The 55,811-nt window shown below is 62.0% G+C and carries 52 protein-coding genes (1 of these 52 running past the window's edge); 25 read left to right on the top strand and 27 right to left on the bottom strand.

Going from position 1 to position 55,811, the window contains the following annotated elements; genetic code table 11:
• From ppa to MKS85_RS19660, 8 genes are all read right to left on the bottom strand, one after another.
• Positions 1-116, bottom strand: the 5' end (the start) of a protein-coding gene (gene ppa / locus MKS85_RS19695; protein WP_047229468.1) for an inorganic diphosphatase. The gene continues 412 nt to the left of window position 1, outside the view; only the first 116 of its 528 coding nucleotides appear in the window; its start codon is at positions 114-116; its stop codon lies off the left edge, out of view.
• Between the two features lie 111 nt (positions 117-227).
• Complete coding sequence (locus MKS85_RS19690; protein ID WP_188251946.1) at positions 228-1,040, bottom strand: zinc-dependent peptidase; 813 nt, start codon at positions 1,038-1,040, stop codon at positions 228-230.
• 6 nt (positions 1,041-1,046) lie between these two features.
• Positions 1,047-1,703 (bottom strand): DedA family protein, encoded by a 657-nt coding sequence (locus MKS85_RS19685; RefSeq protein ID WP_107321807.1) that lies wholly within the window; start codon positions 1,701-1,703, stop codon positions 1,047-1,049.
• 466 nt (positions 1,704-2,169) lie between these two features.
• A complete protein-coding gene (locus tag MKS85_RS19680; RefSeq protein ID WP_076383489.1) occupies positions 2,170-2,631 on the bottom strand; it encodes an N-acetyltransferase in 462 nt (153 codons plus the stop codon).
• Between the two features lie 106 nt (positions 2,632-2,737).
• On the bottom strand, positions 2,738-3,562 hold the full coding sequence (gene eutC / locus MKS85_RS19675; RefSeq protein ID WP_188251947.1) for an ethanolamine ammonia-lyase subunit EutC: 825 nt from the start codon (positions 3,560-3,562) through the stop codon (positions 2,738-2,740).
• 27 nt (positions 3,563-3,589) lie between these two features.
• A complete protein-coding gene (locus tag MKS85_RS19670) occupies positions 3,590-4,984 on the bottom strand; it encodes an ethanolamine ammonia-lyase subunit EutB (protein WP_188251948.1) in 1,395 nt (464 codons plus the stop codon).
• Between the two features lie 57 nt (positions 4,985-5,041).
• Positions 5,042-6,490 carry an ethanolamine permease gene (eat, locus tag MKS85_RS19665; protein WP_047229474.1) on the bottom strand — a complete coding sequence of 483 codons (1,449 nt, stop codon included), beginning with the start codon at positions 6,488-6,490 and terminating at the stop codon, positions 5,042-5,044.
• Positions 6,491-6,757: 267 nt separating this feature from the next.
• The gene (locus tag MKS85_RS19660; RefSeq protein WP_076383493.1) at positions 6,758-8,278 is read right to left on the bottom strand and encodes an aldehyde dehydrogenase family protein; all 1,521 of its coding nucleotides are present in this window, start codon (positions 8,276-8,278) and stop codon (positions 6,758-6,760) included.
• Between the two features lie 290 nt (positions 8,279-8,568).
• Here MKS85_RS19660 and MKS85_RS19655 point away from each other — a divergent pair, with 290 nt between their 5' ends.
• From MKS85_RS19655 to MKS85_RS19640, 4 genes are all read left to right on the top strand, one after another.
• The gene (locus tag MKS85_RS19655; RefSeq protein ID WP_188251949.1) at positions 8,569-10,473 is read left to right on the top strand and encodes a sigma-54-dependent Fis family transcriptional regulator; all 1,905 of its coding nucleotides are present in this window, start codon (positions 8,569-8,571) and stop codon (positions 10,471-10,473) included.
• A 259-nt stretch (positions 10,474-10,732) separates the two neighbouring features.
• Positions 10,733-12,082, top strand: coding sequence for a UDP-N-acetylmuramate:L-alanyl-gamma-D-glutamyl-meso-diaminopimelate ligase (gene mpl, locus MKS85_RS19650; RefSeq protein ID WP_188251950.1), 1,350 nt, complete (start codon positions 10,733-10,735; stop codon positions 12,080-12,082).
• A complete protein-coding gene (gene ubiX / locus MKS85_RS19645; RefSeq protein WP_139049082.1) occupies positions 12,079-12,726 on the top strand; it encodes a flavin prenyltransferase UbiX in 648 nt (215 codons plus the stop codon). The genes mpl and ubiX overlap by 4 nt, the downstream gene beginning before the upstream one ends.
• On the top strand, positions 12,719-13,003 hold the full coding sequence (locus tag MKS85_RS19640; protein ID WP_047229479.1) for a YceK/YidQ family lipoprotein: 285 nt from the start codon (positions 12,719-12,721) through the stop codon (positions 13,001-13,003). Before ubiX ends, MKS85_RS19640 begins: the two co-directional genes overlap by 8 nt.
• A gap of 146 nt (positions 13,004-13,149) precedes the next feature.
• Here MKS85_RS19640 and MKS85_RS19635 read toward each other — a convergent pair whose 3' ends face one another.
• From MKS85_RS19635 to MKS85_RS19625, 3 genes are all read right to left on the bottom strand, one after another.
• Positions 13,150-13,791, bottom strand: a complete 642-nt coding sequence (locus MKS85_RS19635; protein WP_047229480.1) for an oxidoreductase — start codon at positions 13,789-13,791, stop codon at positions 13,150-13,152.
• Positions 13,792-13,818: 27 nt separating this feature from the next.
• On the bottom strand, positions 13,819-15,537 hold the full coding sequence (locus tag MKS85_RS19630) for a C13 family peptidase (protein ID WP_188251951.1): 1,719 nt from the start codon (positions 15,535-15,537) through the stop codon (positions 13,819-13,821).
• A gap of 97 nt (positions 15,538-15,634) precedes the next feature.
• Positions 15,635-16,090, bottom strand: coding sequence for a MaoC family dehydratase (locus tag MKS85_RS19625; protein WP_188251952.1), 456 nt, complete (start codon positions 16,088-16,090; stop codon positions 15,635-15,637).
• 193 nt (positions 16,091-16,283) lie between these two features.
• Between MKS85_RS19625 and MKS85_RS19620 the strand changes: the two genes are divergently transcribed.
• The 3 genes from MKS85_RS19620 to MKS85_RS19610 are packed head-to-tail and all read left to right on the top strand — an operon-like array spanning position 16,284 to position 17,963.
• Entirely contained in the window at positions 16,284-16,649 is a 366-nt protein-coding gene (locus MKS85_RS19620; protein ID WP_047229483.1) for a CidA/LrgA family protein, read from the top strand.
• The gene (locus tag MKS85_RS19615) at positions 16,646-17,362 is read left to right on the top strand and encodes an LrgB family protein (RefSeq protein ID WP_047229484.1); all 717 of its coding nucleotides are present in this window, start codon (positions 16,646-16,648) and stop codon (positions 17,360-17,362) included. Before MKS85_RS19620 ends, MKS85_RS19615 begins: the two co-directional genes overlap by 4 nt.
• Before the next feature lie 10 nt (positions 17,363-17,372).
• Positions 17,373-17,963, top strand: coding sequence for an LON peptidase substrate-binding domain-containing protein (locus tag MKS85_RS19610; protein ID WP_047229485.1), 591 nt, complete (start codon positions 17,373-17,375; stop codon positions 17,961-17,963).
• Between the two features lie 202 nt (positions 17,964-18,165).
• Here MKS85_RS19610 and MKS85_RS19605 read toward each other — a convergent pair whose 3' ends face one another.
• Positions 18,166-19,482, bottom strand: a complete 1,317-nt coding sequence (locus MKS85_RS19605; protein ID WP_188251953.1) for a bifunctional DedA family/phosphatase PAP2 family protein — start codon at positions 19,480-19,482, stop codon at positions 18,166-18,168.
• 157 nt (positions 19,483-19,639) lie between these two features.
• On the bottom strand, positions 19,640-20,320 hold the full coding sequence (locus MKS85_RS19600) for a DNA-3-methyladenine glycosylase (protein ID WP_047229487.1): 681 nt from the start codon (positions 20,318-20,320) through the stop codon (positions 19,640-19,642).
• Between the two features lie 186 nt (positions 20,321-20,506).
• Between MKS85_RS19600 and MKS85_RS19595 the strand changes: the two genes are divergently transcribed.
• The 13 genes from MKS85_RS19595 (at position 20,507) to MKS85_RS19535 (ending at position 33,802) form a co-directional block, all read left to right on the top strand.
• Positions 20,507-21,778, top strand: a complete 1,272-nt coding sequence (locus MKS85_RS19595) for a glutamate-5-semialdehyde dehydrogenase (protein ID WP_047229488.1) — start codon at positions 20,507-20,509, stop codon at positions 21,776-21,778.
• A gap of 1 nt (position 21,779) precedes the next feature.
• Entirely contained in the window at positions 21,780-22,466 is a 687-nt protein-coding gene (gene nadD / locus MKS85_RS19590; RefSeq protein WP_047229489.1) for a nicotinate-nucleotide adenylyltransferase, read from the top strand.
• Between the two features lie 73 nt (positions 22,467-22,539).
• The gene (rsfS, locus tag MKS85_RS19585) at positions 22,540-23,034 is read left to right on the top strand and encodes a ribosome silencing factor (RefSeq protein ID WP_014340379.1); all 495 of its coding nucleotides are present in this window, start codon (positions 22,540-22,542) and stop codon (positions 23,032-23,034) included.
• A 9-nt stretch (positions 23,035-23,043) separates the two neighbouring features.
• Positions 23,044-23,511 (top strand): 23S rRNA (pseudouridine(1915)-N(3))-methyltransferase RlmH, encoded by a 468-nt coding sequence (gene rlmH / locus MKS85_RS19580; protein ID WP_047229490.1) that lies wholly within the window; start codon positions 23,044-23,046, stop codon positions 23,509-23,511.
• A gap of 10 nt (positions 23,512-23,521) precedes the next feature.
• Positions 23,522-25,417 (top strand): penicillin-binding protein 2, encoded by a 1,896-nt coding sequence (gene mrdA / locus MKS85_RS19575; protein WP_047229491.1) that lies wholly within the window; start codon positions 23,522-23,524, stop codon positions 25,415-25,417.
• 31 nt (positions 25,418-25,448) lie between these two features.
• The gene (rodA, locus tag MKS85_RS19570) at positions 25,449-26,552 is read left to right on the top strand and encodes a rod shape-determining protein RodA (RefSeq protein ID WP_047229517.1); all 1,104 of its coding nucleotides are present in this window, start codon (positions 25,449-25,451) and stop codon (positions 26,550-26,552) included.
• A 17-nt stretch (positions 26,553-26,569) separates the two neighbouring features.
• Positions 26,570-27,580, top strand: coding sequence for a lytic murein transglycosylase B (mltB, locus tag MKS85_RS19565; protein WP_047229492.1), 1,011 nt, complete (start codon positions 26,570-26,572; stop codon positions 27,578-27,580).
• On the top strand, positions 27,580-28,605 hold the full coding sequence (locus MKS85_RS19560; RefSeq protein ID WP_107321816.1) for a septal ring lytic transglycosylase RlpA family protein: 1,026 nt from the start codon (positions 27,580-27,582) through the stop codon (positions 28,603-28,605). The genes mltB and MKS85_RS19560 overlap by 1 nt, the downstream gene beginning before the upstream one ends.
• 171 nt (positions 28,606-28,776) lie before the next feature.
• Complete coding sequence (locus tag MKS85_RS19555; RefSeq protein ID WP_107321817.1) at positions 28,777-29,934, top strand: D-alanyl-D-alanine carboxypeptidase family protein; 1,158 nt, start codon at positions 28,777-28,779, stop codon at positions 29,932-29,934.
• A gap of 81 nt (positions 29,935-30,015) precedes the next feature.
• Positions 30,016-30,291, top strand: a complete 276-nt coding sequence (locus MKS85_RS19550; RefSeq protein ID WP_047229495.1) for a DUF493 domain-containing protein — start codon at positions 30,016-30,018, stop codon at positions 30,289-30,291.
• Positions 30,291-30,938, top strand: coding sequence for a lipoyl(octanoyl) transferase LipB (gene lipB / locus MKS85_RS19545; protein WP_107321818.1), 648 nt, complete (start codon positions 30,291-30,293; stop codon positions 30,936-30,938). The genes MKS85_RS19550 and lipB overlap by 1 nt, the downstream gene beginning before the upstream one ends.
• A gap of 1 nt (position 30,939) precedes the next feature.
• The gene (gene lipA / locus MKS85_RS19540) at positions 30,940-31,962 is read left to right on the top strand and encodes a lipoyl synthase (RefSeq protein WP_047229497.1); all 1,023 of its coding nucleotides are present in this window, start codon (positions 30,940-30,942) and stop codon (positions 31,960-31,962) included.
• Between the two features lie 895 nt (positions 31,963-32,857).
• Entirely contained in the window at positions 32,858-33,802 is a 945-nt protein-coding gene (locus MKS85_RS19535; protein WP_188251955.1) for an LD-carboxypeptidase, read from the top strand.
• A gap of 130 nt (positions 33,803-33,932) precedes the next feature.
• On the opposite strand, the gene MKS85_RS19530 is transcribed toward MKS85_RS19535, so the two are convergent.
• From MKS85_RS19530 to leuS, 5 genes are all read right to left on the bottom strand, one after another.
• Positions 33,933-35,255 carry a lytic murein transglycosylase gene (locus MKS85_RS19530; RefSeq protein WP_160893619.1) on the bottom strand — a complete coding sequence of 441 codons (1,323 nt, stop codon included), beginning with the start codon at positions 35,253-35,255 and terminating at the stop codon, positions 33,933-33,935.
• Positions 35,256-35,328: 73 nt separating this feature from the next.
• Positions 35,329-35,493 carry an alternative ribosome rescue factor ArfA gene (gene arfA / locus MKS85_RS19525; protein ID WP_047229500.1) on the bottom strand — a complete coding sequence of 55 codons (165 nt, stop codon included), beginning with the start codon at positions 35,491-35,493 and terminating at the stop codon, positions 35,329-35,331.
• 280 nt (positions 35,494-35,773) lie between these two features.
• Entirely contained in the window at positions 35,774-36,811 is a 1,038-nt protein-coding gene (gene holA, locus MKS85_RS19520; protein WP_139049085.1) for a DNA polymerase III subunit delta, read from the bottom strand.
• A 39-nt stretch (positions 36,812-36,850) separates the two neighbouring features.
• A complete protein-coding gene (gene lptE / locus MKS85_RS19515) occupies positions 36,851-37,456 on the bottom strand; it encodes an LPS assembly lipoprotein LptE (protein WP_107321820.1) in 606 nt (201 codons plus the stop codon).
• Between the two features lie 88 nt (positions 37,457-37,544).
• On the bottom strand, positions 37,545-40,151 hold the full coding sequence (gene leuS, locus MKS85_RS19510) for a leucine--tRNA ligase (protein WP_047229503.1): 2,607 nt from the start codon (positions 40,149-40,151) through the stop codon (positions 37,545-37,547).
• A 293-nt stretch (positions 40,152-40,444) separates the two neighbouring features.
• Here leuS and MKS85_RS19505 point away from each other — a divergent pair, with 293 nt between their 5' ends.
• The gene (locus MKS85_RS19505; protein WP_047229504.1) at positions 40,445-40,765 is read left to right on the top strand and encodes a hypothetical protein; all 321 of its coding nucleotides are present in this window, start codon (positions 40,445-40,447) and stop codon (positions 40,763-40,765) included.
• Positions 40,766-40,868: 103 nt separating this feature from the next.
• Positions 40,869-41,630, top strand: a complete 762-nt coding sequence (locus tag MKS85_RS19500) for a YdcF family protein (protein ID WP_139049086.1) — start codon at positions 40,869-40,871, stop codon at positions 41,628-41,630.
• 141 nt (positions 41,631-41,771) lie between these two features.
• On the opposite strand, the gene lnt is transcribed toward MKS85_RS19500, so the two are convergent.
• The 5 genes from lnt to miaB all read right to left on the bottom strand — a co-directional run bounded on the left by lnt (position 41,772) and on the right by miaB (position 47,208).
• Positions 41,772-43,295 carry an apolipoprotein N-acyltransferase gene (gene lnt, locus MKS85_RS19495; RefSeq protein ID WP_139049087.1) on the bottom strand — a complete coding sequence of 508 codons (1,524 nt, stop codon included), beginning with the start codon at positions 43,293-43,295 and terminating at the stop codon, positions 41,772-41,774.
• A 27-nt stretch (positions 43,296-43,322) separates the two neighbouring features.
• Complete coding sequence (locus tag MKS85_RS19490; RefSeq protein ID WP_025215634.1) at positions 43,323-44,162, bottom strand: HlyC/CorC family transporter; 840 nt, start codon at positions 44,160-44,162, stop codon at positions 43,323-43,325.
• A 40-nt stretch (positions 44,163-44,202) separates the two neighbouring features.
• Positions 44,203-44,661, bottom strand: coding sequence for an rRNA maturation RNase YbeY (gene ybeY, locus MKS85_RS19485; protein ID WP_047229507.1), 459 nt, complete (start codon positions 44,659-44,661; stop codon positions 44,203-44,205).
• A complete protein-coding gene (locus MKS85_RS19480) occupies positions 44,654-45,664 on the bottom strand; it encodes a PhoH family protein (RefSeq protein ID WP_047229508.1) in 1,011 nt (336 codons plus the stop codon). The genes ybeY and MKS85_RS19480 overlap by 8 nt, the downstream gene beginning before the upstream one ends.
• 215 nt (positions 45,665-45,879) lie before the next feature.
• Positions 45,880-47,208, bottom strand: a complete 1,329-nt coding sequence (gene miaB, locus MKS85_RS19475) for a tRNA (N6-isopentenyl adenosine(37)-C2)-methylthiotransferase MiaB (RefSeq protein ID WP_172833785.1) — start codon at positions 47,206-47,208, stop codon at positions 45,880-45,882.
• A 133-nt stretch (positions 47,209-47,341) separates the two neighbouring features.
• On the opposite strand from miaB, the gene MKS85_RS19470 reads away from it, so the two are divergent.
• Complete coding sequence (locus MKS85_RS19470; RefSeq protein WP_016773045.1) at positions 47,342-47,671, top strand: DUF1820 family protein; 330 nt, start codon at positions 47,342-47,344, stop codon at positions 47,669-47,671.
• A gap of 140 nt (positions 47,672-47,811) precedes the next feature.
• On the opposite strand, the gene MKS85_RS19465 is transcribed toward MKS85_RS19470, so the two are convergent.
• From MKS85_RS19465 to MKS85_RS19450, 4 genes are all read right to left on the bottom strand, one after another.
• Entirely contained in the window at positions 47,812-48,366 is a 555-nt protein-coding gene (locus MKS85_RS19465; RefSeq protein ID WP_047229510.1) for a tetratricopeptide repeat protein, read from the bottom strand.
• A gap of 218 nt (positions 48,367-48,584) precedes the next feature.
• Positions 48,585-49,868 (bottom strand): glutamate-1-semialdehyde 2,1-aminomutase, encoded by a 1,284-nt coding sequence (gene hemL, locus MKS85_RS19460; protein WP_047229511.1) that lies wholly within the window; start codon positions 49,866-49,868, stop codon positions 48,585-48,587.
• A 24-nt stretch (positions 49,869-49,892) separates the two neighbouring features.
• Positions 49,893-50,519: a thiamine phosphate synthase gene (thiE, locus tag MKS85_RS19455; RefSeq protein ID WP_047229512.1), complete on the bottom strand. Its 627-nt coding sequence runs from the start codon at positions 50,517-50,519 to the stop codon at positions 49,893-49,895.
• 16 nt (positions 50,520-50,535) lie between these two features.
• Positions 50,536-51,333: a hydroxymethylpyrimidine/phosphomethylpyrimidine kinase gene (locus tag MKS85_RS19450; protein WP_076383510.1), complete on the bottom strand. Its 798-nt coding sequence runs from the start codon at positions 51,331-51,333 to the stop codon at positions 50,536-50,538.
• 313 nt (positions 51,334-51,646) lie between these two features.
• Here MKS85_RS19450 and MKS85_RS19445 point away from each other — a divergent pair, with 313 nt between their 5' ends.
• Both MKS85_RS19445 and MKS85_RS19440 read left to right on the top strand, forming a co-directional pair.
• A complete protein-coding gene (locus tag MKS85_RS19445) occupies positions 51,647-54,031 on the top strand; it encodes a hybrid sensor histidine kinase/response regulator (RefSeq protein WP_188251958.1) in 2,385 nt (794 codons plus the stop codon).
• Between the two features lie 74 nt (positions 54,032-54,105).
• Complete coding sequence (locus MKS85_RS19440) at positions 54,106-55,755, top strand: acyl-CoA dehydrogenase family protein (RefSeq protein WP_188251959.1); 1,650 nt, start codon at positions 54,106-54,108, stop codon at positions 55,753-55,755.
• Positions 55,756-55,811: the final 56 nt, after the last annotated feature.

The following is a 55,811-nucleotide window of genomic DNA, read 5'->3' as shown; positions in this document are numbered from 1 at the left end:
CAATCGCTGTCTTTGTCGATTTCGTATTTGATCGGGGCGTGGTTGGCCGGGATTTCGATCGCGACGTAGATGTCGTTCGGCAGGTCTTTGCCAGCCGGAATCTTGCTGTAGCTCATTGGGCGGTGCCCCCGTTAATTGACCAAATGACTGGTCGGATTGACCAAAAAGTGGCGGCGATTATAGGCATATTCGGCCGTCGATGCCACGTTACAAGGGTCTTAGAGACCTTAGTATGACGCCTGATAGACCGGATCTTCGGCTTGAAGTTGCCGCAGCCGGGCCAGCGGGTCCTGGCGGTAGAACGCCTTGAGCTGCTCATAGACCCGCGGGTACGCCTGGTGCAGCAGGTCTGGGGCGCTGAAGAAGTATTCGCTGGTGACGGCGAAGAACTCCGCCGGATTCTCCGCAGCGTAGGGATCGATGACGGTTTCTGCGTCCGGATCCTGGTCCAGTTGGCGGTTGAGGTCGTCGAAAGCCTGTTGCATGGCGTCGGCCCAGTCTTTGACCCGCATGTCGGCATGCAGCGGTGGCAGGCCGTTGGCGTCGCCGTTGAGCATGTCGAGTTTGTGCGCCAGCTCGTGGATCACCAGGTTGTAGCCGTCCCAGCCGCCGCTGGCGAGCACGCCGTCCCAGGCCAGGATGATCGGGCCCTGGGGCCAGGCTTCGCCGCTGTGTTCGCCGTCCCATTCGTGCTCGATGCCGCTGGCGTCGCGGTAGCGTTGGGGGCTGAGGAAGTCGTCGGGGTAGAGCACGATTTCGTGGAAGCCCTGGTACCAGTTCAAGTCGCCGAGGTGCATCAGCGGCAATTGGGCCTGAGCGGCGAGCAGCAGGTGTTGTTCCTGGTGCAGTTCGACGCCGGGCAGGGCGCTCAGGTGTTTGTCATGCAGGAACAGCACGCAGGCTTCGCGCAGCCATTGGTCCTCGGCGGCGCTGATGCCGTCGAGAAAGCTCAACTGGTGACGCACCCGCTGCCAGGTTTCCTCGCTGACGGGATGTTTGGCGAGGGTGCGTTGCCGGCGCCAGCCGCTCAGGGACCACATGGGCGATCAGCGCGGATGGGCTTTCGAGGCGCTGGCGGCGAGGCGGCTGCGGATCACGCCGATGATCATCGGTACCAGCGACAGCAGGATGATGCCCAGCACCAGCAGGGACAGGTTCTGCTTGATGAATGGCACGTTGCCGAAGAAGAACCCGAGGGTGACCAGGCCGCCGACCCACAGGATGGTGCCCAGGACGCTGAAGGCGAAGAAGCGCGGGTAGGGCATTTTTGCAACGCCGGCGACGAAGGGGGCGAAGGTGCGGATGATCGGCAGGAAGCGCGCCAGGGTCACGGTTTTGCCGCCGTGCTTGTCGTAGAAGTCGTGGGTTTGTTGCAGGTAGTCGCGGCGGAAGATTTTCGAGTTCGGGTTGCTGAACAGCCGTTCGCCTGCGGTGCGGCCAATGATGTAGTTGGTGCTGTCGCCGAGGATCGCCGCCAGCATCAGCAGGCCACCGAGTAGCACCGGGTCCATGCCGCCACCGGCGGCTACCGCGCCGGCGATGAACAGCAGGGAATCGCCCGGCAGGAAGGGCATCACCACCAGGCCGGTTTCGCAGAAGATCACCAGGAACAGGATGGCGTAGATCCACGGCCCGTAGTTGGTCACCAGCAGGTCGAGGTACACATCGAGATGCAGAATGAGGTCGAGGGGGTTGAAATCCATGCAAAGCACCTGTGGTCGCGGCCTGACTGGGTGGGGCCTGTGGGTCGGGCTTCGAGTAAGGCTACAGCGCGTGTAGCTTTTTCTTACAAGCCGGGAAGAGCGGCATTATACGAGGTCGAGGGTGGTGTGCGTGGTGAGTTTGTAGCGGGGGATGTCGGGAGGCTTCTGGCTGGGTGAAGAACTCTGTGGCGAGGGAGCTTGCTCCCGCTGGAGCGCGAAGCGGTCCCAAATGCAGCCAACCCGGTCTGCCTGATGCACCGCGTGCTCAGGTTCTGGGGCTGCTGCGCAGCCCAGCGGGGATAAATCCCCTCGCCACAACATTTCACCCAACCACAGGGGTTATCGATCGTTCCTACGCTCCGCGTGGGAATGCATCCCGTGACGCTCTGCGTCAAGCGGAACGCGGAGCGTCCCTGGCGGCATTCCCACGCGGGAGCGTGGGAACGATCAGTCCGCGGTAATCGGGTCAGAGCTCTTCGCTGATCGGCAACACGTAGTTCTTGAACTCGGTGTCTTCCTTGAAGCCGATGGACTCGTAGGTTTTCTGCGCCACCTCGTTGTTACTGCTGGTGGAGACGCGCATGCGTACGGCGTTGGTTTCCTTGGCCATTTTTTTCGCGGTGCGGATCAGGTTGTCGGCTACCAGTTGGCGGCGGGCGTCTTCGGCGACGTAGATGTCGTTGAGGATCCACACGCGCTTGAGCGACAGTGACGAGAAGCTTGGATAGAGCTGGCAGAAGCCCAGCAACCGGTTGTCATCGTCATCAGGCAACGCCAGGTAGATCACCGATTCCTTGCGGCGCAGGCGTTTTTCGAGGAAGGCTCGGGACGAATCCGGGTAGGGCAGCGAGCCATAGAATTCCCGGTATTTGACGAACAATGGGGTCAGCAGGTCCAGGTGTTCCAGGGTCGCTTGGATAATCCGCATAGTAGGTCTCGTCTGCAAAGGTCGACAGATACTCGGACAACAACGGCGTTCTGCCGTGCTTCGATGCTGCCTGAAAGCGGATCAAAAACGCAAACTTGTAAACGGATCAGCTTCGGGGCGGCATCAGTAGGAAGTTACCTTTCATATCGGCGGTGTTTTCCGAGTCTAGAGTTTGGACCTGGGCTTCGTCCTTCAGGTTGACCCCCGAGAGCTGTCTGCGGCAGGCCTCGCGCATCAGGTAGATCAGGCGATGGGCGGCCATGCCGTAGCTCAAACCTTCGAGCCGGACGTTGGAGATGCAGTTGCGATACGCATCGGTCAGGCCGACCTTAGGGTTGTAGGTGAAATACAAACCCAGGCTGTCGGGGGAACTGAGGCCGGGGCGTTCGCCGATCAGGATCACCGACATTTTTGCGCCGAGCCGCTGCGCCACCTCATCGGCCACCGCGACGCGGCCCTGTTCCACCAGAATCACTGGCGAGGTTGACCAACCATCAGCGGCGGTCTGTTCTTCCAGCCGCGCCAGGAACGGCAAGGTATGCCGATGCACCGCCAGCGCCGACAGGCCGTCGGCCACCACGATGGCCAGGTCTACGCCGCCGGGATTGGCCGCGACGTGCTCCTGCAGGATCTGGACGGAGGCTTCATCGAGCCGTCGGCCCAGGTCCGGGCGCTGCAGGTAGCTGTTGCGGTCGCTGGCGGCGCTGTGCAGCAGCAGGCTTTCGCGGCCGCGTTCAGTCAGTTGCGCGCGAATGCCTTCATGATCGAAGGCCAGGTGCACGGCGTCCCGAGCCTGGGCATGGGCGTACTGGAAATCCAGTTGCGCCGAGGTCGGCAGGCTGGTGCCGGTGCGGCCCAGGGCGATGCGCGCCGGGGTGAGGTTGCGCAGATTCAGCCAAGGGTTTTGTGGATCTACAGGTTTTTTATCCATGGGCAGTTCTCTCATCCCAAATGCGGCTTATCCCAAATGAGCTAATGCGTGACGAAACGCCGGTGGCAGGTTGTCGCCGAACCGCACCCGGCCATCGGCCTGGGTGAAAATGCCCATGTTCGCCAGCCACGTTTCGAATTCCGGCGCCGGCTTCAGGCCCAGGGTCTGGCGGGCGTAGAGGGCGTCGTGGAACGAAGTGGTCTGGTAGTTGAGCATGATGTCGTCGGAGCCGGGGATGCCCATGATGAAGTTGATCCCGGCCACGCCCAGCAGGGTCAGCAGAGTGTCCATGTCGTCCTGGTCGGCTTCGGCGTGGTTGGTGTAGCAAATGTCGCAACCCATCGGCACGCCCAAAAGCTTGCCGCAGAAGTGATCTTCCAGGCCGGCGCGGATGATCTGTTTGCCGTTGTACAGGTATTCCGGGCCGATAAATCCTACAACCGTGTTCACCAAAAACGGCTTGAAATGCCGTGCGACGGCGTAGGCCCGGGTTTCGCAGGTCTGTTGATCGACACCGTGGTGGGCGTTGGCTGACAGGGCACTGCCCTGGCCGGTTTCGAAATACATCAGGTTGTTGCCCAAGGTGCCGCGATTCAGGCTCAGCCCGGCATCGTAGCCTTCCTGCAAGACGGTCAGGTTGATGCCGAAACTGGCGTTGGCCGCTTCGGTGCCGGCGATGGACTGGAACACCAGGTCCAGGGGCACGCCACGGTTCGCCGCTTCAATGGAAGTGGTGACGTGGGTCAGCACGCAGCCTTGGGTCGGGATGTCGTAGCGCTGGATGATGGCGTCGAGCATTTCCAGCATGGCGCAGATCGACGCTGTGCTGTCGGTGGCCGGGTTGATGCCGATCATGGCGTCGCCATTGCCGAAGAGCAGGCCGTCGAGGATGCTCGCGGCGATCCCGGCGGGTTCGTCGGTGGGGTGGTTGGGTTGCAGGCGGGTCGACAGTCGCCCGCGCAGGCCGAGGGTGCCGCGAAATTTCGTCACCACGCGGATTTTCTGCGCCACCAGCACCAGGTCCTGCACGCGCATGATCTTCGACACGGCGGCGACCATTTCCGGGGTCAGGCCCGGGGCCAGCGCCCGTAGGCTGTGTTCGTCGGCCACATCGCTGAGCAGCCAGTCGCGAAAACCGCCGACGGTGAGGTGGCTGACGGCGGCGAAGGCCTGTTTATCGTGGGTGTCGACGATCAGTCGGGTGACTTCGTCGTCCTCGTAAGGAATCAGCATTTCTTGCAGGAAATGGCTGAGGGGCAGGTCGGCCAAGGCCATTTGCGCTGCTACGCGTTCGCCATCGTTGAGCGCCGCGACCTCGGCCAGGAAATCCCCGGAACGCGCCGGGCTGGCCTTCGCCATCAGGTCTTTGAGGCTGTCGAAGCGGTAGGTCTGGGCGCCGACCGTGTGTGCAAAACTGGCCATACAGGTTCTCCGTGACGGCGCCGCTGGGCGGCGCCGTGGTTTTCGGCGTTTTACAACTTAGTGCAAGGCTTCTTCAGCTTTCTGAATGGCCGCGAATTCTTCTTCGGGCGTGCCTGCTACCAAGTGATGCCGACTGTAGAACGCGAAGTAAGCAATTAACACTCCATAGATGATCGCCGCGCCGATGACCACCCGCGGATCCACCAGAAAGCCCGCTACTACGGCGATGCACGCCAGCACCAGGGCCACGCCCGAGGTGAAGATGCCTCCCGGTGTGCGGTATGGCCGGTCCATTTTGGGGCGGCGGATGCGCAGGGTGATGTGCGCGGCCATCATCAGCACGTAGGAGATGGTGGCGCCGAACACCGCCACCAGAATCAGCAGATCGCCCTGGCCGGTCAGGGACAGACCGAAACCGATAATGCCGGGGATGACCAGCGCCAATACTGGTGCTTTGCTTTTATTGGTTTCGGAGAGCTTGCGTGGCAGGTAACCGGCGCGAGACAACGCGAAGATCTGCCGCGAGTAGGCGTAGATGATCGAGAAGAAGCTGGCGATCAGGCCCGCCAGGCCCACCAGGTTGACGAAGTTGCCCATCCAGGTCGAGCCGCCGTAGGCCTTGGCCAGGGCTTCCACCAGCGGGTTGCCCGAAGCCATCAGCGCATTGGAACCCGCACCGCCTGGGCCGATCACCAGAATCAGCAGGGCAAACGCCACCAGCACCAGCATGGCGCCGATCAGGCCGCGCGGCAGGTCGCGCTTGGGGTTCTTGGTTTCTTCAGCCGCCAGCGGTACGCCTTCCACGGCCAGGAAAAACCAGATGGCATACGGAATGGCTGCCCACACGCCGACGTAGCCGAACGGCAGGAATGGGCTGGCGCCCGTGGCTGCGGTGACCGGGATGTCCAGCAGGTTGGCGACGTCGAAGTGCGGCACCATCGCCACCAGAAACACCCCCAATGCCAGGGCGGCGACGGCAGTGATGATGAACATCAGCTTGAGCGCTTCACCCACGCCGAATATGTGGATGGCGATGAAGATGATGTAGAACGCCAGATAGATCATCCAGCCGCCAATGCCGAATAGCGATTGGCAATACGCGCCGATGAACACGGCAATCGCCGCGGGGGCGATGGCGTACTCGATGAGGATCGCCGTGCCCGTGAGAAACCCGCCCCAGGGCCCGAATGCGCTACGGGCAAAGCCATAGCCGCCGCCAGCGGTAGGAATCATCGAGGACAGCTCGGCCAGGGAAAAGCACATGCACAGGTACATCGCGGCCATCAGCAGCGTGGCAAGAAACATCCCGCCCCAACCGCCCTGGGCCAGGCCGAAGTTCCAGCCGGCGTAGTCCCCGGAAATGACATACGCCACCCCCAGGCCCACCAGCAGGACCCAGCCCGCCGCGCCTTTTTTCAGTTCACGTTGTTGGAAGTATTCGGAGCCGACTTTTTCAAAGTCGACCGAGGACGTTGCCGGTTGCGGGTTTGCTTGATCGCTTGGCATAAGGGTTTACCTGTTTTTATTGTTTTTTTGTCTAGCCTGATCGCCGGATTAGCGCAGTACCCCTGTGGGAGCGGGCTTGCTCGCGAAGGCGGCGGCACCTTGAGCAACTATGTGACTGACACACCGCTTTCGCGAGCAGACTCGCTCCCACAGGGGAGTTGGGCCAGCCGAAACTGGAGCGCCATCCACAAATCCTGTGTGGGAGCGAGCCTGCTCGCGATAGCAATCTCAAGGGCGAAGCAGAACCACCTGCCTCGCCCCAATGCCTTAGAAGAACCCCAACGGATTGATGTCATAGCTCACCAGCAGGTTCTTGGTCTGCTGGTAATGATCGAGCATCATCTTGTGGGTTTCACGACCCACGCCGGACTTCTTGTAGCCACCAAACGCCGCATGGGCCGGGTAGAGGTGGTAGCAGTTGGTCCAGACGCGACCGGCCTTGATCGCCCGGCCCATGCGGTAGGCGCGGTTGATGTCGCGGGTCCAGAGACCGGCGCCGAGGCCGAACTCGGTGTCGTTGGCGATGGCCAGGGCTTCGGCTTCATCCTTGAAGGTGGTGATGCTCACCACTGGGCCGAAGATTTCTTCCTGGAACACGCGCATCTTGTTGGTGCCCTTGAGCAGGGTGGGCTGGATGTAATAACCCGTGGCCAGGTTGCCCTCGAGTTTTTCCACCCGGCCGCCGGTCAGCAGTTCGGCGCCTTCGCCCTTGGCGATTTCCAGGTACGAAAGAATCTTGTCGAATTGCTGCTCGGACGCCTGGGCGCCGACCATGGTGTCGGTGTCCAGCGGGTCGCCGCGCTTGATCTGCAGGACTTTGTTCATCACAACTTTCATGAACTCGTCGTAGATCGACTCCTGCACCAGGGCGCGGGAAGGGCAAGTGCAGACTTCACCCTGGTTGAAGAACGCCAGCACCAGGCCTTCGGCCGCTTTCTCAATGAAGCTCGGCTCGGCCTGCATGATGTCTTCGAAGAAGATGTTCGGCGACTTGCCGCCCAATTCCACGGTAGACGGGATGATGTTCTCGGCCGCGCATTTCATGATGTGCGAGCCGACCGGGGTCGAGCCGGTGAAGGCGATCTTGGCGATGCGCTTGCTGGTGGCCAGGGCTTCACCGGCTTCCTTGCCGAAGCCTTGCACCACGTTCAGTACGCCAGGTGGCAGCAGATCGCCGATCAGCTCCATCAGCACGCAAATGCCCAATGGGGTTTGCTCGGCGGGCTTGAGCACCACGCAGTTACCGGCGGCCAGGGCCGGGGCGAGTTTCCAGGCGGCCATCAGCAGCGGGAAGTTCCACGGGATGATCTGCCCGACCACGCCCAGCGGTTCATGGATGTGATAGGCCACGGTGTTGCCGTCGATCTCGGCGGCGCTGCCTTCCTGGGCGCGCAGGCAACCGGCGAAGTAGCGGAAATGGTCGGCGGCCAGGGGGATGTCGGCGTTGAGGGTTTCGCGCACGGCCTTGCCGTTGTCCCAGGACTCGGTGATCGCCAGAACCTCAAGGTTTGCTTCGATGCGGTCGGCGATTTTCAGCAGGACCAGCGAACGGGCCTGGGCGGACGTGGCGCCCCAGGCATCGGCAGCGGCGTGGGCGGCGTCCAGGGCTTTTTCGATGTCTTCGGCGGTGGAACGCGGGAATTCGGCAATGGGCTGGCCATTGACCGGGGAAGTATTGGTGAAGTACTGACCTTTGACAGGCGCGACGAACTCGCCGCCGATGTAGTTACCGTATTTGCTCTTGAACGAAACGATAGCGCCTTCAGTACCGGGGTGAGCGTAACGCATGATGAGTTCTCCTTGGCTTTTGTGCTTATACGGGAGGCCGCGCAAAATTGAGCGCTGGTAATTAAGCCTAGAGCAAAGGTCGGGCCACTGCCTTGCAAGGCCCGTAAATCAAGACTTTAGGAGCAGTTCGTCGGACAAACGGATGCCCTGCGTGACGATAGCGATACAGCGGGTGTGACAGTTTGTGCCAGATGCGAGACAGTCTGTGACTGACAGGTCGCGCCAGCATTGCAAAGCGCCAGTGGCTGGAGGATGCTGAGGGCCGCTACCCTCGGGGAGAACAATAAGAAATGCACAGCAACCACTTGAGTCGCCATGCCCAACAAGTCCTGACGGTCACCCAGGGCAAGGCCCATTTGCAGGGCCCTGGCAGCGATCCGTCGATTGCCCGTTCCTGGCTGCGCTGCCTTGAGGACTATCACCTCGACCCGGCGCAGAACCTGGCGCCGACGGTGCTTGAGCATGGCCGGGTGCTGGAAAGCCGCGAGCGCCTGCAACAGGTGTTGCACATCGCCGGCACGGAAATGACCAGCCTGCATCAACAACTCTCCGGCGCCGGCCACGCGGTGCTGCTGACCGACGCGCGCGGCGTGATCCTCAACTGTGTCACCGCCCCCAGTGAGCGCAAGATTTTCGAACGGGCCGGCCTCTGGCTCGGCGCCGACTGGAGCGAAGCCTGCGAAGGCACCAACGGCATCGGCACCTGCCTGGTGGAGCGCCAGGCCCTGACCATTCACCAGGAAGAACACTTTCGCGGCCGCCACACCGGCCTGACCTGCTCGGCCAGCCCGGTTTTTGATCCCCATGGCGAACTGCTTGCGGTGCTGGATGTGTCATCGGCCCGGCCGGACGTGTCGCGCCAGAGCCAGTTCCACACCATGGCCCTGGTCAACCTCTCGGCGAAGATGATCGAGAGCTGCTATTTCCTGCGCTGCTTCGACAATCAATGGCTGCTGCGTTTTCACTTGCAGGCCGAGTCTGTGGGGTTGTTCAGCGAGGGGCTGCTGGCGTTCGACGGCGAAGGGCGGATCAGCGCGGTCAACCAGAGCGCGCTGAACCTGTTGGGGCATATTCGCGGTGGCTTGCTGGGTCAGCGGGTGGAAGACTTTTTCGATTGTTCACTGGATGAGCTGCTCGGACGGGCCAGCACCCAGGCCAGCGCCAGTTGGCCGTTGCGCACCCGTGACGGGCGGCATTTGTTTGCCGTGCTGCGGGGGCAGCCGCGCAGTGTGCCGGTCCCGGTCGTCCCTGCGTTTAAAGCCATCGAGCCCGCCCGGTTACCGGGCATCTGCCTGGGAGATGCGGTGTTGCAAGAGCATTTTCGCAAGGCGCTGCGGGTGTTTGAGCGCGATGTGCCGCTGCTGATCCATGGCGAAACCGGCTCTGGTAAAGAAGCCTTCGCCAAAGCCGTGCATCACGCCAGCCAGCGTGCCGGGAAAAACTTCGTGGCGCTTAACTGCGCAGCCATCCCGGAAAGCCTGATCGAGAGTGAGCTGTTCGGTTATCGCGGCGGCAGCTTCACCGGTGCGCGCAAGGAAGGCATGCGCGGCAAGCTGCAACAGGCCGACGGGGGCACGCTGTTTCTGGATGAGATCGGTGACATGCCCCTGGCCTTGCAGACCCGTTTGCTGCGGGTGCTGGAAGATCGCCAGGTGGTGCCCATCGGTGGCGAACCCGAAGCGGTGAACGTGCGCATCATCAGCGCCACCCACCGTCAGTTGCTTGATCGGGTGCGCGACGGCAGTTTTCGCGAGGACTTGTACTATCGCCTCAACGGCCTGGAGATCCCTTTGCCGGCGTTGCGCGAGCGCAGCGACAAGTCCCAGTTGCTGGATTTTCTGTTGGCCGAAGAAGCGGGCGCCGAAGCGGTGGCGATCGACGAACCGGCGCGCCAGGCATTGCTGAGTTTTGATTGGCCGGGCAACGTGCGGCAACTGCGCAATGTGCTGCGCACCCTTGCTGCGTTGTGCGACGGCGGGCGGATCGGGCTGGAGGATCTGCCGGCGATGATTCGCCAGTGTCCGGTGGCGTCGGTTGAAACCGTGGCGGAACGCCCGCTGGAAGATGCCGAGCGGTTGGCGCTGCTCGATGCACTGGAGCGCCAGCGCTGGCACATGACCCACACCGCCGAGCAACTGGGCATCAGCCGCAATACGCTTTATCGGAAACTGCGCAAACACGCCATCGCCCGCTGAGCCGCGTCGTGGCCATTCGCGAGCAAGCCCGCTCCCACAGTTGACCGAGTTCTTGCAGAAGGAATGCGGTTGAATGTGGGAGCGAGCTTGCTCGCGATGGCGGCGGCACATCCAACATCGCCGCAAACTGACCCACCGCTATCGCGAGCAAGCTCGCTCCCACAGAGGATTTGCGGTGTTCTGATGGTTGCAGTTCGAAACACAAGGTGCGATTTCCCCCTCCCTACGCTAACCTGCGGCCATGTTTACGAGGTCGACTATGCACATCCATATTCTCGGTATTTGCGGCACTTTCATGGGCTCGATGGCGGTATTGGCCAAGGAGCTGGGCCATCACGTGACCGGTTCCGACGCGAACGTCTACCCGCCGATGAGCACGCAGCTGGAGGCCCAGGGCATTGAGCTGACCCAAGGCTACGACCCAGCGCAACTGGACCCCGCGCCGGACCTGGTGGTCATCGGCAACGCCATGTCCCGTGGCAATCCGGCGGTTGAATACGTGCTCAACAAAGGCCTGCCTTACGTGTCCGGCCCGCAATGGCTGGCCGACCATGTGTTGCAGGGCCGTTGGGTCCTGGCCGTGGCCGGCACCCATGGCAAGACCACCACCAGCAGCATGCTCGCCTGGGTGCTGGAGCACGCGGGCATGAGCCCGGGCTTCCTGATCGGCGGCGTGCCGCAGAATTTCTCGGTGTCGGCGCGCCTGGGTGGTACGCCGTTCTTCGTGATCGAGGCCGATGAATACGACAGCGCGTTCTTCGACAAACGCTCGAAATTTGTCCACTACCGTCCGCGCACCGCGATCCTCAACAACCTTGAGTTCGATCACGCCGACATCTTCCCCGATCTGTCGGCCATCGAGCGGCAGTTCCACCATTTGGTGCGCACCATTCCAAGTGAAGGCCTGGTCATCCATCCGACCACCGAGCCCGCGTTGCAGCGGGTGATCGAAATGGGTTGCTGGACCCCGGTGCAAACCACCGGTGCCGGCGGGCAGTGGCAAGTGAAGTTGCTCAAGGACGACGGTTCGCAGTTCGAAGTCATGTTCGAAGGCGTGGCCCAAGGTGTGGTCGATTGGGACATGACCGGCCAGCACAACGTCGCCAACGCCCTGGCGACCCTGGCTGCGGCTCGTCATGTCGGCGTGGTGCCGTCCATGGGCATCGCCGCGCTGAGTGCGTTCAAAAGCGTGAAGCGGCGGATGGAAAAGGTCGCTGAAGTGCGCGGCATCACCATCTATGACGACTTCGCCCACCACCCGACGGCCATCGCCACCACCCTTGACGGTTTGCGCAAGCGCATCGGCGATGCACCGCTGATTGCCATCATCGAGCCGCGTTCCAACTCCATGAAACTCGGCGCCCACCGCGACGGCCTGCCGGAAAGCGTGGTGGATGCCGACCAGGTGATCTGGTACGCGCCGGCCAACCTGGGTTGGGACCTCGGCGCCACCGCCGCGTTGTGTACGGTGCCGTCGATTGTCAGCGACTCCCTGGAAGGCATCATCGAGCGCGTGAAGAGCCAGGCCCAGCCCGGTACTCACGTGGTGATCATGAGCAACGGCGGTTTCGGCGGCCTGCACGGCAAATTGGCCGAGGCACTGAAATGAACACGCGCCCGGAGAGCAATGGCCCCGACCGCATCACCCTGGCCATGACCGGTGCTTCCGGCGCCCAGTACGGCTTGCGCCTGCTCGATTGCCTGGTGCGGGAAGACCGCGAGGTGCATTTCCTCATCTCCAAGGCGGCGCAATTGGTGATGGCCACCGAGACCGACGTCACCCTGCCAGCCAAGACCCAAATGATGCAGGCCTTCCTCACTGAATACACCGGTGCGGCGGCGGGGCAGATTCGTGTGTATGGCAAGGAAGACTGGATGTCGCCGGTGGCTTCGGGCTCCGGGGCGCCGGCGGCGATGGTGGTGGTGCCGTGTTCCACCGGTACGCTCTCGGCGATTGCCACCGGTGCCTGCAACAACCTGATCGAGCGCGCCGCCGACGTGACGCTCAAGGAGCGTCGCCAGTTGATCCTGGTGCCACGTGAGGCGCCGTATTCGAGTATTCATCTGGAGCACATGCTCAAGCTGTCGAACATGGGCGTGACGATTCTGCCGGCCTCTCCGGGTTTTTATCACCAGCCACAGACTATCGATGACCTGATCGATTTTGTGGTCGCGCGGATTCTCAATCTGCTGAACATCCCCCAGGACATGCTGCCGCGCTGGGGCGAGTACCATTTGAGCAGTGATGAATAAGCTGCTGGTGGTGCTGCTGGCGCTGCAACTGACCGGCTGCGCCACCGCCCGTACCCTGGACGCCGCCAAACCCGGCGCGCCGGTGGTGTATGCGGGCACGCGCCTGGACTTGTATGCGCTTAACGGTGGCTGTTGCGCCAAGGACCGCTTTGGCGCCGAAGCGCCGCGTTACCCAGGCGTGGATCTGCCGGCCAGTGCGTTGCTCGATACCTTGTTATTGCCGTTGTCGTTGCTGACGGTGATTGGCGTGGGGTTTCAGGCTACGGGTGGGTTGTAACCAGCGCTACAATCCAACATGGATGTAAGCTGGGCCACCGCTATCGCGAGCAGGCTCGCTCCCACATTGGTACGCATTCCTTCTGAAGAACTCGGTCAACTGTGGGAGCGAGCCTGCTCGCGATGGCGTCCGCCCAGGCGCCGCAATTATTTGCCCAACTTACGCAACTCATCCGACTCCACCACCCGCACCCCTTCCTGTTCTTCCAGGGCCAGGCGCCACATGGCGCGGGCCAGTTGGCAGGCTTCGATGCCGTGGTACTTGCCGGGAATCAGCCTCGACAAGGGGCCGGCCAATTGTTCGGCCAACCGCGGTTCGGTGCGTTCGCCCAGTAGCAGGGAAGGGCGGCAGAGGGTCAGTTGTGGCCAGTCCTGGGCCTTGAGGGCGGCTTCCATTTCGCCTTTGACACGGTTGTAGAAAATCGAAGAGCTAGGGTCTGCCCCCAGCGCGCTGATCACGATCAGGTGCCTTGCGCCCAGCTCCCGGGCACGCTTGGCGAAGGCCACCACCAGGTCCAGGTCCACCGCGCGAAACGCCTGTTCTGAGCCGGCCTTCTTGATGGTCGTGCCAAGGCAGCAAAATGCGATGTCCACCTGGCCACTGAGGCGGGGTAGCAGTTCGGCTGTTTCACCGACCGGGTTTTCCAAGTGTGGATGCTCGGCCAGCGGCCGGCGTGAAGGCGCCAATACACGTGTGATGGTCGGCTCGTTGAGCAGCCGGTCCAGTAGATGTTCCCCGGTCAACCCGGAAGCTCCGGCAAGCAAAACATGCTGAGGCGTCAAGTACATAGTGTTTCCCCCTTGATACGATTCAGCTTAGTTGCTCTTTTGGGCCTCGTCGTTCAATGCCGTACTTTGTAATGCTTTTCGCGCCTGTTGCTTGCGCAATAGCTGCCAATGGGAAAGGACGGTCCTGGGCGCCCAGATCTGCGGCTCGGAAGCTTCGAAATTATCCGCCTGTTCCCGCTCGGCCACGGTGGCCTTGGCACGCTTGAAGGCTTGCTCAAGATCGTCGGTCTGGTTCAGTGCCTGGGCGAACAGCGCGTCGCCGAAGTAGGTGAAGTTGGCCTCCTCGGAGCAGCCGAACGACACCCGATCGGCGCGGGAAGCGGTCATGATCAAGGTGCGTTCATCCTTGAGCGCCGGGATGAAGCCGCCGGAATAACAGGCTGAAATCACCACGATCTTGTCGCGATCCTTCAGCGGCGCCAGCACCACGGCCAGTTCATCGGCGGGCAGGTCGGCCAGTTCCATGCGCGGCTGGTCGAGCACCAGTTCGTGTTCGCTGGTGCCGTGGCTGGTCAGGTAGATGAAGATCAGGTCTTCCGGGCCGCTGCGTTCGGCCAGGGCGCTGGCGGCGCGGCGCAGGCTTTCGCGAGTGGCCATGGGCCGGTCACCGAGGTGATCGCGGTGGTTGACCAGGCGGATCTGGCCGAACGCGCCAAAACGGCTGGTGAGCATATTGGCGACGTAGTCGGACTCGCGCAGGAACACACTCTGTTTGCCGTCGCCGCCCACCGTCAGGCTGTACAGCTCCACCGCGGGCGTCGAGGCCGGGATATTGGCCAGGGCATTTTCCAACAGGCGACCCTGGGCCAAAAGGCCGAGCTCGAGCACATCCGGCAGTAGCCGCCCGCCAGCGTCGCGTACTCGCAGGCCGTTGGCCCAGGTGCCGCTTTGCACGGTGCCATCGGTCAGCGCCAGGGTGCCGCGCCCGTGGTAGGTGTCGTTCTCGAACTGGCCGATATAAAAGCTGCCGTCGGGCAGGTTCAGCCGGCCCTCGCCGCTAAAGCGCCAGTCATTGAATTGACCGAGGTAGTGGCTGCCGTCGGCACCGATCAGTTGGCCCTTGCCGGTGAGCGCGCCTTCCTTGAACTGGCCGATCCAGACATCGCCGTCGGCATTTTCATAACGACCGCGACCGCTGAGCTGGTTGTTCTTGAACCCGCCGATGTAGACATCGCCCTCGGCGCTGTTGAAGGTGCCTTTGCCCTGGAGCTGGCCGTCGACGAAATTGCCGGTGAACTGGTTGCCACTGGCATCGAAGCGCTGGCCTTCACCGTTGGGTTTGCCGTTGACGAACGGCCCCTGGTATTGGCTGCCGTCCTCAAGCTCCAGGCGCCCGAAACCGGAATAGCGGTCGGCCTTGAATTCGCCGCGGTAGATCATGCCGTGTTCTTTGAGCGTGCCTTCACCGTCGCGCCGGCCTTGCTTGAAGCCGCCGGTGTAGCTGCTGGTGGGCGTGCTCAGGCTACCCTGGCCGTTGAACAGGCCTTGCTGGAACTGGCCGCGATAGACCTCGCCATTGCTGCCGTGCCATTCCCCGGTGCCGTGCCACTGGCCTTTGTCGAACTGCCCGGCGTACCAACTGCCGTTGGGGTAGTCGACACGCCCCTGGCCTTGCAGCAATCCGTCCACCAGGTCGCCGCGATAGCGTCCGCCGTCGGGCAGGCGCGCGTCGGGGGGCAACAGCGATTCGCCGTCGCCGCAAGCGGTGAGCAGCAGGGTCAGGGCCAAAGGGAGAAATGAGCGCATAACGGGATCCAGATAATCAGGTCACGAGTATGCCGTAGCAATGCGCGTCAGGAGAAGCGATGCGAAACTGCCGCAGCGGCTTCGCATCCGCGAGGGGCTACACGAAGCAGAGCGACAGCGGCTCAGCGATGTAGGCCGGTTTGTCCGAACCTTCGATTTCCAGGGTAGCGGTGGCCTTGAGCAGCCATTGGCCGGGTTTCTTCTCGGTCACGTCCACCAGGTCGACCTTGAGGCGGACCTTGGAGTCGACTTTCACGGGCTGAATGAAGCGCACGCTGTCCAACCCGTAGTTGACGACCATCTTCACGCCTTCGGGCAGGATCAGGATGTCTTCCATGAGCTTGGGCATCAGCGACAGCGATAGGAAGCCGTGGGCGATGGTGCTGCCGAACGGTGTCTGCGCGGCCTTGGCCGGATCGACGTGGATGAACTGAAAGTCGCCAGTGGCTTCGGCGAACAGGTTAATGCGATCCTGATCGATGGTAAGCCATTCGGAACGTCCAAGTTCCTTGCCGACATAATCTTTGAGCGCTGCAACGGGAACGTAGGGCATTGAGACTCTCCTTGGGTTCATCGGTTTTGTCTTTTTTGGAACGGGGATCGGCGTCCCCGGAGAACCACTGTAGATCAACATGACGGGCAGGGCAGGTCATCGACCATGCTTTTTACGAATGCCGACCCATAGCGCGGGCGTGCTTATAATGCGCGCGCATTGTTTGCGTACGTGTTGCTGGGGAGGATGAAGGATGTTGCTACGGGGCCTGACCTGGCTGGTGCTGTTCCAATTGCTGGGCACCGCCATCAATCATTTGTTCCTGCCGGTGCTGCCGGGGCCGATCATTGGCCTGCTGTTGCTGCTGGGCTATCTGGTCATCCGTGGTGAAGTCGGCGAGCCATTGAACCTGGCGGCCGGCAGCCTGTTGCGCTACTTGCCGTTGCTGCTGGTGCCGCCGGCGGTGGGGGTGATGGTGTACGCCCGGGCCATCGCTGCCGATTTCTGGGCCATTGTCGGTGCGTTGGTGCTGTCGTTGATCCTGTCCATGGCGTTTACCGGTGTGCTGATGCAACGCCTGGCCCGGCGTCACGCCCCCGAGTCGGAGGATGGGCAATGATGCTTGATTGGCAGGGCGCCTGGAGTTCGGTGATCCATCATCCGCTGTTTGGTATCGGCATCACCCTGGGCGCCTATCAACTGGTGCTGGCGGCGTTCGAAAAGACCCGTTGGGTGTTCCTGCAGCCGGTGCTGATGTCGATGTTGCTGCTGATCGGTGTGCTGGTCGGCTGCGGCATCAGCTACGCCGAGTACCGTGAGAGCACGGAAATTCTCAGCATTCTGCTGGGGCCGGCCACCGTCGCGCTGGCGGTGCCCTTGTACCTGAACCTGCGACGGATCCGGCAATTGTTCTGGCCGATTTTTACTACGCTGGTGATAGGCGGGGTGTTCGCCACGGGCTCTGCGGTGGTGTTGGGCTGGGCTTTTGGCGCCGAACACATGATCCTGATGACCATGGCTCCCAAGTCGGTGACTTCACCGATCGCCATGCTGGTGGCCGAGCAGATCGGCGGTGTAGCGGCCATGGCGGCGGTGTTTGTGTTGATCACCGGGGTGCTCGGGGCGATTCTGGGCCCGAGCATTCTGACCAGGCTTGGGGTCCATAGCCCTGAAGCCCGTGGCATGGCCCTGGGCCTGACGGCACACGCGGTCGGCACGTCCGTGGCGTTGCAGGAAAGCGAAGAGTCCGGCGCCTTTGCGGCGCTGGCGATGAGTCTGATGGGCGTGGCCACGGCGGTGTTGCTGCCGTTGGTGGTGTCGATGACGGTTTAAGGAACTGCTTATGAGCTTGCCGCTTTTCCCGTTGAACACGGTACTGTTCCCCGGTTGCATCCTCGATTTGCAGATTTTCGAGGCGCGTTACCTCGATATGATCGGTCGCTGCATGAAAATGGGCGAGGGGTTCGGGGTGGTGTGCATCCTCGATGGCGAGGAAGTCGGTATCGCCCCCGACGGCTTTGCGCGGGTGGGCTGTGAAGCGCGAATCACCGATTTCTCCCAGCAAGACAACGGGCTGCTGGGCATTCGCGTGCAGGGTGGACGACGTTTTATCGTGCACAGCAGCAGTGTCCAGGCCGATCAACTGACCGTCGCTGAAGTCGAGTGGCTGGAGGATGAGCCGGAGCAGCCGCTGCAGGATGAGGATGCCGATCTGGTGGCGCTGCTCAAGGCCCTGGCCGAACACCCGATGGTCGAGGCCCTGAACATGGGCACCGAAGCCACCGGCCAGCAGTCGCTCGCCAATCAACTGGCCTACCTGCTGCCCTTCAATGAACTGGACAAGCTCGACCTGCTGCAACTCGATGATCCTCAGCAGCGGCTGGATGCAATCCAGGCGTTGCTTGATGAGTTGCAGGGCGAACTGTTCGCCTGAGGCGCTCATCACTGACCAGGCTGATCTCTTGTGGGAGCGAGCTTGCTCGCGATAACGGTGGCTCAGTTTGCATCAATGCTGAATGTACCGACGTCATCGCGAGCAGGCTCGCTCCCACAGTTGATCTCAGTGACCACAAGGGGGCGTTTCACGGCCGATTCCCTGTGGGAGCGAGCCTGCTCGCGATAGCTGGCTGCCGGCCTCAATAGGCATACCGCAGCATCCCATTGGGCAGGTGGCGCAGTGCGAAGAAGCTGAATGCCGCCACCATCGCCGGCAGAATCAACCACCAGATTTTCGGCGGCATGGCCGGCAGCGGGGTCTGGCGCTGGCTCAGCCAGAGCATCGCTGCGCAGACACAGGCAGCGAGCATGGCGCCGGCGACGATGTCGCTCGGCCAATGGGCGCCCAGGTACACCCGCGACAGGGCAATGGCCAACGCCGGCAAACAGCCCAGCAACAGCCAGGTCAGGCGCAGGCGTGGCGGTTGTCCGCGACCGGCCAGGATGGCCAGCGCCAGGAACAGGGCAAAGGCGCCGGAGGCATGACCGCTGGGCATGCTGTAGCTGGTCAGCGGCTCGCTCAGGACTTCCGGGCGTACACGGGCGAAAAAGTGCTTGGTGCCGGTATTGGCCAATGCGGTGAACAGCATCGTGGCCCCGGCAAAGATTGCCTGGCGCCATTGGCGCGCCAGCAATAGCAACCCGGTCAGCAGGGCGCTGAAAATCAGCATGTAGTGGAATTCGCCGATCAGCGTGAAGGTCACGGCGATTTCGTCCATTGTCGGGCTGCGATGTTCCTGGACCAGAGCCACCAGCCCCTGATCGAAAGCTGTGAGGTAGCGAAAGCCGATGAACAGCCCGATCAGGATCACCAGGCCCAGACCTGCGATCAGCGCTGAGGCATGTCGATGGCGCCGCAGGCTGCTGTTGACGCTCAATGCGATCATCGCCGCGATGCTGCCAATCACGACACCGGCCTGTGGCCAGAAACCCTCGGGCAACGGCAGGCGGATCGCTGCGCCAGTGGCCCAGCCGGGCAGCAGGTACGCCACGCTCCAGCCGGCGGCGGCCAGCAGACTGACGGCGGCGAAGCGTGGGAAGGGCATGTCGAACATCCCGGCCACCATCGGCAACATGGGTCGCAGCGGGCCAATGAAGCGTCCCACCAGCAGGCTGGCGATGCCGTAGCGCTGGAAATAGCTTTCCGCCGCGCTCATCCATTCGGGGTGATGCCGCAGCCCCGGCAGGCGCCGGATGTTCTGGTGAAAATGCCTGCCCAGGAAATACGACACCAAGTCCCCCAGCAAACCGCCCAGCAGGCCCAGCAGCAAAGTCTCGCCCAGGGACAACGCGCCGCTGCCGGCCAGGACCGCGACCGCAAACAACAGCACCGTACCCGGCACGAGCAACCCAGCGATGGCCAGGCACTCTACACAGGCAACGATAAACACCGCCGCCGCCAGCCATTGCGGGTTGGCGGTCAGCCAGCCAGTGATGCTATCGAGCCATGGGCCCATAAAAACAACTCCATTTCCATTGAGCATTAAGCGGCATGCATTTTTTACTGTGGGAGCGAGCCTGCTCGCGATAGCGGTGTATCAGCCAACCTCTGATTCGACTGACCTGGCGCCATCGCGAGCAGGCTCGCTCCCACAGGGTTGGGCAGTGTGGCGTTCAGGAAAGCAAAAAATAATCCCGCCCTTCGACCTGTCCGCGACGCAGCGGGTTCCGCGTGCACCAGGGTGCGTAGGCCGCGTCGACGAAGCGGTAGAGCAGGTGTTCATCCCGTCCCAGTGGGATGCCCAGGCGGGTAGTCTGGATCACGTTGACTGTCGGCACGCCCACGTCTTCCACCAGCAAGCGTTCCGGGTCGAAGCGTTTGGCATCCCACTGCGGCACTTTCAGCCCCAGGGCCTTGCACAACAACGTCTGGCCGGCGCAAAGCTTTTGCGAGGGGCGCGGGCGGCCTTGGGCGTCGGGGTTGTTGAGCAGCATCTGCGCCAGGCTCGCCGGGCCGGAAACAGTATCGACCCACGGGTATGCCGATTTGATCAGCACCGCATTGCCGGGGCCATGGGCGCTGAAATTCAGCGAATCGCCACCCCGGGCGTAATACATATAGATGTGGCCGCCATCCAGAAACAAAGCCTTACGTTTTTCCGTGTAGCCCAGCGAAGCGTGGCTGCCCTTTTCAGCGAAGTAATAGGCTTCGGTTTCGATGATCCGCGCGCTGAGCCACAGGTCACCGACCTTGTGGCGAATGACTTTGCCCAGCAGGTCCCGGGCGAGCACCTGGGCATCGCGATCAAAAAAACCGTCGGGCAGGGCGTTTGGCAGTGGGGGTGAATCGGTCATGGCGTGAGACGAAGTGAGGCCAAAGGAAGCGCGATGATAGCAATGGAAAGCTTAATCGGCGCTGAACAGCGACTATTTGCGCAGGTTTTGCTCTTCCGCCGGTCACCACTGTGAGTCCACGCTGTTAGTCGAGGGTTACGACAGCTATAATCTGCCGCTTTCCCCTTTGCCAAGACCACACAGACCATGACTGAGTCCGTTCTTGACTACATGACCCGCCTGGGTCGCGCCGCTCGCCAGGCGTCGCGCATCATCGGCCGTGCCAGCACCGCGCAGAAAAACCGCGCCCTGCTGGCCGCCGCCAATGCGCTGGACGCCGCTCGCGCCGAGTTGTCCGCCGCCAATGAGCTGGACCTGGCCGCCGGCCGGGCCAACGGCCTCGAGCCGGCCATGCTCGAACGCCTGGCGCTGACCCCGGCACGCATCGACGGCATGATCGTCGGTCTGCGCCAGGTCGCGGCGCTGCCGGACCCGGTCGGGGCCATCCGGGACATGAGCTATCGGCCGTCGGGTATCCAGGTCGGCAAGATGCGCGTGCCCCTGGGCGTGGTCGGCATCATCTACGAGTCGCGGCCGAACGTGACCATCGATGCTGCGAGCCTGTGCCTGAAGTCGGGTAACGCGACCATCCTGCGCGGTGGTTCCGAGGCCATTCATTCCAACCGCGCGATTGCCGCCTGCATCCAGCGCGGTCTGGCCGAAGCCGATCTGCCGGCGGCCGTGGTGCAAGTGGTGGAAACCACCGACCGCGCCGCGGTCGGCGCACTGATCACCATGCCCGAGTTCGTCGACGTCATCGTGCCCCGTGGCGGCAAGGGCCTGATCGAACGGGTCAGCCGCGACGCCCGCGTGCCGGTGATCAAGCACCTGGACGGCATCTGCCACGTTTACGTCAGTGCCCACGCCGAGTTGCCCAAAGCCCAGCGCATTGCCTTCAACGCCAAGACTTACCGCTATGGTATCTGCGGCGCGATGGAAACCCTGCTGGTGGACCAGGCCGTTGCCCAGGACTTCCTGCCGGCGATGGCCGCCCAGTTCCGCGAAAAAGGCGTCGAGCTGCGCGGTTGCCAACGCACCCGGGCAATCATTGAGGCGGCCGAGGCCACCGAAGAAGACTGGAACACCGAGTACCTGGCGCCGATCCTGTCGATCCGCGTGGTCGACGGGCTGGACCAGGCCATCGAGCACATCAATCGCCATGGTTCCCACCACACCGACTCCATCGTCAGCGAACACCAGGGTGAAACCCGGCGTTTCGTGGCCGAAGTGGACTCGGCGTCGGTGATGATCAACACCCCGACCTGTTTCGCCGACGGCTTCGAATACGGATTGGGTGCCGAGATCGGCATTTCTACTGATAAGCTGCACGCCCGTGGCCCGGTGGGCCTCGAAGGCTTGACCTGCGAGAAGTACATCGTGGTCGGTGACGGCCAGTTGCGCGGACAGGAGCCGGTCTGACTTGGGCGACCTTGACCCGTCAGCCGCAGTGACGACGACAACTGCGCCCCAGCGCATCGGTATCCTGGGCGGCACGTTCGACCCAGTGCACATCGGCCATTTGCGCGGTGCGCTGGAAGTCGCCGATGCCCTGGCCCTCGATGAGCTACGCCTGACGCCCAGCGCCAGGCCGCCTCACCGGGATACGCCGCAGGTATCGGCCCAGGACCGTCTGGCGATGGTCGAGTGCGCGGTGGCCGGTGTGGCGCCGTTGGTGGTGGACGCCCGCGAATTGCTGCGGGACAAACCGTCCTACACCATTGATACCCTGGAGCTGATGCGCGCCGAACTGGCCGCCGATGCCCAGGTTTTTCTGCTTTTGGGCTGGGACGCATTTTGCGGCCTGCCCACTTGGCATCGCTGGGAAGAGTTGCTCCAGCATTGCCACATCCTGGTGTTGCAACGCCCGGATGCCGACAGCGAGCCGCCGGATGCCTTGCGCAACCTGCTGGCGGCACGTTCGGTGAGCGACCCGCTGGCCCTGAAAGGGCCGAGCGGACAGATTGCATTCGTCTGGCAGACGCCGCTCGCGGTATCCGCCACCCAGATCCGTCAACTGCTGGCCAGCGGTAAGTCGGTACGTTTCCTGGTGCCCGACGCGGTCCTGGCCTACATCGATGCGCACGGGCTGTACCGTGCGTCGAACTGAAAAAAGGGCGCGCTTCAAGGCACGTGAATGCGTGTAGCGAAGCGCCCGAACATACGAGCAAAACGAGTTTTATATGACTGACAAAGACGTAAACAAAGTAAAGCGCAAGGGCACATTCAAGAGCGCCCCGCTTCCCGTAGAAGCTCATACTGGCGTGGTACTGGCCGGCGAAGAGCTGGTCAAGGTTGCCGTGGCGGCCCTGGAAGATGTCAAGGCCCAGGACATCCAGGTGATCGACGTTCGCGAGAAGCAGAGCATCACGGACTACATGATCATCGCCACCGGTACCTCCAACCGCCAGATCGGCGCGATGCTGGATAAGGTTCGCGAAGCGGTCAAGGCCCAGGGCGTCAAGCCACTGGGTGAAGAAGGCAAGGGCGACAGCGACTGGGTGTTGCTGGATATGGACGACGTCATCGTGCACATGATGACCGCCTCGGCGCGCCAGTTCTATGACCTGGAGCGCCTGTGGGCCGGTGCCGAGCAAAGCCGTTCGGCCAGCGCCGCGCACCACAGCCCGGAAAATACCCATGAGCATTTCACCAAGCTCAACAAAGACCAGCAATAAGGGATCGCTGTGCGACTGCGCCTGATCGCCGTCGGTTCCCGCATGCCCAAGTGGGTGGAAGAAGGCTGGCATGAATATGCCAAGCGTCTTCCTTCCGAGCTGGCCCTGGAACTGGTGGAAATTCCGCTCAACACCCGCGGCAAGAACGCCGATGTGGCGCGCTTTATCCGTCAGGAAGGCGAAGCCATGTTGGCCAAGGTCGGGCCGAACGAGCGGATCGTCACGCTCGAAGTGCACGGCAAGCCCTGGAGCACCGAGCAACTGGCGGTCGAGCTCGATCGCTGGCGGCTGGACGCGCGCACGGTCAACTTCATGGTGGGTGGCCCGGAAGGGTTGGCACCGGAAGTCTGTGCCCGGGCCGATCAACGCTGGTCGTTGTCGCCTTTGACGTTGCCGCACCCGCTGGTGCGGATTCTGATCGGCGAACAGTTGTATCGTGCCTGGACAGTCCTGTCCGGGCACCCTTACCACAAGTAATCCTGCCCTCATGCCTCAGCCGATCCGCATCAAGGACCACGAAAAAGACGCCCGCCTGGTGCGTGGTCGCGTCGTGTTCGGTGCAATTGCGGTCGTGGCGCTGATTGGTGTGCTGATCGCGCGCCTGTATTTCCTCCAGGTGATTCAGTACGAGTACCACTCGACCCTGTCGGAAAACAATCGCGTGCATGTGCAGCCGATTCCGCCGACTCGCGGGTTGATTTTCGACCGCAACGGCGTGGTGGTGGCCGATAACCGGCCCAGCTTCAGCCTGAGCATGACCCGTGAGCGTTCCGGGGATTGGCAGAAGGTGCTCGACGTGATCGTCGAAGTGCTGCAGCTGACCCCCGAGGATCGGGCGATTTTCGAGAAGCGCATGCGCCAGGGCCGGCGCCCGTTCGAGCCGGTGCCGATCCTGTTCGAGCTGACCGAAGAGCAGATCGCCCTGATCGCTGTGAACCAGTTCCGCCTGCCGGGCGTTGAAGTGGTGGCGCAGTTGGTGCGTCACTACCCCCAAGGCGCGCACTTCGCCCATTCGGTGGGTTACATGGGGCGGATCAACGAAAAAGAGCTCAAGAACCTCGACCCGGTCAATTACAGCGGTACCCACCACATCGGCAAGACCGGCATCGAGCGCTTCTACGAGGCCGAACTGCACGGCCAGGTAGGCTACGAGGAAGTCGAGACCAATGCCCGTGGCCGCGTGTTGCGGGTGCTCAAGCGCACCGACCCGATCCCCGGCAAGGACATCGTCCTGAGCCTGGACATCAAATTGCAGGAAGCCGCCGAAGCGGCGTTGGGCGGCCGGCGCGGCGCTGTCGTGGCGCTGGACCCGAACACCGGCGAGGTCCTGGCGATGGTCAGCCAGCCGAGTTTCGACCCGAACCTGTTCGTCACTGGCATCAGTTTCAAGGCCTATGCCGAGTTGCGCGATTCCATCGATCGGCCACTGTTCAATCGCGTGCTGCGCGGCCTCTATCCGCCGGGTTCGACCATCAAGCCGGCGGTGGCCATTGCCGGGCTGGACGCGGGTGTGATCACCGCTTCCAGCCGGGTCTACGACCCCGGTTATTACCAACTGCCGAACTACGACCACAAGTACCGCAACTGGAATCGCTCCGGCGACGGGTACGTGGATCTGGAAACGGCGATCATGCGGTCCAACGACACCTACTTCTATGACCTGGCCCACAAGCTGGGGATCGACCGGCTGGCGTCCTACATGGGCAAGTTCGGTCTCGGTCAGAAAGTGTCCCTGGACATGTTCGAAGAGTCGCCGGGCCTGATGCCATCCCGCGAGTGGAAGCGGGCGACCCGCCGCCAGCCGTGGTTCCCGGGTGAGACGTTGATCCTGGGGATCGGCCAGGGCTACATGCAGGCGACGCCGCTGCAACTGGCCCAGGCCACAGCCCTGGTGGCGAGCAAAGGCAAGTGGTATCGCCCGCATCTGGCCAAGACCATCGAAGGCCAGAAGCCCGTGGACCCCAACCCGGTGCCGGACATCATCCTGCGTAATCCGTCGGACTGGCAGAAGGTCAATATCGGCATGCAGCAGGTGATGCACGGCGCCCGGGGCACCGCGCGCAAGGCTGCCATCGGCGCGCAATACCGGATTGCCGGCAAGAGTGGTACGGCCCAGGTGGTCGCGATCAAGCAGGGCGAAAAGTACGACCGTTCCAAGGTTCAGGAGCGCCACCGCGACCACGCCTTGTTCGTTGGTTTCGCACCGGCCGAAAACCCGAAGATCGTCGTGTCGGTCATGGTCGAGAACGGCGAGTCCGGCTCCGGCGTTGCCGCGCCGGTGGTGCGCCAGATCATGGACGCCTGGCTGCTGGATGAACACGGCCAGCTCAAGCCCGAATACGCAAGCCCCATCACTGCGGAGGCTACGGCCCGTGAAGAATAATTTCGACCGGATCCTCTCCAGCGAAGATGTGATGCGTCGTCGCGCCACTCTGTTGCAGCGCATGCACATCGACGGTCCGTTGTTGATCCTGTTGCTGACACTGGCCGCCGGCAGCCTGTTCGTGCTGTATTCGGCCAGCGGCAAGAATTGGGACCTGCTGGCCAAGCAGGCCACTTCATTCGGCATCGGCCTGGTATCGATGATCTTTATCGCCCAACTGGAGCCTCGGTTCATGGCGCGCTGGGTGCCACTGGCCTATGTGGGCGGCGTGGTCTTGTTGGTGATCGTGGACATCATGGGCCACAACGCCATGGGGGCGACACGCTGGATCAACATCCCCGGGGTGATCCGCTTCCAGCCTTCCGAGTTCCTGAAAATCATCATGCCGGCGACCATCGCCTGGTATCTGTCCAAGCGCACCTTGCCGCCACAGCTCAAGCATGTGGGCATCAGCCTGCTGCTGATTGGGGTCCCGTTTATCCTGATCGTGCGCCAGCCCGATCTCGGCACCTCGTTGCTGATCCTGGCCGGCGGCGCCTTCGTGCTGTTCATGGGCGGGTTGCGCTGGCGCTGGATCCTCAGCGTGATCGCTGCCGCCGTGCCGGTGTCCGTGGCCATGTGGTACTTCGTGATGCACGACTACCAGAAGCAGCGGGTCCTGACGTTCCTCGACCCGGAGAGCGATCCGCTGGGCACCGGCTGGAACATCATCCAGTCCAAGGCCGCCATCGGCTCCGGCGGTGTGTTCGGCAAAGGGTGGTTGCTGGGTACCCAGTCGCACCTGGACTTTCTGCCGGAAAGCCACACCGACTTCATCATCGCCGTGTTGGGCGAAGAGTTCGGTCTGGTGGGTATTTGCGTGCTGCTGCTGATCTACCTGTTGTTGATCGGCCGTGGCCTGGTGATTACCGCCCAGGCCCAGACATTGTTCGGCAAATTGCTCGCGGGCAGTCTGACCATGACGTTTTTTGTTTATGTTTTCGTCAATATCGGTATGGTCAGTGGCCTGTTGCCGGTCGTGGGGGTGCCGTTGCCATTCATTAGCTACGGAGGAACTTCGCTGGTGACGCTACTGTCAGCGTTTGGGGTTTTGATGTCGATCCATACCCATCGCAAGTGGATCGCGCAGGTTTGAATAAGGTGAAGAGTTCAATGCAAGCAATGCGTGGCTGGTCGACGCGATTTGCGCCGTGGGTCGGCCTGTTCGGCCTCCTGGGCGGTGCGTCGCACGCCCTGGCCGGCGAATATGAAGGCTCGCCGCAAGTGGCCGAATTCGTCGGTGAAATGACCCGCGACTACGGTTTTGCCGGTGAACAGCTGATGGGGGTGTTCCGCGAGGCCCAGCGCAAGCAGTCGATTCTTGACGCGATCTCCCGGCCCGCCGAGCGGGTCAAGCAGTGGAGCGAGTATCGGCCGATGTTCATCTCCGAGGCGCGCATCGCCCGGGGCGTGGACTTCTGGCGCCAGCACGAGGCCGTGCTGGCTCGCGCCGAGCAGGAGTATGGCGTGCCGGCTCAGGTCATCGTGTCTATTATTGGTGTCGAGACGTTTTTTGGTCGTAATACCGGGAATTTCCGGGTGGTCGATGCGCTGTCGACCCTGGGCTTCGATTATCCGCCGCGCGCCGAGTTCTTCCGCAAGGAGCTGCGCGAGTTCCTGCTGCTGGCTCGTGAGGAACAGGTCGATCCGTTGACCCTCAAGGGCTCCTATGCCGGAGCCATGGGCTTGCCGCAGTTCATGCCCAGCAGTTTCCGCGCCTATGCGGTGGACTTCGACGGCGATGGCCACATCAATATCTGGACCAACCCGACCGATGCTATCGGCAGTGTTGCCAGCTACTTCAAGCGCCACGGCTGGGAGCCTGGCGAGCCGGTGGTCAGCCGTGCAGACGTGCGTGGCGACCAGGTAGACGAAGGCCTGACCACAGGCATCGAGCCGACGAAGACCGTCGGGGAGTTGCGGGCGCTGGGGTGGTCGAGTCATGATGCGCTGCGTGACGACATGCCAGTCACCGCGATTCGCCTGGAAGGCGAACAAGGCCCTGAGTACTGGATGGGCCTGAAGAATTTCTACGCGATTACGCGTTATAACCGCAGTGTGATGTACGCCATGGCCGTGCATCAGCTGTCTGAAGAGCTGGTCAAAGCACGGGGCGTCAAATAATGCAGGCATTGCCTACCTATCAACCCCTGAAAGCCGGACCCCTGAAGCTGGTAGCGCTGGCTGCACTGTCGTTGCTGGTCGTCAGTTGCTCCACCAGTCGCCCGCCGGCCCAGAAAACCTCTACTGCTGTGCGCGCTACGCCAGGCCTGGACATCAACCGGGCCCACAAGGACGGCGCGCCGTGGTGGGACGTGGATGTTTCGCGCATTCCCGACGCCACGCCAACCCTGCACACCGGCCCGTACAAGGCCAATCCGTACACGGTGCTGGGCAAGACGTATTTCCCGATGGCCGAATCCAAGCGTTACGTCGCTTCGGGCACGGCGTCCTGGTATGGCACCAAGTTCCACGGCCAGAACACCGCCAATGGCGAGGTTTATGACCTGTATGGCATGAGCGCGGCCCACAAGACCTTGCCGCTGCCCAGTTATGTGCGGGTGACCAACCTGGACAACAACAAGGCCGTGATCCTGCGGGTCAATGACCGCGGGCCGTTCTATTCCGACCGCATCATCGACCTGTCGTATGCGGCGGCGAAAAAACTCGGTTACGCTGAAACCGGCACCGCGCGGGTCAAGGTCGAAGGCATCGATCCGCAGGAATGGTGGGCCCAACGAGGCCGTCCGGCGCCTTTGATGCTCAACGAGCCAAAAGTGGCGCAAAATGCCGCGCCGACCGTGACGGCTTCCACCGGTACGGTCGAGCAATGGTCCCCGCCGCCGCAGCAACATGCCGCCGCCGTGGTGCCCGTGCCGCTCGACGCAAAAAAAAACGCTTCTGCAACAGCGTCTGGCCAGTATCTGCAAGTCGGCGCGTTCGCCAACCCGGACGCTGCCGAACTGTTGAGATCCAAGCTCAGCTCGATGGTCAGCGCGCCGGTGTTCATCAGCTCCATCGTGCGCAACCAGCAGACGCTGCATCGGGTGCGCCTGGGGCCGATCGGTTCTCCGGATGAAGTCCAGCAGGTGCAGAACAGTGTACGCCTGGCCAATCTCGGTTCGCCGAGCGTGGTCAGCGCGGAATGATTTGATTGAAGGTCCGCTAGCGGTTGGAGCGGGCCAGGTTGTTGGCTCTACGAATAACAAAAGCCCGGCAAGGGATGTGAGTGAGCAACTTAAATACGCGGCGACCCGTTAGAAGGTGGCCTGTTTAGTATTGCCCTTCGGGCAGTTTCCATTAGCGATTTCGAGAGACGGATGAACATCACCACCTTTGCCAAACGCCTTTGCCTGCTAGTCCCGCTGCTGCTCTCACCTGCCGCGTTCGCGGTCGAGATGATGCCTGCGCCCCCTCAACTGGCCGCCAAATCCTTTGTGCTCATGGATGCCAGCAGCGGCGAGGTGCTGGTGGAGAACAATGGTGACCAGCGCCTGCCACCGGCCAGCCTGACCAAACTGATGACCGCCTACATCGCCACCTTGGAAATCCGTCGTGGCCAGATCGGTGAAAACGATCCGGTGACCGTCAGCGAAAATGCCTGGCGCACCGGCGGTTCGCGGATGTTCATCAAGGTCGGTTCGCAAGTGACCGTCAGCGACCTGCTGCACGGCATCATCATCCAGTCCGGCAACGACGCCAGCGTCGCCCTGGCCGAGCACATCGCCGGCAGCGAAGATGCGTTCGCCGACATGATGAACAAGACTGCCAGCGACCTGGGTCTGACCAACAGCCACTTCATGAACCCGACCGGCTTGCCGAACCCGGAGCACTACTCTTCGGCTCACGACATGGCGATTCTGGCGCGAGCGATCATTCACGAAGACCCGGCGCACTACGCCATCTACTCCCAGAAGGAATTCTTCTGGAACAACATCAAGCAGCCTAACCGCAACCTGCTGTTGTGGCGCGACAAGACCGTCGATGGCCTGAAGACCGGCCACACCGAAGAAGCCGGCTATTGCATGGTGTCTTCGGCCGTTCGTGACGGCATGCGCCTGATCGCCGTCGTTTTCGGCACCAACAGCGAAGTGTCCCGTGCCGCTGAAACCCAGAAGCTTCTGACCTACGGTTTCCGCTTCTTCGAAACCCAGACCTTCTACCAGAAGGGCACTGAACTGGCCCAGGCCCAGGTGTGGAAAGGCACCACCAATCAGGTGAAGGCCGGCCTGGCCCAGGACCTGACCATGACCCTGCCAAAAGGCCAGCTCAAAAAGCTGGTCGCGACCATGACCATGAATCCGCAAATGATCGCGCCAATCGCCAAGGGCGACGTGATCGGCAAGGTGGAAGTCAAGCTGGACGACAAAGTGGTGCACAGCGCTGACCTGATCGCTCTGGACGCGGTCGAGGAAGGTGGTATCTTCCGCCGCATCTGGGATAGCATCCGTCTATTCTTCTACGGCTTGTTCAACTGATTGAAGTGTTGACCTGCATGGCCCCGTTCCTTTCCGGTGCGGGGCCATGTGCGTTACCACGGCTTACGAGGCCGTTACGCCATGACAGACTCAGAAGTAAAGGCGCCAAAGATCGAGTTCCCTTGCGAGGATTATCCGATCAAGGTAATTGGCGACACCGGTGTGGGATTCAAGGACAAGATCATCGCGATTCTTGAAAAGCACGCCACCGTTGATCACAAGACCCTGGCCGAACGCCAGAGTACCAACGGCAAGTACACGACGATTCAGTTGCACATCATTGCCACCGGTCAGGAACAGCTGTACGACATCAACAGCGAGTTGCGAGCGACCGGGTTCGTGCACATGGTGTTGTGATGCCGGGCACGCTGGGCTTTCGCGAGCTGGGCCAGATGGCTTACGAGCCGGTCTGGCATGCCATGCAACGCTTCACCAACGACCGCGGCACCACCGCCGGTGACGAAGTCTGGCTGGTGCAACACCCGCCGGTGTTCACCCAGGGCCAGGCCGGCAAAGCCGAACACCTGTTGCTGCCGGGGAATATCCCGGTGGTGAAGACCGACCGCGGTGGCCAGGTGACCTACCATGGCCCCGGTCAATTGGTGGCCTATCTGTTGCTGGACGTACGCAAGCTGGGGTTCGGCGTACGCGAGCTGGTCACCCGCATGGAGACCTGCCTGATCGAACTGCTGGCCAGCTACGGCGTGACAGCAGCGGCCAAGCCGGATGCTCCGGGTGTCTACGTCGACGGGGCGAAAATTGCCTCTCTGGGTTTGCGCATCCGCCACGGTTGTTCGTTTCATGGCCTGGCGTTGAACGTGGACATGGACATGGAGCCGTTTCGACGGATTAATCCCTGTGGCTATGCGGGGCTGGCGATGACCCAGCTGTGCGATCACACAGGATCGATTGAATTTGCCGAGGTAAGTGCCCGGCTGCGCGCGCAGCTCGTCAAACACCTCGACTACGCTGAGCAGACGACCCTCACGGGCGGAATCGACTGATATGACTACTGATGCTGTGCAAACCATGATCCCGACGCTGGATGTTACCGAGCGTCCGGCCCCGCGTGCCAAGGTCGAGGCCGGCGTAAAGCTGCGCGGCGCCGAGAAAGTTGCACGCATCCCGGTCAAGATCATCCCAACCACCGAACTGCCGAAGAAACCCGACTGGATCCGCGTGCGCATCCCGGTTTCGCCGGAAGTCGACCGCATCAAGGCGCTGCTGCGCAAACACAAACTGCACAGCGTCTGTGAAGAAGCGTCCTGCCCGAACCTGGGGGAATGCTTCTCCGGCGGCACCGCTACGTTCATGATCATGGGCGACATCTGCACCCGTCGCTGCCCGTTCTGTGACGTCGGCCATGGTCGGCCGAAGCCATTGGACGTGAACGAACCCGAAAGCCTGGCCATCGCCATTGCCGACCTCAAACTCAAGTACGTGGTCATCACCTCGGTGGACCGCGACGATCTGCGTGACGGCGGTGCCCAGCACTTTGCCGATTGCATCCGCGAAATCCGCAAGCTGTCACCGAACGTGCAGCTTGAGACGTTGGTGCCGGACTATCGCGGTCGCATGGACATCGCACTGCAAATCACCGCCGCCGAGCCGCCGGATGTCTTCAACCACAACCTGGAAACCGTACCGCGCCTGTACAAGGCAGCGCGTCCGGGTTCGGACTACCAGTGGTCGCTGACCTTGCTGCAACGCTTCAAGCAGATGATGCCGCACATTCCGACCAAATCCGGCTTGATGCTGGGTCTGGGGGAAACTGACGAAGAAGTCATCGAGGTCATGAAGCGCATGCGTGAGCATGACATCGACATGCTGACCCTGGGTCAGTATCTGCAGCCTTCGCGTAGTCACCTGCCGGTGCAGCGTTTTGTGCACCCGGATACCTTTGCCTGGTTTGCTGAGGAAGGGTACAAGATGGGCTTCAAGAACGTTGCTTCCGGGCCGTTGGTGCGGTCTTCGTATCATGCGGATGAGCAGGCGAAGTTGGTTAAGGCTGAGTTGCTCGGGTCTTGATTTTCTAGGGTTGTTTTTTGGGGCGGTGTGTATATCCGTTGCTGCGGTAACGGCTACTTATGGTTCCGCCCTTACGGCGGGTCACTTTTGAAAATCCGGAAGCCGGCCCAGGCAAAAGTAACCAAAACGCTCTTGCCCCACCACTCGGTGCCTCGCCTAGGCTCGGCATGCCTTCACTCCGGCATTGGTTCGTGGGCCCGCCGCGAAGGGCCATCCATGGCCCAGCGCGGGTAACCCGGCATCCATGCCGGGTTACCCACGAACCAATGCCTGCGTTCAGCCAGCGTGGTTAACGGGGCGCCCCAGATCAACGTCCACCGCGAGGCGGCCTGACAGCCGGCCTGGTTTGGGGGTATCGCGTTTCCCCTGTGGGAGCGGGTTTGCTCGCGAAAGCGGTGGTTCAGATACATGGATGCTGGCTTTGCTGGCCTCATCGCGAGCAGGCTCGCTCCCACAGGGGGGCTGGGGGTTATATGAGCGTTGTGGCTGCTGAAGATCAAGTGTGGGAGCGAGCTTGCTCGCGATAGCGGTGGCTCAGCCACATAGATGCTGGACATGCCCAGCTCTTGCTTTGCTTTGCTTTGGATCTTGATCTTGATCTGGACGCCCCGTTAAACCACGCTGGCCGAACGCAGGTATTGCGCAGTGGGCATCCCGGCATGGATGCCGGGATAGCCGCGCTGGGCCATGGATGGCCCTTCGCGGCGGGCCCACGGAGCAATGCCTTCGTTCGGGCACACCGAGCCTAAGCGAGGTGCCGAGTGGTGGGGCAAAGCGTTTTTGGTTACTTTTGGCGCTCTTCCAAAAGTGACCCGCTGTAAGAGCGGAACCGCCAGCCGCCGTTACGCAAAAAACGGATATACACCCATAAGCATGCCTAAAAACCGGGAGACTCATGGAACCCACTCACACCCTAAATCCACATCACCCCGTCCCAGCACTCCCGACCGAAGGCCTGATCGCCGTGATCGCCCCCGCCGGTCCAGCAAACCTGGAAACGGACAAAGCCATCCAATGGATGCGCGCCCGGGGCCATGAGCTGCGTATATTCCCAGGTGTGTACGAAAAGGACGGCTACCTGGCCGGCAGCGACGAAGTACGCCTCAACGACCTGCATGCCGCCTTCGCCGACCCAGAAGTAAAAGCGATCATTTGCCTGCGCGGCGGCTACGGCACCCCGCGTTTGCTGGATCGCATCGATTTCGACCTGTTGCGGCGCAACGCCAAGCCCTTCGTCGGCTACAGCGACATCACCGCCTTGCACCTGGCCATCAGCCGCTATGCAGGGTTTGTCACCTTTCATGGCCCGTTGCTAAACGCCGATCTTCTCGGCGACAAGGAACCCTCCACCGTCACTTCTTTTTTCAGCCTGTTGCGTGGGCAGTTGAAGGCCGGCAGTGTGCTGAGCCATCCCGCAGCTTATCCATTGACTACCGTCGCACCCGGCATCGCCTGCGGGCGTTTGCTGGGGGGCAATCTGTCGATGATTGCCGCGACCATGGGCACGCCCTACGAAATCGACGCCGAAGGCGTGATCCTGTTGGTGGAAGACATCAACGAGCCGCTTTACCGCATCGACCGTCTGCTGACCCAGTTACGACTGGCTGGCACGCTGGCAAAGCTGCGGGGTGTGTTGCTGGGGGATGTCGCCGGGGTGGACCTTGAGGCGTTGAACAAGCTGTTCCAGCAGACCTTCGAGCCGTTTGGCATCCCGGTGTTGTCCGGTTGGCGCAGTGGGCATTGCGATCCGAACCTGACGTTGCCCATGGGCGCGTTGGTGACGCTGGATGCGGGGGAGAAGAGGTTGGTGCTGGAGCAGGATGTGGTGGTCAGGGGTTAGATTTTTGTTGCCTGATGGTCAGTCATCGCGAGCAAGCTCGCTCCCACATTGGCCCCGCGTTTCTCTGAAAGAACGCGGTCAACTGTGGGAGCGAGCTTGCTCGCGATGGCGGTAGCCGCCATAAGGCAAATCAGCGGTTACGCAACCCTTCCAGCAGCTTGTGCGTCGGATACCCATCCGCGGGCCAGCCGAACGACTGCTGGGCGCTGCGTATGGCCTTGCGGGTGTTGGCGCCGATGATGCCGTCGGGCGTGCCTGCGTCGAAGTTGTGTTTGCCCAGCAAGGTTTGCAGTTCAAAGCGTTCGCTACGGCTCAAGGGCAGATCGTCCTTGGGCCATTGCCCGCTGATCAGCCCCGCGCCGGCGAAGCGTTCTGACAGCAAACTCACCGCCAGGGCGTACGACGAGGAATTGTTGTACTTGAGGATGGCGCGGAAGTTATCGAGCACCAGGAAGGCCGGCCCGCGATAGCCGGCCGGCAGCAGCAGGGCTGCCGACAAGTGTTCGGCGCCGGCTGGGACCTGGCTGCCGTTGGGCAGGCTGACGCCCAGTTGCAGCCATTCGGAGACGGGTTTGCGGATCGCGCCATCGGCCAGCGGGTAGTCGAACCCTTCTCTGAGTCGTACCTCGAAGCCCCACGGCTGTCCGCGCTGCCAGCCAGAGCTTTGCAGGTAGTGTGCGGTCGAGGCCAGGGCGTCGGTGGCGCTGCCCCAGATATCGCGGCGGCCGTCACCATCGAAATCCACCGCGTGGGTGTTGTACGTGGTGGGAATGAACTGGGTCTGGCCCATGGCTCCGGCCCAGGAGCCGAGCATTTTTTCCGGAGCGATGTCGCCGTCTTGCAGGATCTGCAGTGCGGCGATCAGCTGCGCATGGGCAAACCCCGGGCGCCGCCCTTCATAGGCCAGGGTCGCCAGGGAGTTGATCACCGACTTGGTGCCCTGGAACTGACCGAAGTTGCTTTCCATGCCCCACACCGCAACCAAGGCCTGGCGGTCGACGCCATAGCGCTGCTCGATGCTTTGCAGGATGTCGGCATGCTGTTGGACCAGTGTCTGGCCCCGGCGTACTCGCAGCGGCGACAGCGCTCCATCGAGGTATTCCCACACCGGACGGCTGAATTCCGGCTGGCTGCGGTCGGCTTTGATGACGCTCATGTCCGGGCTGACGCCGATAAAGGCGCGATCAAACAGGTCGGCACGGATTCCCGCGGCCAGGGCTTGCTTGCGAAAACCGGCTTGCCATTCGGCGAAAGTTTGCGTGGGGGCGATGACCAGGTTGTCACCGGTCGGGACCACGGGCGGCACGATGGCTGGAGCAGGCACGGCAGGGACGGTCTTGAGCGGTTGGGCGTCGGCGGCGGTAGGTTTTTCTGCGCAGGCGACAAGCAGAACGACGCTTGTGGCTGCAATCAATTGGCGCAGGGGCCAACGACGGGAAAGACAAAAGGGCATGCACGGGTCCAGATAAACAAATCAGATGCTGACCTTATCATGCGCAAAGGAGAATAGGGCTGGTCCGGGTGTTTCAAGCCGCCACAAAGCAAGAAGCCTCCCAGTTGTCAGACTGGAAGGCTTCGCGGCGGTAGCTGCCTTTGCCCTTGGCGGGTCGTTCCTGGCGGCTGCGGAACAGGGGCTGGGCGATGATGGATTTGGCCTTGTTGGGGCCATGCTTGGATGGCTTTTTGCTCATGAGGGGGTCTCTCGTGGGGTGGTTTTGTGGAGCAAATCATGCGGCAGAGTTGGGGGGCTGTCCAGTCCCTGCTTTGCGTAGGAAATTTCAAGGATGGCGAGGGGAATTGTGGCTGGAGAGCTTTTGTGGCGAGGGAGCTTGCTCCCGCTGGGCTGCGCAGCAGCCCCAAAAAACAGGGCCGCTACGCGCCCCAGCGGGAGCAAGCTCCCTCGCCACAAAAGCATCTTTGCCACAGAAAACATCCTCCCCACAAAAAGCTCTGTGGGTCGGGAGAAATGGCTTACTCGGCAGGTAAGGCCAACCGCTGCCCAGCCATCAAAAGCGACAAGCGGCTCAGGCTCATCCATGGCGACCCCGCCGCCTGACCTTTGATCTGCGCATCGATGCGCTGGGCTTCGAGCAGCAGTTGTGCCCAGCGCGGTGCCGAGTAGCGTTGCAGGGCCTTGCTCATCAGCGGCTTGCGTTTGTCCCACACCGGTGGCCTGGCTTGGCTGAAGGCCTTGTCCAGTGGTACGCCCTGGCTGTATTGCAGCGACAGGTTGGCCAGCAGGCGCAGCTCCCGGGCAAGGGCCCAGAGGATCACCGGAGGCTCGACGCCTTCGCCCCGCAAGCCCTCGAGCATGCGCAGGGCGTGGGCGGCTTCACCGTTGAGGATCGCATCGGTCAGCCCGAACACATCGAAACGCGCACTGTCGGCCACGGCGGCCTGTACCGTTTCCACGGTGATCTGCCCGCCCTCGGCCATCAGCTTGAGCTTTTCGATTTCCTGAGCGGCGGCCAGCAGGTTGCCTTCGACCCGGGCGGCGATCAGTTCCACCGCATCCTGGCTGGCCGACAGGCCGGCCTGGGACAGGCGCTGGCGGATCCAGCTGGGCAACTGGCTGACGTCCACCGGCCAGATCTGTACGAACTGGGTCTGCTGACCTTCAACCAGGGCCTTGCCCCATTTGGTTTTTTGCGCGCTGCCGTCGAGTTTTGGCAGGCTGATGAGCAACACCGTGTCTTCAGCCGGCCGTGAGCAATATTCGATCAGCGCAGCGGCGCCCTTGTCACCGGGTTTGCCGGATGGCAAGCGCAGCTCCAGCAGGCGTTTTTCCGCGAACAGCGACATGCTCGCCCCAGCCTGCAACAGCGTGCCCCAGTCGAAACTGGCGTCGGCGGCGAACACCTGGCGTTCGTCGAAGCCTTGCTGACGGGCGGCAGAGCGAATGGCGTCGGCGGCTTCCTGGCACAGCAGCGGATCATCGCCACTGATGATGTAGACCGGCGCGAGGGCGCCTTGCAGGTGTTTGCCGAGTTGGGCGGGAGCGAGCTTCATAAGAGAAGGCGAGCGGGGCGCCGGAGCGCCCCGCAAGGCTTATTCAGACGGGATTTGCATCGGCGACTGTTGCGGGGTTTCCGCTTCAGCCTTGCGTGCCGCTTCCAGTGCGTCGGCTTCTGCCTTGGCGCGGGCGTCGGCGGTCTGCTGCAACTGGTCCAGTTGGGCTGGGCTCAGTTGTTGCAGGCGCAGCATCATGCGTTGCACGAGGTCACGACGCATTTCGACACGCACTTCGCTCGACTCCTGGTCGGAACCGGTGATGTTGTTGCCATCGTGCAGGTAGACCTTCTGCACTTGCAGTTTGTCGTCCAGCAGCACCAGGTTGTTCTGGCCGCGGATCTCATAGCTCAGGACGTTGTTGAGTTCGTACTCGGCCGAGCGACCGGCACCGGCGTAACTCAGGCTGCGCTGGCTTTGCTGTTCACTGGTCAGCACCAGTTTGTACGGCGCGCCGTTGTAGACCTTCACGCCGCTGTTTTCCAGTGAGTCGCGCAGCATCTTCACGGTCTCGCCATAAGCGTCCCGGGCGCTGAGGTCCAGCTCCGTGATAGCCAGCTCGGTGGTGCCGGTGCCGCGCAGCTGGAAGCCGCAGGCGCTCAACAGGACCGCCAGGCCCATTACCAGCAGATTACGTTTGATCATCTTGTTGCTCCCCTTGAAACCCTATGGCTCGACAGTGCGGCCCCGCAGGTTATATTCGGCGCCCGGCCCAAGCCGGCGCCCGATCCAATTAGCTTGCGACGATGTTGACCAGTTTGCCGGGCACGACGATCACTTTGCGGATCGTCAGGCCATCGACGAAGCGCAACACGTTTTCATTGGCCCGTGCGGCGGCTTCGATTTCTTCGCGAGTGGCGGCGGCTGGCATTTCGATCTGGCCGCGCAGCTTGCCGTTGACCTGGATGACCAGGGTCAGGCTGTCCTGCACCAGCGCGGTTTCGTCCACCACCGGCCAGCTGGCGTCAATCACCGGGTCAGCGTGGCCCAGGCGGTTCCACAGCTCGTGGCTGATGTGCGGCGTGATCGGAGCCAGCAGCAGCGTCACGGCTTCCAGACCTTCGTGAACCAGTGCGCGATCCTGTTCGGTGCCTTGCGCGGCTTTTTCCAGGACATTCATCAGCGTCATCACCTGGGCGATGGCGGTGTTGAATTTGTGGTTCTGGCCGACGTCATGGCTGGCCTGCTTGATGGCCAGGTGGATCGAACGGCGAACGGCTTTCTGCTCGTCGTTCAGGCCGGCGACGTCCAGTTTGCCCGGCAGGCCCTGAGTGACGTGGGCTTGAGCCAGACGCCAGACGCGCTTGAGGAAGCGGTGCGAACCTTCGACGCCGGAGTCGGACCATTCCGCGCTCATGTCGGGTGGCGAGGCGAACATCATGAACAGGCGGCAGGTGTCGGCGCCGAACTGGTCGATCATCGACTGCGGGTCGACGCCGTTGTTCTTCGACTTGGCCATCTTCTCGGTGCCGCCGATTTCCACCGGCAGGCCGTCGGCGATCAGTTTGGCGCTGATGACCTTGGCTTTGCTGTCGCGTTCGAGTTCGACGTCGGCCGGGTTGTACCAGGTGTAGGCACCGTTGGCTTCGCGACGATAGTAAGTCTCGGCGATCACCATGCCTTGGGTCAGCAGGTTCTTGAACGGCTCGTTGGAGCTCACCAGGCCTTCGTCACGCATCAGCTTGTGGAAGAAGCGCGCGTAGAGCAGGTGGAGAATGGCGTGTTCGATGCCGCCGATGTACTGATCCACCGGCAACCAGTGGTCAGCCGCGGATTTTTCCACCAGGCCGCCTTCATAGTGCGGCGAGGCGTAGCGGGCGTAGTACCACGAGGACTCGACGAACGTGTCCATGGTGTCGGTTTCACGCCGGGCCGGCGCGCCGCATTTCGGGCAACTGCATTCGTAGAACTCGGGCATGCGCGCCAGGGGCGAGCCGGCGCCGTCGGGTACCACGTCTTCGGGCAGGACCACGGGCAGTTGATCTTCCGGTACCGGTACGTCACCGCAAGTATCGCAGTGCACGATCGGAATCGGGCAGCCCCAGTAGCGCTGGCGGCTGATGCCCCAGTCCCGCAGGCGGAACTGGGTGCGGGAGGCACCGAGGTTTTTCTTGATCAGGGCCACTTCGATGGCGTCGAACGCGCCGGGGAAGTCCAGGCCGTCGAACTCGCCGGAGTTGATCAGTTCGCCGTGTTCGCCATAAGCGTCCTGCCATGGCGCCGGGGTCTGGTCACCGGCGCTGGTACGCACCACGGCCTTGATCGGCAGGTTGTACTTGTGGGCGAATTCGAAATCGCGCTCGTCGTGGGCCGGAACAGCCATGACGGCGCCGTCGCCGTAGTGCATCAGCACATAGTTGGCGACCCATACCGGGAGTTTTTCGCCGGTGAGCGGATGCTCGACGAACAGCGAGGTCGGCAGGCCTTTCTTCTCTTGAGTGGCGACATCGGCTTCCGCGACGCTGCCACCTTTGCATTCGGCAATGAACGCCTGCAGCTCGGGGTTGTTGCGGGCGGCCAGGGTCGCCAGCGGATGCTCGGCGGCCACGGCGACATAGGTGGCGCCCATCAGGGTATCCGGACGGGTGGTGAAGACTTTCAGATTGCCCGCTTCGCCAATGGAGGCGACGTCGTAGGGGAACTGCACTTCCATGCCCCGGGACTTGCCGATCCAGTTGCGCTGCATGGTCTTGACCTGTTCAGGCCAGCCGGTCAGCTCGTCGAGACTCTCCAGCAGTTCATCCGCGTAGGCGGTGATCTTGAAGTAGTACATCGGGATTTCGCGCTTTTCGATCAGCGCGCCGGAGCGCCAGCCGCGACCGTCGATCACCTGCTCGTTGGCCAGTACGGTCTGGTCCACCGGGTCCCAGTTCACGGTGCCGTTCTTGCGGTAGATCACACCTTTTTCGAACAGGCGGGTGAACAGCCATTGTTCCCAGCGGTAGTAATCAGGCTTGCAGGTGGTGACCTCGCGGGACCAGTCCACCGCCAGGCCCAGGCTGCGCAGCTGGGTCTTCATGTAGGCGATGTTTTCGTAGGTCCACTTGGCGGGGGCCACGTTGTTCTTCATCGCGGCGTTTTCCGCCGGCATGCCGAAAGCGTCCCAACCCATGGGTTGCAGGACATTCTTGCCTTGCATGCGCTGGTAGCGGGAGATCACATCGCCGATGGTGTAGTTGCGCACATGCCCCATGTGTAGCTTGCCGCTGGGGTAAGGGAACATCGACAGGCAGTAGTAAGTCTCCTTGCCTGGCTGTTCACTGACTTCAAAGGACTTTTGCTCGTCCCAGAACGACTGGGCGGCGGCTTCGATTTCACGGGGCTGATAGTGTTCGTGCATGGCTACTTTTGTACTGAATGGGGTGGCCCAATCCTCTTCGTTGCCATGCTGGACGCAGACGACGCCTGATGCGGCGTTTTCGATGCCCAGCCGAGCTGGAAGTGGAGTTACAGGAAGCGCCGTAGCATACATGACCGTGCTCTGCCGAGGGAAACCCTGATTGCGTGCCGGGGCATTGTCGATACCCGGTGACGGCCGCTGTTCAGGGCCGTTGGTCGCGGCGCCCTGCCGGTTTGCCCAGCGAAGCTAAGCTTCTCAATGGGGAGTGAGTCTTATCTTCAATGAGGTGAGGGATGGTTGAATCACAACGTAAAGTAACTACACCTGAGTTGTACGAAAAACTGATCGATCGTCTCGGGGTGGCCCTGGACGCTGCAAGAACCGCCGGTCGCTTGCGCGATGAACGCCCGGCAGAGCTGGAACTGCGTGGCTTGACCCCCGCAGAGTTCGAGCTGGTCAAGGCTTACCTTGAGCAGGTCGGGCATCAAGCCCCCACAAGTGGGGCTCAGCTACTCAAGCGCCTCGATACGCCCCGTTCGGCCAAGGTTGTATGGCTCAAGGATCGGACGCCCACCAGGGATGCTGTAAAAGTCCGGTCACTGCAGTTCAAGTAAAGCCGGATTCACGCTTGTCGCTTTTTTTGGTTCAAGGTTATTTCGAATCTGTTGTCGCTTTGCGTCAACCCACCTAGGCTTCGGGCATCTATGGAGATGCCCGATGCCGTTTCGCTATTTCATCAAACAACTTTTATTGCCGCCCGGCATTCTTTTGCTGTTGTTGGTGCTTGCCTGGTGGTGGCGCAACTCCCGGCCGCGCCTGGCTCGCCTGTGTTTCATTGCAGGGGTGGGCGGTTTCTGGCTGATGAGTTTGCCTGTGGTGGTGCAATGGAGCGCCAAGGCGCTGGAGCGCGAGCCACCGCTGCCTCGCAGCGAATGGGTGACGCTGGCGCAACGTGCCGATGCCATCGTGGTGCTTGGTTCGGGCCGCGATCGCGGTGACCTGGCCTGGGGTACCGACCAGCCCACCGGCATCGGTCTGGAGCGCCAGCGGTATGCGGCGCGACTGGCCAAGGCATCGGGATTGCCGGTGCTGACCAGCGGCGGCTTGCACTATGGCTCCCCGCCGAGTGAAGCGAAATTGATGGCCGATTCGATGCTCGATGATTTTGGTGTCACCGTGCGCTGGCAGGAAGGGCGCAGTCGCACGACCTGGGAAAACGCCCAGATGAGCGCCGAGATGTTGCTGCCGCAGGGCATCAGACGAGTCGTGGTGGTGACCCATGCGTCGCACATGCCACGGGCAGTCTGGAGTTTCGAGCGCTCGGGGTTTGAAGTGGTTCCTGCACCGGTGGGCTTTCTGGGGCAGGACAATGCCCGCCCGCTGGGCGGCTGGATGCCGGAGTTCAAGTCGATCTGGCAATCGGGGCAGTTGATGAACGAGGCGGTGGGGCAGGTGGGGTATAGGTTGTTTTATCGTTGAAGTGTTCCCGGATCGTTCCCACGCTCCTGCGTGGGCACGCCTCAAGGGACGCTCTGCGTTCCAAGGCGGGCTGGCGTCGGCCACCAATGACGCGGAGCGTCACGGGCTGCATTCCCACGCGGAGCGTGGGAACGAGCAACCTTAAACCGTCTTGGCCATCCGTCCCGCCATCAACGCCCAGCCCAGCAGCAACACGCACACGATGATCAGCGGCCACGAGCGCCATTGCAGGTAGGGCGTCAGCCCGTGCATCGGCACCACTTCGCCGTACAGCACGCCACGCTCGAATTGCGGGATCTGTACGGTGATCTGGCCGAAGGGGTTGATCAGGCCGGTGACGCCGTTGTTGGTGGAGCGGATCATCCAGCGACCGGCTTCCAGGGCGCGCATCTGCGCCATTTGCAGGTGTTGCAGCGGGCCGATCGAGGTGCCGAACCAGGTGTCGTTGCTGATGGTCAGCAGCAGGTCGCTGCGCGCCGAGAGGCCAGCGGCGAACTCCGGGTAGACCACTTCATAGCAGATGAACGGCGCGATCTGGTAACCCTTGGCTTGCAGCAAAGACTGGTCGGCCGGGCCCCGGGCAAAGTCCGACATGGGGAGATCGAAGAACGCGATCAACCCCCGCAGAATGTCCTGCAACGGCACATATTCGCCAAATGGCACCAGTTTTTGCTTCAGATAAGTGCCGTCACCTTCACCGGTCACGGTGATGCCGTTGAAGTAACGCTTCTGCTGGTGCACCAGTTGGCGAATCGGAACGCCGGTAATCAGCGCTGAATTTCGCTCGGCGGCGAAGGTGCCCATCATGTCCAGATAGCCCTGGGCAGATTCCTTGAGCACCGGCACAGCTGTTTCCGGCCAGATCAGCAGGTCGACCCGTTTGGAGGCAAAACTCATGTCGCGGTACAACGCCAGTTGCGCGTTGAGTTGCTCGGGGTCCCACTTCATGCTTTGTTCGATGTTGCCCTGGATCGCCGCGACGCTCAGCGGATCACCCGAAGGGCTGGTCCAGGCATGGTCTTTGAGCGCCATGCCGGCGACCCACGGGCCGATCAGCAGGACCACGCCTGCTGCGATAAAGCCTTTGCGCCCGGCGCGGATCAACCGTGGCGCGTTGTACAGCAGCGCGGCGGTGAGGGCCAGGGTGAAGGAAATCAGCCACATCCCGCCCAGCGGCGCGAGGCCGGCCAAGGGGCCGTCAAGTTGGCTGTAACCGGAATACAGCCACGGAAACCCGGTGAGGAACCAGCCGCGAAAGGCTTCCTGGCCCAGCCACAGGGCGGCGAAGGCCAAGGCGTCGGCCAGCGGGGCTTCGTTACGCCGCAACCACCGGGCCCAGAGCCAGGCGGGCAGGGCGAAAAACCAGGCAATGGCGGCGATGAACAGCAGCATCAAGAAACCGGCGAGCAGCACCGAGGCGCCGCCGAAGTTGTGAATGCTGACATAGATCCAGCTGGTGCCGGCGCCAAACAGGCCGAAACCGAAGCACCAGCCACGGCCGAGGGCCTGGCGCGGTGAAAGCTCGCGCAGACCGGCATAGAACAGCCCGACCGCCAGCAGTGCCAGCGGCCAGATGTCGAACGGCGCCAGGGCCAGGGTGGTGATCGCGCCAGCCGCCATGGCCAGCAGGTTACCGGGCCAGCCGGGGCGGGTTGTCCAGCGCATGTGTGTCCTTAGCGGGTCTCGCAGGGTTTATCGGGCAATGGGTGACAGGCGCAGCAAGTGAATCCGACGGCTGTCGGCGTTCAGGATGCGAAAGCGCCAGGAGCCGATTTCCGTGGTTTCATTGCGCTTGGGCAGGTGCCCGAAAGCACTCATCACCAGGCCGCCGACGGTGTCGAACTCATCGTCGGAGAATTGACTGTCGAAAAACTCGTTGAAGTTCTCGATCGGCGTCAGGGCCTTGATCAGGAAGTCGCCGCTGGGCAGCGGCTTGATGTAGCTGTCTTCCTCGACGTCGTGCTCGTCTTCGATGTCGCCGACGATCTGCTCGAGCACGTCTTCGATGGTGACCAGTCCGGCCACGCCGCCGTATTCGTCGATGACGATGGCCATGTGGTTGTGATTGGCGCGGAATTCACGCAGCAGCACGTTCAAGCGCTTGGACTCGGGCACGAAGGTGGCCGGGCGCAGCAAGTCCTTGATGTTGAAACTGTCGCCGTTCTCCTGAAGGATCAGCGGCAGCAGATCCTTGGCCAGCAGCACGCCCATGACGTCGTCATGGCTCTCGCCGACTACCGGGTAGCGCGAGTGAGCGGAATCGACCACGGCGGGCAGGAATTCGCGAGGTGTCTGGGTCGCCTTGATGCTGACCATCTGCGAACGGGGGACCATGATGTCCCGCACTTGCAGGTCAGCGACCTGGATGGCGCCTTCGACGATGGCCAGCGCTTCGCTGTCCAGCAGTTTGTTCTGGTGTGCATCGCGCAGCAGCTCCAGCAGCTCCTGGCGGTTTTTCGGCTCATGGGCAAAAGCCTGGGTGAGCTTGCCCAGCCATGACTTCTGCCCGTTGCTCGATCGATCTTCGCTCATAGCGATTACTCTGAATCCTTTGTCGTTACAGGTTGATGTATCAGTGTTCGTCGCCGGCGTAGGGGTCGGGGTGACCCAGCTCTGCAAGCAACGTTCGTTCCAGCGATTCCATTTCCTCGGCTTCGTCATCTTCTATATGGTCGTAACCCAATAGATGCAAGCAGCCGTGAATCACCAGATGGGCCCAGTGGGCCTCAGCGGTCTTGCCTTGTTCGGCCGCTTCGCGCTCCACCACCGGGATGCAGATCACCAGATCGCCCAGCAGCGGAATGTCGAGCAGTTCGTCGGGCACGTCGGCGGGGAACGACAACACATTGGTGGCGTAGTCTTTCTGCCGCCAGGTGTGGTTCAGCTCGCGGCCTTCGGGCTCGTCCACCAGGCGGATGGTCAGTTCCGAGTCGGCGCTGCGCTGGCGCAGGGCCAGCTCGCACCATTGGCGTAACTGAGCCTCGCTGGGAGCGGGGCGTTCGCTGGCCAGTTGCAGGTCAAGTTCAAGCATCGTGGCGATTGCCCTTCTCAGCGGTCGCCAGCTCATCCTGATGATTCTCGAAGCGCTCGTAGGCTTCGACGATGCGCTGCACCAATGGATGGCGCACGACGTCCTTGGGCATGAAATGCGTGAAACTGATGCCCGGCACGTCCTTGAGCACCTGGATCACATGGTTCAGCCCGGATTTGGTGCCGCGGGGCAGGTCGACCTGGGTGATGTCGCCGGTGATCACCGCGGTGGAGCCGAAGCCGATCCGGGTCAGGAACATTTTCATCTGCTCGACCGTGGTGTTCTGGCTTTCGTCGAGGATGATGAAGCTGTTGTTCAGCGTACGGCCACGCATATAGGCCAGCGGTGCGACCTCGATGACCTGGCGTTCGATCAGCTTGGCGACGTATTCGAAGCCGAGCATTTCGTACAGTGCGTCATACAGCGGACGCAAGTACGGGTCGATTTTCTGGGCCAGGTCGCCGGGCAGGAAACCGAGTTTTTCCCCCGCTTCAACCGCCGGACGCACCAGCAGGATACGGCGCACCTGTTCGCGTTCCAGCGCATCGACGGCGCAGGCCACGGCCAGATAGGTCTTGCCGGTACCGGCCGGACCGATGCCGAAGTTGATGTCGTTGCCCAGGATTTCCTTCACGTAGCGCTGCTGATTCAAGCCGCGAGGGCGAATCATGCCTTTTTTCGTGCGCAAGGCCACGGCAGGTTCCGACGGAGCGTGGTTCTCGAGTTCTTCGAGGGCCGACTCCTGCAGGAACAGGTGGACGGTGTCCGGCGACAACTCGCTTCCCTTGGTTTCCCGATAGAGGCGGCGCAGCAGGTTTTCCGCGGAGGAGGTGTGCTTGGGTTCGCCGATCAGTTCGAACTGGTTTCCGCGGTTGCGGATCTCGATGGCCAGGCGCTGTTCGATCAAGCGCAGATGCTCGTCGAATTGCCCGCACAGATTGGCGAAGCGGCGAGCCTCAAAGGGCTCGAGAATGAAACGATGTGGTTCGATGGGTGCGTTCAAGGTCGTTTTTAGCCGCCCTGGGGCAATTAAGATGAAATCAAGGATAACGCCAGTAGGCTGGGTGCGAAAGCTCTTAAAGAGGCGAATCTGATCACAGGGTTGGCACAACCCATTGTGGGAGCGAGCCTGCTCGCGATAGCGGCGTCACATTCAACATCGATATTGACTGTCACGCAGCTATCGCGAGCAGGCTCGCTCCCACAGGAAACTTTGTGTTACTGGACCAACGAGCCGCGCAGGGAGTGCGGTTGCGCGGCATCGATGTGGACGTCGGCGAACTGACCGATCAGGGCCGGAGTGTCGCAGCGGAAGTTGACGATGCGGTTGTTTTCGGTCCGCCCTTGCAATTCGCCCGGGTCTTTTTTCGAGTAATCGGTCACCAGAATCCGCTGGACGGAGCCGACCATCTGTCGGCTGATCTCGAAACCTTGCTGGTTCAAGCGATGTTGCAAGGCGTTGAGCCGTTCTTTTTTCACCTCTTCTGGTGTCTCGTCCGCCAAATCGGCGGCCGGAGTGCCGGGACGCTGGCTGTAGACGAAGGAATAGGAAAAATCGAAACCCACGTCTTCGATCAGCTTCATGGTCTGCTGGAAATCCTTCTCGGTTTCGCCGGGGAAACCCACGATAAAGTCCGAACTGATGCAGATCCCCGGCACCGCCGCCCGCAGTTTGCGCAGCTTGGATTTGTACTCCAGCGCCGTGTGGTTGCGCTTCATGGCCGCCAGGATCCGGTCGGAGCCCGATTGCACCGGCAGGTGCAGGTGCTTGACCAGTTCAGGCACTTCGGCATGGGCCTGGATCAGGCTGTCGGAGAACTCCAGCGGGTGCGAGGTGGTGTAGCGGATGCGGTCGATGCCCTCCACGGCCGCCACCACGCGGATCAGCTCGGCGAGGTCGGCCAGGCGCCCATCGTGGGTCAGGCCGCGATAACCGTTGACGTTCTGCCCCAGCAGCGTCACTTCCCGCACGCCGTGTTCCGCCAGGTGGATGATTTCGGCAATCACGTCGTCGAACGGCCGGCTGACTTCTTCGCCCCGGGTATAGGGCACCACGCAGAACGTGCAGTACTTGCTGCAACCTTCCATCACCGACACGTAGGCGCTCGGGCCGTCGATACGGGGTTCGGGCAGGTGGTCGAATTTTTCGATTTCCGGGAACGAAACGTCGACCTGCGGCAGTTTGGTGATGCGCGCGGCGTCGATCATCTCCGGCAGACGGTGCAGGGTCTGCGGGCCGAAGACCACGTCCACGTAGGGTGCGCGGTCACGAATGGCAGCGCCTTCCTGGCTGGCCACGCAACCGCCCACGGCGATGACCATTTCCGGGTTGGCCAGTTTCAGTTCACGCCAGCGACCGAGCTGGGAGTACACCCGGTCCTGGGCGCGCTCGCGGATGGAGCAGGTGTTGAGCAGGATCACGTCGGCGTCTTCGGCACGGGCGGTGACTTCCAGGGCCTGGTGTTCACCCAGCAGATCGACCATGCGCGAGCTGTCGTACTCGTTCATCTGGCAACCGTGGGTTTCGATGTAAAGCTTCTTGGCCATGGACGGAGTCATCACGTGATTCAAAGAACCGCGCATTATAGGGAACAAGTCACCCGGTTCCTACCGCTGCGCGAGCAGTGGCTATGCTATAGTTCGCGCCCTCATTTTTACCCGCCGATGTATTTCGCCTGCCATGACCAAACGTGAAGCTCCAATCTACAAGGTGATTTTCCTCAACCAGGGCCAGGTGTTCGAAATGTACGCCAAGCAGATCTATCAAAGTGATCTGTGGGGCTTCCTGGAAGTCGAAGAATTCGTCTTTGGCGAGCGCACGCAAATGGTCGTCGATCCGAGCGAAGAAAAGCTCAAGGCGCAGTTCGAAGGTGTGGTGCGCAGCTTCGTGCCGATGCATTCGATCGTGCGTATCGACGAGGTCGAGCGCCTGGGCACCCCGAAAATCAGCGAAGCCCGCGGCGCGGTCGGCAATGTCATGCCGTTTCCGATGCCGATGCCTGAGAAGTAAGCGCCAAGACTGAGTTGCCCCCAATCGCGAGCGGGCTCGCTCCCACACTGGATCTTCTGTGTGCACATTATTTGTGAACACCCGGGATTAACTGTGGGAGCGAGCCTGCTCGCGATTAGGCTCTCAAGGCCGTGGTGGATTCAGGGCAGTGGCGAGAAGGGCGTGCGCCCGTCGGCGTTCTGCAATTCCATCAGGTATTTGCGGAAGATCTGCCCCAGCACCTGTGTCGCGACTTCCAGTTCGTCGCGGGGCATCTGTTCGGCGACTTCGTCGGCGGTGTCCAGGGCTTCTTCGGCGCCATTGACCGCCGCCATCTTCAAGACAATGTAGGCCTGCACGTTATTGGCCGGCACGCCTTCGCCATGGAAGAACATGCCGCCCAGCTTGTATTGCGCCTGGGCATGGCCTTGCAGTGAGGCTTTTTCGAAGTAGCTGAGGGCCAGTTTGAGGTCGCGCGGCGCAGCCTTGCCGTCGTAGTAGAACTCGCCCAACTCGTATTGCGCTTGTGCATCGCCCGCGTCCGCCGCTTTTTGACAGGCGTCGAGTGCCGGTGCGAGATCTTGTGGCTGGGTGTTGAGCGTGCAACGGCCCATCGCCGGGATCAACAACGAGTTGCCGCCTGCTTGTGCGTTCGCCAGCAGCGGCTGAAGGAGCAACAGGCAGCCCAGGGCAAGGGTGCGGCCGGTGCGGTTCATGGGAATCGACTTACCTCTGAGGGGCACGCGGACCCTCCGGGGGATCCAATAAGCGCGCATTATGAAATAAGCAGGGCCATCCTTACAAAGTCTTTACTCGTTTTTCTGCTGCGAGGGAGCGCTAACGGCAGCTTCGAGGGCTAATACGTAGGAAAAGGGGCAAGAGGTTGTCGTCAATCACTGACGCCAGCGTCAGCCGGCGTCAGTTATCCACAGGCTTACTTCAACGCGGCGAAGGCCCGCTCAGCGGCGTCGAGGGTGATCTTCAGCTCGGCCTCGCCATGGGCGATGGAGGTAAAGCCGGCTTCGAACGCGCTCGGAGCCAGGTACACGCCACCGTCGAGCATCAGGTGGAAGAAACGCTTGAAGCGGTCAGCGTCGCTGGCCATCACATCTTCGAAGGTCACGATGTCATCGGCGCCACTGAAGTACAGGCCGAACATGCCACCGGCCTGGGTGGTCACGAACGGAATGCCCGCTGCGTCGGCACGAATCTGCAAACCGTCGAGCAGACGGGTGGTGTAGTCGGTCAGCTCGGCGTGAAAGCCCGGGCGGCTGATCAGACGCAGGGTGGTCAGGCCGGCGGCCATGGCCAGCGGATTGCCTGACAGCGTACCGGCCTGGTAGACCGGACCCAGCGGCGCGATGCATTCCATGATGGCACGCTTGCCGCCGAAGCAACCGACCGGCATGCCGCCGCCGATGATCTTGCCGAAGGTGCTCAGGTCCGGTGTCACGCCGTAGTGGGCCTGGGCGCCGCCGAGGGCTACGCGGAAACCGGTCATCACTTCGTCGAAAATCAGCACCACGCCGTGCTGGTCGCACAGGCTGCGCAGGCCTTCGAGGAAACCCGGCGCCGGCGGTACGCAGTTCATGTTGCCAGCCACAGGCTCGACGATGATGCAGGCCACTTCTTGGCCGACTTCGCCGAGCATCTTCTCGACTTCTTCGAGGTCGTTGAACGGCAGGGTCAGGGTGTGCTTGGCAAACGCTGCGGGCACACCGGCCGAACTCGGTACGCCTTGGGTCAGCGCGCCGGAACCGGCCTTGACCAGCAGGCTGTCGGAGTGGCCGTGGTAGCAGCCTTCGAACTTGATGATGCTGTCGCGACCGGTGAAGCCCCGCGCCAGGCGAATCGCACTCATGGTTGCCTCGGTGCCGGAGCTGACCATGCGCACCATTTCCATCGACGGCACGATCGAGCAGACCAGGTCGGCCATCTCGGTTTCCATGGCGGTCGGGGCACCGTAGGACAGGCCATGCTGCAATTGGTTGCGCACCGCTTCCAGCACGTCCGGATGGCTGTGGCCGAGGATCATCGGGCCCCACGAACCGACGTAGTCCACATAGCGCTTGTCATCTTCGTCCGTCACGTACGCGCCTTCGGCGTGCTTGAAGAACAGCGGGGTGCCGCCAACGCTCTTGAACGCACGAACGGGGGAGTTCACGCCGCCGGGGATGTGCTTCTGGGCGTTGGCAAACAGGGTTTCGGAACGGGACATGGTTGGGCTCTCGAAATCGAAAAATTATTTGATCTGCAACAGATCGTTGAAGGCACGGGCGCGGCGCGTCACTTCCTGGGGGCTGTCGGCGCCGAACAGACCGTGGACCACGGCCAGCAGGTCGACACCGTGAGCCACCAGCGGGGCGGCGTTGTCCAGCGTGATGCCGCCGATGGCGCACACCGGTATATGCAGTTTGATCCGGGCCTGGTCGAGCAGTTCAAGGTTTGCACTGGGTGCGCCGGGCTTGGTGTTGGAGTTGAAGAAGCGTCCGAACGCGACATAGCTGGCGCCCTCGCTGGCGGCCTGTTCGGCCAGTTCCAGGCTGGAATGACAGGTGGAGCCGATGATTGCGTCGCGCCCCAGCAGAGCCCGTACTGGCGCCAGAGGGCCATCGGTCTGGCCCAGGTGAACGCCGACGCCCAGGCGCGCGGCCAGTTCGGCGTCGTCGTTGATGATCAATCGGGTCTTGTAGCGCTCGCACAGATTGCGCAGCGCTTCGGCTTCGCGCAGACGGCGGGCTTCGTCGCTGCTTTTATCACGGTATTGCAGCAGGGTGACGCCACCTTCCAGTGCCGCTTGCACATACGCGAGGAATTTGCCGGCCAGCAGTTGGCTATCGGTGATGGCGTAAAGGCCACGTAGTTTCATTCCACAGCCTCCGGGGCTACGAGCAGAAATCCAGCGGCAGGCGACGCGGGACGAACTGGCCTTTGCCCAGCTGTTCGGCATCGCGCAGGGTGCGCCAGGTGTAATCCAGTGCTGTCTTGACCGCGCTGGCGAGGTGTTCGCCCTGGGCCAGTCGTCCAGCCAGGGCGCTGGCCAGGGTGCAGCCGGAACCATGGTAGCTGCCGGGCAAGCGCTGGCAGGTGAAGGTTTCGCGGCGACCATCGCGGCTGTACAGGCGATTGTGGACTTCATGTTCGTCGCCGTGACCACCGGTGATCAACAGGTGTTTGACGAAGGGCAGCAGTTTTTCGGCGCATTCATCGGCGCTGCCCTCTGGCAGTTCGGCGAGGATGCGTGCTTCCGGCAGATTGGGGGTGGCGATGATTGCCAGGGGTAACAGGCGTTCGCGCATGGCGTAGCCGACTTCATCCTTGCCCAATCGTCCGCCGCCACCGGCACGCAGCACCGGGTCGCAGACCATGGGCAAATGCGGGTGCGCCTGCAGCAGTTCGACTACCGTGTCGACCATTTCCAGTGAGCCGAGCATCCCCAGCTTGACCGCCGCTACCTGCGAATCGTTGAGCACGGCATTGGCTTGCGCCAGCACCCACTCCCGATCGAGCACGCGGAAATCGCTCACGTTAACCGTGTCCTGCACGGTCAACGCGGTAACGGCCGGGGCGGCATGACAACCCTGGGCGAGCAGGGCTTCGATATCTGCCTGCAAACCGGCGCCACCACTGGGGTCGTGGCCGGAGAGACAGAGGACAACGGGGCGAGAGCTGTAGATATTCATGGTGCGCGAGCTTACCACCAAACCTGTTTTGTCGGTGGTCGGACTCTGAGGGTTTTATGCGGAACTGCTTGCTCTGATGATTGCTTTTGACCCACCCGTTGCCGACCTGACCAAAGCAACAGCTCTATCTCAATGCTTGGCGCTGGAACGCCCGTTCTAGAGCCATCTGTAGGAAAAATTTCAATGGTGCAAATTGGCCATCAGCGGCTATGCTAGAAATGGATCCAACCAATAACAGGTAATGCCGGTTTTACGTCTACTCAGGGAATGGGGGGCTTCCTGATTCAACCGGACAGGCCACGCTGGGGCTTAAATGCGCTATTTGCTGATGTTGCTGCTGTGCTTGCCCGCTTTGGCAAGCGCCCTCGAATTCGATGAATTCACCCAAAGCCTGCCCTTGGGCCATGCCCTGCAGGTGTTTGAAGACACCCACGGTACGGCTACCATCGACGACGTCCTGGCAGAGGCTGCGGCGGGTCACTTCAAGCCCCATGACAAGGCCACGCTGAACGCTGGTTATTCGCGCTCGGCATTCTGGCTGAAAATAGACCTGCACTACCGTCCCGGCAATCCGGACGCCCAACGCACCTGGTTGTTGGAGCTGGCCTATCCGCCGCTGGACCATTTGGATTTGTATCTGCCTGATAGCGCCGGGGCGTATCGCCTGGTTCGCCAGACCGGCGATGCCTTGCCGTTCGCCAGCCGTGAAATTCGCCAGAACAACTACCTGTTCAGCCTGGACTTCAAACCTGAACAACGCCAGGCCGTGTACCTGCGCCTGCAAAGCCAGGGTTCGATCCAGGCGCCGCTGACGTTGTGGTCGAGCACGGCCTATCTTGAGCAACAACCTGTGCGCTTGTACGTGTTGGGCACCATCTATGGCGTACTGCTGGGGATGCTGGTCTACAACCTGTTCATTTACCTGAGCGTGCGGGACACCAGTTACCTTTATTACATCGTTTATATCGCCTCGTTCGGCCTGTATCAGTTGTCGGTCAACGGAGCGGCCGTGGAGTATTTCTGGCCGGACAACCCCTGGTGGGCCAATGCCGCAACCCCCTTTTTCATCGGCTGTGCGGGTCTGTTCGGCAGCCAGTTTGCGCGCAGCTTCCTGCAAACCGCGCAACACAGTCGTTGGCTTGACCGGCTGCTGCTGGCGCTGATCGTCTACAGCGCGGTAGTGGTGGGCCTGTCGCTGATGACCAGTTACGCCTTGGCCTTGCGCCTGGCGACGGCATTGGCGCTGGTATTTACCGTGGTGATTTTCGCCGCCGGGCTGTTCGCCTGGTGGCGTGGCCTGCGGGTGGCGCGTTATTTCATCATCGCTTGGTCGGCGTTTCTGCTGGGGGGTGTGGTCAACACGATGATGGTGCTCGGTTATCTGCCGAACGTATTCCTGACCATGTACGCCAGCCAGATCGGCTCGGCCATCGAAGTAGCGCTGTTGTCCCTGGCCCTGGCCGACCGTATCAATGCCATGCGCGAGCAGCAGGCCCAGACGCTGTTTGACGCCGGGCAGAAACTTGAAGTGCTCAACCAGCAATTGGCCCATGGCAACAAACTCAAGGATGAATTCCTCGCCACCTTGACCCATGAGCTGCGCACGCCGATGAATGGCGTGATCGGTTCGCTGGAGTTGATGGAAACCGTCGAAATGAACGAGGAGCTGACCCAGTATCAACAGACCGCCGCAGGTTCTGCGCGGGACATGATGCGCATGGTTAACGGCATCCTCACCCTTACCGAGTTGCAGGCCGGCAAGCTCAAGGCCTATCCGGCGCCGTTCAGCCTGCGCGCGATGGTCGACGCCTTGCAGGTGCAGTTCGGTGCCAATGCGGCGGTCAAGAGCCTGGATTTCAAGGTCGACGTGGCACCCGGCCTGACGGACCGGCTGATCGGTGACAGTGGCAAGCTGGCCCAATGCCTGGAATGCCTGCTGGACAACGCCGTCAAGTTCACCCGCACAGGGGGCCTGGCGCTGCGGGTCAGTGGCAGGCCGTCGGGGCTCGATCGGCTGGTGCTGTCCTTTGCCGTGATCGACACCGGTATTGGTTTCACGGACCTCGGGGAGGCGAGCTTGTACCAGCGCTTCTTCCAGCTGGACGGTTCCATGACTCGGGAATACGGCGGTCTCGGCGTGGGGCTGGCGATCTGTCGGCAGCTGGTGGAGTTGCTGGGCGGACGCCTGACTCACACCTCCGAACCCGGTCGCGGCAGCCGATTCCAGTTGGATGTCGAGGTGGAAATGGCCGTGCCCGTGGAGGCGCCCACGCCATTTTCGTTCAGCCCGCGAGAAAGCGCGCGGTTGCCTCAGGATTGCACGGTGTTGCTGGCTGACGACAACAGCATTGATCTGCTGGTGATGCGCGGCATGTTGCTCAAGCTCGGTTACCGGGTGCGTACCGCCGACAGCGGCCGCGCGGCACTGGATATGCTGCAGGGCGAGAGTGTCGACGCCGTGCTGCTCGATTGCCAGTCGCCACCGCTGGACGGGGTGTCGGTCTGCTGTCAGATCCGTACGCTCGCCGGCTGCGAGGACCTGCCGGTGTTTGTGGTCAGTCCCAATCCGAATCACGAGCGCTGCACGTCGGGCGCGTTGACCGATTACCTGAGCAAACCGGTGAAATTCGAGGTGTTGCGCACGATTCTGCAACGGCGGGTACTTTGTCCAAAACAGGGTGAAAGCGCCGATATTTAGGCGGGTATGACACTTTGTTCGGCCCTGGGGCGGTGCTTAACTGAACCTCTGCTGGCCGACCAAGGAGCCCTGTCATGAACCTGCACCAGTTCGCCGAAACCCACGAGGTCACCAATCAGCCACCGTCCCTGGATGGCGCCAACCTCTATCGCATCGACCTGCCGCTGCAACAGTGGTCGCAGCGTTTTGGTGCGGGTTGGGCGCAAGGGCGGATCGATGCGTATGGCGCACTGGCCGGCGGGCCGCTGATGGAAGCGGGGTTTCTGGCGAACCAGAACAAACCGGTGTTTTCCAGCCACGACCGCTACGGTCATCGCATCGATCTGGTGGAATTCCATCCCGCTTACCACCAGTTGATGCGCACCGCCGTCGAGCATGGCTTGCCCAGCCTGCCATGGGCCCAGCCGCAACCCGGCGCCCACGTCGCCCGAGCCTCGATGACTTATCTGCACAGCCAGGCTGAAGCCGGCACCGGTTGTCCGCTGACCATGACCTTCGCCAGCGTCCCGGCGTTGCGTTTGCAACCGGACCTGGCCGAGCTCTGGGTGCCCAAAGCGCTCGCCACCGAGTACGACCCGCGAAACGTCGGCATGGCCCACAAGGCCGGGGTGACCCTCGGCATGGCGATGACTGAAAAGCAGGGCGGCACCGACGTGCGGGCCAACACCACCAAAGCTTATCCGGTGGGCGCCAGCGGTCCGGGCCAGGCCTATGAGCTGGTGGGCCACAAGTGGTTCTGCTCGGCGCCGATGTGCGATGCCTTTCTGACCCTGGCCCAGACCGACAAGGGCCTGAGCTGTTTCCTGCTGCCGCGCCATCGCCCGGACGACACCCGTAATCAGTTCTATATCCAGCGGCTGAAGAACAAGCTGGGCAACTGTTCCAACGCCTCCAGCGAAGTTGAATTCCGTGGGGCGCTGGCCTGGATGGTCGGTGAAGAAGGGCGAGGCGTGCCGACCATCATCGAGATGGTCGCCATGACCCGCTTCGATTGCATGGTCGGTTCCAGTGCTCTGATGCGCCAGGCCCTGACCCAGGCCAGCCATCACTGCGCGCATCGCAAGGTCGGTGGCAAGTTGTTGAGCGAGCAGCCACTGATGCAAAACGTATTGGCTGACCTGGCGCTGGAAAGTGAAGCCGCCCTCGCCCTGAGCCTGCGCATGGGCCGGGCGCTGGACCACTTGAGTGACGAACACGAGGCCAAGTTCGCGCGGCTGGTGACTGCGGTGGGCAAATACTGGATCTGCAAACGCGCCCCCGCGATGATCAACGAAGCCGCCGAATGCATGGGCGGCGCTGGTTATGTCGAAGACAGCATCCTGCCGCGCCTCTATCGTGAAGCACCGGTGAACTCGACCTGGGAAGGCTCCGGCAATGTACAGTGCCTGGATGTGTTGCGGGCCCTGTCCAAGGAACCGGGCGTGCTTGAAGTGCTGTTCGCCGAGATGGGTGACGGCCACGGCGACAAACGCCTGGCAGCCCACATCGATCGGTTGCACGCGGCGTTCAAGGATACCGCTGACATCCAGTACCGCGCCCGGCAATTGACTGAAGAGATCGCCATCGGCCTGCAAGCCAAGCTGCTGCTGGAAGCGGGCAACAGCGACGTCAGCGATGCCTTCATCGCCAGCCGCCTGGGTTCGGCTGGCCGGGCATACGGCGCCTTGCCCCGAGGCCTGAATGTCGAGGCCATCGTGGCACGCTCCACGCCCCAAGGTTTCTAAACGCCGAACCTGTGGGAGCGAGCCTGCTCGCGAAGGCGTAGGCACATCCAACATCT

Source organism: Pseudomonas sp. JL2 (assembly GCF_031570495.1).
GTDB classification, from domain to species: Bacteria; Pseudomonadota; Gammaproteobacteria; order Pseudomonadales; family Pseudomonadaceae; genus Aquipseudomonas; species Aquipseudomonas rhizophila.
This window is presented reverse-complemented; position numbering and strand designations above follow the sequence as displayed.

What these genes read in the sequence shown, in the direction of transcription:
- MKS85_RS19690 (WP_188251946.1), bottom strand. Translation starts at nt 1,040, where the DNA reads ATGTGGTCCCTGAGCGGCTGGCGCCGGCAACGCACCCTCGCCAAACAT.
- MKS85_RS19685 (WP_107321807.1), bottom strand. Translation starts at nt 1,703, where the DNA reads ATGGATTTCAACCCCCTCGACCTCATTCTGCATCTCGATGTGTACCTC.
- MKS85_RS19680 (WP_076383489.1), bottom strand. Translation starts at nt 2,631, where the DNA reads ATGCGGATTATCCAAGCGACCCTGGAACACCTGGACCTGCTGACCCCA.
- eutC (WP_188251947.1), bottom strand. Translation starts at nt 3,562, where the DNA reads ATGGATAAAAAACCTGTAGATCCACAAAACCCTTGGCTGAATCTGCGC.
- MKS85_RS19670 (WP_188251948.1), bottom strand. Translation starts at nt 4,984, where the DNA reads ATGGCCAGTTTTGCACACACGGTCGGCGCCCAGACCTACCGCTTCGAC.
- eat (WP_047229474.1), bottom strand. Translation starts at nt 6,490, where the DNA reads ATGCCAAGCGATCAAGCAAACCCGCAACCGGCAACGTCCTCGGTCGAC.
- MKS85_RS19660 (WP_076383493.1), bottom strand. Translation starts at nt 8,278, where the DNA reads ATGCGTTACGCTCACCCCGGTACTGAAGGCGCTATCGTTTCGTTCAAG.
- MKS85_RS19655 (WP_188251949.1), top strand. Translation starts at nt 8,569, where the DNA reads ATGCACAGCAACCACTTGAGTCGCCATGCCCAACAAGTCCTGACGGTC.
- mpl (WP_188251950.1), top strand. Translation starts at nt 10,733, where the DNA reads ATGCACATCCATATTCTCGGTATTTGCGGCACTTTCATGGGCTCGATG.
- ubiX (WP_139049082.1), top strand. Translation starts at nt 12,079, where the DNA reads ATGAACACGCGCCCGGAGAGCAATGGCCCCGACCGCATCACCCTGGCC.
- MKS85_RS19640 (WP_047229479.1), top strand. Translation starts at nt 12,719, where the DNA reads ATGAATAAGCTGCTGGTGGTGCTGCTGGCGCTGCAACTGACCGGCTGC.
- MKS85_RS19635 (WP_047229480.1), bottom strand. Translation starts at nt 13,791, where the DNA reads ATGTACTTGACGCCTCAGCATGTTTTGCTTGCCGGAGCTTCCGGGTTG.
- MKS85_RS19630 (WP_188251951.1), bottom strand. Translation starts at nt 15,537, where the DNA reads ATGCGCTCATTTCTCCCTTTGGCCCTGACCCTGCTGCTCACCGCTTGC.
- MKS85_RS19625 (WP_188251952.1), bottom strand. Translation starts at nt 16,090, where the DNA reads ATGCCCTACGTTCCCGTTGCAGCGCTCAAAGATTATGTCGGCAAGGAA.
- MKS85_RS19620 (WP_047229483.1), top strand. Translation starts at nt 16,284, where the DNA reads ATGTTGCTACGGGGCCTGACCTGGCTGGTGCTGTTCCAATTGCTGGGC.
- MKS85_RS19615 (WP_047229484.1), top strand. Translation starts at nt 16,646, where the DNA reads ATGATGCTTGATTGGCAGGGCGCCTGGAGTTCGGTGATCCATCATCCG.
- MKS85_RS19610 (WP_047229485.1), top strand. Translation starts at nt 17,373, where the DNA reads ATGAGCTTGCCGCTTTTCCCGTTGAACACGGTACTGTTCCCCGGTTGC.
- MKS85_RS19605 (WP_188251953.1), bottom strand. Translation starts at nt 19,482, where the DNA reads ATGGGCCCATGGCTCGATAGCATCACTGGCTGGCTGACCGCCAACCCG.
- MKS85_RS19600 (WP_047229487.1), bottom strand. Translation starts at nt 20,320, where the DNA reads ATGACCGATTCACCCCCACTGCCAAACGCCCTGCCCGACGGTTTTTTT.
- MKS85_RS19595 (WP_047229488.1), top strand. Translation starts at nt 20,507, where the DNA reads ATGACTGAGTCCGTTCTTGACTACATGACCCGCCTGGGTCGCGCCGCT.
- rsfS (WP_014340379.1), top strand. Translation starts at nt 22,540, where the DNA reads ATGACTGACAAAGACGTAAACAAAGTAAAGCGCAAGGGCACATTCAAG.
- mrdA (WP_047229491.1), top strand. Translation starts at nt 23,522, where the DNA reads ATGCCTCAGCCGATCCGCATCAAGGACCACGAAAAAGACGCCCGCCTG.
- rodA (WP_047229517.1), top strand. Translation starts at nt 25,449, where the DNA reads ATGCGTCGTCGCGCCACTCTGTTGCAGCGCATGCACATCGACGGTCCG.
- mltB (WP_047229492.1), top strand. Translation starts at nt 26,570, where the DNA reads ATGCAAGCAATGCGTGGCTGGTCGACGCGATTTGCGCCGTGGGTCGGC.
- MKS85_RS19560 (WP_107321816.1), top strand. Translation starts at nt 27,580, where the DNA reads ATGCAGGCATTGCCTACCTATCAACCCCTGAAAGCCGGACCCCTGAAG.
- MKS85_RS19555 (WP_107321817.1), top strand. Translation starts at nt 28,777, where the DNA reads ATGAACATCACCACCTTTGCCAAACGCCTTTGCCTGCTAGTCCCGCTG.
- MKS85_RS19550 (WP_047229495.1), top strand. Translation starts at nt 30,016, where the DNA reads ATGACAGACTCAGAAGTAAAGGCGCCAAAGATCGAGTTCCCTTGCGAG.
- lipB (WP_107321818.1), top strand. Translation starts at nt 30,291, where the DNA reads ATGCCGGGCACGCTGGGCTTTCGCGAGCTGGGCCAGATGGCTTACGAG.
- lipA (WP_047229497.1), top strand. Translation starts at nt 30,940, where the DNA reads ATGACTACTGATGCTGTGCAAACCATGATCCCGACGCTGGATGTTACC.
- MKS85_RS19535 (WP_188251955.1), top strand. Translation starts at nt 32,858, where the DNA reads ATGGAACCCACTCACACCCTAAATCCACATCACCCCGTCCCAGCACTC.
- MKS85_RS19530 (WP_160893619.1), bottom strand. Translation starts at nt 35,255, where the DNA reads ATGCCCTTTTGTCTTTCCCGTCGTTGGCCCCTGCGCCAATTGATTGCA.
- arfA (WP_047229500.1), bottom strand. Translation starts at nt 35,493, where the DNA reads ATGAGCAAAAAGCCATCCAAGCATGGCCCCAACAAGGCCAAATCCATC.
- holA (WP_139049085.1), bottom strand. Translation starts at nt 36,811, where the DNA reads ATGAAGCTCGCTCCCGCCCAACTCGGCAAACACCTGCAAGGCGCCCTC.
- lptE (WP_107321820.1), bottom strand. Translation starts at nt 37,456, where the DNA reads ATGATCAAACGTAATCTGCTGGTAATGGGCCTGGCGGTCCTGTTGAGC.
- leuS (WP_047229503.1), bottom strand. Translation starts at nt 40,151, where the DNA reads ATGCACGAACACTATCAGCCCCGTGAAATCGAAGCCGCCGCCCAGTCG.
- MKS85_RS19505 (WP_047229504.1), top strand. Translation starts at nt 40,445, where the DNA reads ATGGTTGAATCACAACGTAAAGTAACTACACCTGAGTTGTACGAAAAA.
- MKS85_RS19500 (WP_139049086.1), top strand. Translation starts at nt 40,869, where the DNA reads ATGCCGTTTCGCTATTTCATCAAACAACTTTTATTGCCGCCCGGCATT.
- lnt (WP_139049087.1), bottom strand. Translation starts at nt 43,295, where the DNA reads ATGCGCTGGACAACCCGCCCCGGCTGGCCCGGTAACCTGCTGGCCATG.
- MKS85_RS19490 (WP_025215634.1), bottom strand. Translation starts at nt 44,162, where the DNA reads ATGAGCGAAGATCGATCGAGCAACGGGCAGAAGTCATGGCTGGGCAAG.
- ybeY (WP_047229507.1), bottom strand. Translation starts at nt 44,661, where the DNA reads ATGCTTGAACTTGACCTGCAACTGGCCAGCGAACGCCCCGCTCCCAGC.
- miaB (WP_172833785.1), bottom strand. Translation starts at nt 47,208, where the DNA reads ATGGCCAAGAAGCTTTACATCGAAACCCACGGTTGCCAGATGAACGAG.
- MKS85_RS19470 (WP_016773045.1), top strand. Translation starts at nt 47,342, where the DNA reads ATGACCAAACGTGAAGCTCCAATCTACAAGGTGATTTTCCTCAACCAG.
- MKS85_RS19465 (WP_047229510.1), bottom strand. Translation starts at nt 48,366, where the DNA reads ATGAACCGCACCGGCCGCACCCTTGCCCTGGGCTGCCTGTTGCTCCTT.
- hemL (WP_047229511.1), bottom strand. Translation starts at nt 49,868, where the DNA reads ATGTCCCGTTCCGAAACCCTGTTTGCCAACGCCCAGAAGCACATCCCC.
- thiE (WP_047229512.1), bottom strand. Translation starts at nt 50,519, where the DNA reads ATGAAACTACGTGGCCTTTACGCCATCACCGATAGCCAACTGCTGGCC.
- MKS85_RS19450 (WP_076383510.1), bottom strand. Translation starts at nt 51,333, where the DNA reads ATGAATATCTACAGCTCTCGCCCCGTTGTCCTCTGTCTCTCCGGCCAC.
- MKS85_RS19445 (WP_188251958.1), top strand. Translation starts at nt 51,647, where the DNA reads ATGCGCTATTTGCTGATGTTGCTGCTGTGCTTGCCCGCTTTGGCAAGC.
- MKS85_RS19440 (WP_188251959.1), top strand. Translation starts at nt 54,106, where the DNA reads ATGAACCTGCACCAGTTCGCCGAAACCCACGAGGTCACCAATCAGCCA.